Raw genomic sequence first — 57,671 nt, 5'->3', positions numbered from 1 at the left:
ATAGTTATAATCTAGTGGATTATGTGTTATTTATCTATTCCTGATAATTAACGTTTGAATTTATCTATAACTAACAGAGATAAATATATTATAAATTATATAGCTAGTAAAAAACTGATACTCAGTTAGCATATTACCAATAGATCTATTTTATTCTAGACATGAAAGATAAAGAATAATCATTATCAATCAATGAAATCAATTATTTACAATTTATATTGAGACATTTAACAAATAATATGAGAATATTTTAAATTCAATTAAGTCATTGAAAATAAATAATATTTAAATGATAATTATTTTGTTTTTCATTAAGAGCATTTTTTATGCATAAACATAAAACCCCAAATAGTGGGGAAAGCGATTTAGAGTTATTACAAAATAAATTCAATGCGGCTAAAAAAAGTACACTCGTTAGTGTTGCCGTTAATTCACTTTTGTCTATTTGGCAGATTATTGTTGGCATATTCTCTCATTCATCGGGTTTAATTGCTGATGGTATTCATACGTTATCTGATTTGGTTGCAGACTTTGTTGTTCTTATTGCGAATAAAAAGAGTCATAAAAAACCTGATGCAGACCATCCTTATGGCCACTTTCGTTATGAGAATGGTGCTTCCCTTATCTTAGGAATCATTTTGTTGATTGTTGGTGTTGGTATGGGATGGTCAGCAGTTGATAAAATGTTGCATCCTGAATTGATACCTGAAGTTCATACGGCTGCGTTAGTTGCTGCATTAACGGCATTGGTCGCTAAGGAAGGGCTGTTCCGTTATATGTTGCATGTAGCAAATAAAGTCAATTCAAGCATGTTAGTCGCAAATGCTTGGCATGCTCGTTCTGATGCAGCCTCTTCATTAGTGGTTGCTATTGGTATTGTCGGGAGTTTATGTGGAATTCGTATTTTAGATCCCATTGCCGCTTTAATTGTAGGGACATTTGTTTTTCGTATGGGGTATAAATTTACCTATCAATCCATGCAAGATTTAATGGATAAAGGAGCCGATGAAGAAACCCTAGAACAGATTAGTAATGTGATTAGAAGTGTAAAAGAAATAAAAGGATTCCATGATTTAAAAACGCGTAAATCGGGTGATTTCTTATTAGTCGATGTCCATTTAGAATTAGATGCTCAGATGACAATCCTTGAAGGGCATGATATAGCAGTAAATGTTCGTAAACAGCTGATGAAAAACCCGCAAATACTTGATGTAATGACCCATTTAGATCCTTACGATGAGTATTGCTTACATTAATTCTTAACTCCAAGACGACTGACTTTATAAAAAGCTGATTACAGAAATGTTATCAGCTTTTTTATTTTATCATTTTATATTTGAGGTTATCTTTTTGTAAAGATGGAAATTGTGAGGAGTGTAATTATAGTGTTAATTATAAATTCGTTTTATTATTGTGAACTTATATAACGCTAAGCTAAAAATCCATTGAATAAGGGTTATTCAGAAAAATGCAGTTTACCAAGCAACAACGTCACACACTGAGAACACCCAAAGTGGTCGCACTCACGAATAAAGATGGAATGAAAATTATTTTGAGCAGTCTTGGCGCAAGTTGGGTAAGTTGTATTTTGCCGCTAGATACTGGTAAACGAGATGTCATTTTAGGGGCGCCAAATATGGCGACTCAAATGGAACAACGTGTCTATTTTGGGGCAACGATTGGACGTGTGGCAAATGGTTTTCGAAATCCTACTTTCAATTTTGAATGTGAAACTTATCCTGCGGCTAATAGCCAGGAAATACATAGCTTATCTACCAGCACTGATAGTTTTAGTTATCGAGTATGGGCTATCTCGCAACCAGATCAACAGCAAGTTGTATTCACATTAGTTTCCCCTGATGGTGACCAAGGTTTTCCTGGAGAGTTAAAAATTGAAGTGCATTATCAATTAACGGATGACAACCAAGTTATCATTAGTTACCGATATCAATCTACTCATGATTGTCCGGTAAATTTAACGAACCATACTTATTTTAATTTAGCAGGCGAGAGTTCAACGCGTACTGCATTAGAGCATGATTTACAAATTTTAGGTTCACATTTTTTACCACTAGATGAAAACGGAGTCCCGACGGGAGAGCTGAAAGATGTTACCGATACTCACTTTGATTTTCGGCAGGGAAAACGTATAGGGCGTGATTTTTTACTGGATGAAGACCAAACAGTTATGGGAGGTTACGATCATACTATTGTTTTGGATAACACTATGGATGAGCCAAAAATAGCCGCATCATTAGGTGCACCAGATGGCGATGTCAGAGTCAATATTATAAGTACTTTGCCAGCGGTACATCTCTATTCAGGGAATAAACTAATTTCTGTTTTGGGTAAAAATAAAACGCATACCCCATATTCAGGTGTTGTATTAACGACCCAATATCCGTTTGATAATATGGAACAGACAAATAGCGGTATTGCACACGCCAATCAAATTTATACTAACCAAACTCGCTATCAATTTATTTTCTAGTATCATATGTGGGGATGTTGGAAAACATCTCCCTCCATTTGCCTATTTTTAATTTATTCGGAATGTTAACTGTGACTTCATTTGCTGAACTGAATGCGCTTCCTTCGGAGCAACTCTCTAATCTTAATGAATTGGGATTCTTAACGATGACACCAATTCAAGAAGCGGCTTTACCCGCGATCCTTGCCGGTCAGGATGTCCGCGCACAAGCTAAAACGGGAAGCGGTAAAACGGCAGCGTTTGGTTTAGGTTTACTGCAACATATTGATGCGAAAAATTTTAATACCCAATCACTAGTATTATGCCCAACAAGAGAACTTGCGGATCAAGTTGCTAATGAATTACGTCGTTTAGCACGTTATATTCCCAATTTGAAAATATTAACCTTATGTGGTGGCGTACCATTTAGTGTCCAGCGAGATTCATTAGCCCATGCTGCTCATGTCATTGTGGCAACACCTGGACGTTTACTCGACCATTTGCATAAAGAAACAGTAAATTTGGATCATCTGCAAACGTTAGTTTTAGATGAGGCTGACCGTATGTTGGATATGGGGTTTTCTGATGAGATCGATGCCATTATTTCTTTTGCTCCTCATCAGCGTCAAACATTATTATTTTCAGCAACATGGCCTGAAAGTATTGCTGATATTAGTCAGCGTATTCAGAACAATCCTCAGACTATCGAAATTAACTCAGTTAATGAATTACCGGATGTTGAACAGCAATTTTATGAAGTTGCTCGCCATGACAAAATTGAATTACTGCAAAAATTATTGAGCCGTGACCAACCTGCATCTTGCGTTATATTCTGTAATACCAAGAAAGATTGCCAAGCCGTCTTTGATGCGCTGAACGACAGCAAGCAAAGTGTATTAGTACTGCATGGTGATATGGAGCAACGTGACCGAGACCAAACTCTAGTTCGTTTTGCTAATGGGAGTAGTCGGGTTTTGGTTGCTACGGATGTTGCCTCTCGTGGCCTAGATATCAAAGCGTTAGAAATGGTGATTAACTTTGAATTATCTTGGGATCCTGAAGTTCACGTACATCGTATTGGGCGAACAGCTCGCGCGGGTCAAAGTGGTTTAGCTATTAGTTTATGTTCTCCGGAAGAAGCTCAGAGAGCAAATGCACTGGAAGAAATGCTCAACATGAAGCTGAATTGGTTACCAGAGCCAACTGGATTACGTATTACGCCTTTAGAAGCGGATATGGTCACTCTATGTTTAGATGGTGGTAAAAAAGCAAAAATTCGACCTGGTGATATCCTTGGCGCATTAACAGGGGATGTTGGTTTACAAGGTGACGACATTGGCAAGATTACTATTCACCCAATACATGCTTATGTTGCAATTAAAAAATCTGTTGCTAATCAAGCGTGGAAACACCTACAACAGGGTAAAATCAAAGGTAAATCGGTACGAGCTAGATTATTAAAATAGTTATAACGGCCTATTCTATCTTAGCCCTAGCTCGATTGAACTAGGGCTTTTTTATATGTTAAACATGAAAAATCATAAATAATATTTAATTATTATCATGGCTGACTATTTTTCAATTCTTATGCTCATCATTTTCCTGCGAAGCGCTTCCCATAAAAAGCAATCAAACTCATTTTTTATTTAATCCATTTAATATTTCCGTTATAACGCTTGCTGTATCTGAATTTAAAAGGTTTGTTTGATTTTTATATCATATAAATAATTGTTTTTTTTATAACCAATAGGTTACGGGTTTATTCAAATATTAGGAGATATATTTTGTTGACATGGACGATAAAAACAAGGATTTTATTCGACGATTGGTTAGAAATTCAAAACTATAGTGTGCGAAAGAAAATCTTAGCGAGATTAATTATTCTTGCTGAGTTTGGACCTTACTTAGGCCGTCCTTACGTTGATAGGCTAAAGCGCTCTAAGTTTATGCATATGAAAGAATTAAGGATTCCAGTAGGTAGGGAGCCCATTAGAGCATGTTTTGCATTTGATTCTAAGCATTGTGGAATTGTATTGTGTGCGGATAGTAAAAAAGGGTGGGATGAAAAGTTGTTTTATAACAATTTGATTAAACGAGCGGATGCTGAATATGCATCTCATCTTGTGAAACCGGAGGAATAATGGGAACGTTAGAGAAATTATTAGCCAACTGCTCACCAAAAATGCGTCAAGAAATTGATGAGGAAGTTATCGAGTTACGCCGTGATATTGAGTCATCAAAAGTGCTGAGTGGAAAGTTAATTGTTCCGCCAGAAGATGAACCAACTTCAGGGGCTACAGTGAGTTTATAGTTTTGGCAGGGAGGGCAAACAAAGCTTACCTCCCTTAGCTTTTTACTTATCAATCAGATAACAAATAAGTCTAAATATTCATTAACTGCCATGTCTTCAAGCAGAGGTTTGTCTAATGAAGCGCTCAGAATACGTAACTGCTGGGTTTCAGGAAATTGTCTCGCTAAATTAGTTCTAAATTTTTTCAGTAATAAGGGCATACCTTCCTGACGACGGCGTTGATGCCCTACAGGATATTCAATAACAATTTCGTCTAGGACTTGACCGTCTTTTAATTTCACCGTTAATCCATTGGCAATAGAGCGCTTATCGGGATCATGGTAATCCTGAGTGAAATGAGGGTCTTCATGGCAATACATTTTGGCTCGTAAAGTATCAACTCGGCTATCTTGAGCGATATTATCTTCATAGTCAGAAGCAGTAAGGCGCCCAAAAATAAGTGGAATTGCTACCATATATTGAATGCAATGGTCACGATCTGCTGGGTTATGTAGAGTGCCTTGTTTGTCAATGATCCGTATACAAGCTTCGTGAGTTCGGATATTAATTGATTCAATATCGTCAGCTGTTTTACCCATTTGTTGTAACTGGTTATACAGTTGTAGAGCGGCTTCGACCGCAGTTTGTGCATGGAATTCTGCTGGGAATGAAATCTTAAATAGTACATTTTCCATGACATAAGAACCGTATGGTCTCTGGAACTTAAAGGCTTGCCCTCGAAATAGGGAGTCATAGAAACCCCATGTATTGGCGGTTAGGGCAGTGGGATATCCCATTTCCCCTTTCTGAGCCATGAGCGCTAATCTTACTGCACGAGAAGTAGCATCACCCGCAGCCCAAGATTTACGGGAACCTGTATTTGGTGTGTGGCGATAGGTTCGCAAACTATGACCATCAACCCATGCCAACGAAATGGCATTTAATATCTGCTCTCTGTTTAATCCTAGCATTTGAGCAACAACCGCTGTGGATGCGACTTTAACCAGAATAACATGGTCCAATCCGACTTTATTAAAGGCATTTTCTAACGCAATACAACCTTGTATTTCATGGGCTTTAATCATGGCGGTGAGTACATTGCGGATCACCAGTGGTTTTTTACCTTTACTAATATTTTCGCGAGATAACCAATCCGCAGTTGCTAGAATTCCGCCAAGGTTATCAGATGGATGCCCCCATTCTGCGGCAAGCCATGTATCGTTGAAATCTAACCAGCGGCACATCGTACCAATGTTGAATGCCCCTTGTATGGGATCTAATTGAAATTGAGTTCCCGGCACTTTAGTTCCATTAGGTACAATAGTACCTGGAATTAGAGGTCCAAGTAATTTTTTACATGCAGGGTATTCCAGAGACTCCATTCCACAGCCGAGGGTATCTAGCAAGCAATAGTAGGCTGTATCGTAGGCTAAATTGGAGGTAATAGGGAAATCGATAACATAGTCGACAATATCCGTCATAACTTTATCAAATTGAAGATGTAGCGAACGTTGGGTTTGCGTTGTCATTATTTTTACCTTTATTGGCGCTGCTCAATAGGAACAAAAAGTTTATTTTCTGGACCGGTATAGTTGGCGGATGGACGAATAATTTTATTGTCTTGGCGTTGCTCGATAATATGGGCCGACCAACCTGCAATACGAGCAATAGCAAATAGTGGGGTATACATAGCGGTTGGTACTCCCATCAAATGATAGGCAACAGCAGAAAACCAATCGAGATTCGGGAACATGTTTTTCTCCCGCCTCATGACTGATTCAATATGGTCAGCAATCGTGTATAAATGGCGATTCATACTCTGCTCTGACAGCTGTAGAGCGACTGATTTAATAATGGGGTGACGTGGATCTGCTAATGTGTAAACAGGGTGCCCAAATCCAATGATGACTTCAGAGTTTTTGACTCTAGCCACAATATCCTGCTCTGCATCCTCAATAGATGAATAACGTTGCTGGATCTCTAATGACACTTCATTTGCGCCACCATGCTTAGGTCCCCGAAGTGCCGCGATTGCCCCTGTGATCGCGGAATAAAAATCGGTACCTGTTCCGGCAATGACTCTTGCAGCAAACGTTGATGCATTAAATTCATGCTCTGCGTATAAAATCGATGCAATATGCATAAATTTTTCCCATTGAGCGGGAGGCTTTTTACCGTGTAGTAGATGTAGAAAGTGTGCGCCAATTGAATCATCATCTGTCATGGTTTCGATACGACGGCCATGATGACTAAAATGGTACCAATACAGAAGAATAGAACCGAGAGAGGCAAGTAATCTATCCGCGATATCCTTTGCACCCATTAATGTATGGACATCTTTTTCTGGTAATACACACCCCATCATGGATACACCTGTGCGGATAACATCCATGGGATGAGTATTGGCAGGAATAGATTCTAAAGTTTGCTTAACATTAGTTGGTAAGCCTCTTAGTGGTTTTAATTTATTTTTATAAGCAATTAATTCAGTACGATTAGGAAGCTTATCGTGGATAAGTAGATAGGCAATTTCTTCATATTCACATTGAGTAGCTAAATCGTGTATATCATAGCCACGATAATGCAAGTCATTGCCATTTTTGCCTACGGTACACAGCGCCGTATTTCCTGCTGTAACACCAGACAGTGCCACTGATTTTTTCGGTTTAAACGTGGCGGATTCAGTATTCTTAAGTTGTTCATTCATCACGAATTCCTTGTAGGGGATAGAAGAGATTACAACTTGCTCTATAGGCTGTTTTTAAATGAATTAACGTTCCTTTTTTTGTGAAAATAAGGCATCAAGTTTTTGTTCATAGTGATAATAATTGATACTGTTATACAGCTCTTCACGGGTTTGCATTAATGGCACCATACTTTTTTGAGTGCCTTCTTTGCGTAAAGTGGAGTACACCTGCTCAGCGGCTTTGTTCATCGCACGGAATGCTGATAGCGGATATAAGGCAATAGCTATCCCAACCTCACGCAACTCATCGAGAGTAAATAATGGCGTTTGGCCAAATTCGGTGAGGTTAGCGAGAACAGGGACTGGAGTATGGCGAGTAAATTGCTGATACATTCCTAGTTCGGTAATGGCTTCAGGAAATAACATATCGGCTCCTGCCTCAACATAGGCATTGGCACGTTCGAGAGCTGCATCGAGTCCTTCTACGGCAAGGGCATCAGTACGCGCCATAATGACAAAGTTTTCATCTGTTCTTGCATCCACTGCTGCTTTAATTCGGTCGACCATTTCTTGGGTAGAAACAATTTCTTTGTTAGGTCGATGACCGCAGCGTTTAGCACCTACCTGATCTTCTAGGTGTAGGCCAGCAGCGCCCGCCTTTAGCATTGATTTAACGGTACGGGCAACATTAAACGCAGAAGGACCAAAGCCTATATCTGCATCTACCATCAACGGCAAATCACAAACATCAGTGATTCGGTGAATATCTATTAATACATCGTCAAGGGTGGAGATCCCCAAATCAGGTATACCAAGTGAGCCTGCTGCAACGCCTCCACCGGAAAGGTAAATGGCTTTATAGCCAGCTTGTTTAGCGAGTAGGGCATGGTTTGCATTGATAGCACCGACTAATTGAAGTGGTGATTCATTCTTTACTGCATCTCGAAATTGTTGGCCTGCTGAAATGATAGACATAAAACCCCTTAATTTGTTAATCATTTGTAATTAAGTTTTTATAACTATAGTTAGATAGCAATTGACGTGCCAGACTGTCATAAATAGGAGAATTTAATGATAATTAATGAATATCAATAAGATGGCTAAAATATGTTTTTGTGATGTACAAGCGATTTTTTAATTAACATATTGGAATGTTTCATTGAAACGAAATAATGTTTCACTTAATGAAATTTGAAACGTTTGTGCACCATGAAATAGGATAGGGAGTTATTATGGAAAAACCGATTATTTGGACAGTGTCTGTTTCCCGTCTCTATACTTTATTTCGAGATATAAGCCCTGAATTTAGTGCTCAAGCAGAAATTACCCCCTTAAATATTGGTTTTGAGCATGCAGCAGAGGAGGTGCGTCGTCGTTTAAAGGATGGGCACTGTGATGCCATCATTAGCGCGGGATCTAACGGTGCTTACTTAAAAAGCCACGTTTCTGTGCCTGTAATTATTGTCAAAATTAGTGGCTTTGATGTGATGCAAGCATTAGCCAAAGCTCGAGAAATTAGCAATAAAGTTGGTATTGTTAACTATCAAAAAATCATCCCAGCCCTCAAGGAATTTCAAACCAATTTTGGCTTACATATTGAGCAGCGTAGCTATGTCACAGCAGAGGATGCTAGGGCACAATTAACCGCTCTAAAGGCAATGGGAATAACGGTTGTGGTTGGCGCTGGGTTAATTACGGATTTAGCTGAAGAGATGGGAATGACGGGGATTTTTATTTATTCCACGGAAACCATTAGACAAGCGTTTTCTGACGCTATTGAACTCAGTAGAATGTCTCACCGCCATACGGTTATTCAGGACCGTTATCAGCCAGTTAATCCTACCAAAGTTCGCCATACCATTAATGATCTGATCGGTTTGTCTACCCCCATGGAGCGAGTTAGACAAACGATTATGCTATATGCTCGCTCGGATGCAACTGTGTTGATTCAAGGTGAAAGTGGCACGGGAAAAGAGATGATTGCTCAAGCTATTCATCATGAATATAGCTTGTTTAACCAACATAAACGTAGCAAGCAACAAATGCCTTTTGTGGCCGTTAACTGCGGGGCAATTCCAGAAACATTGCTGGAAGCAGAGTTATTTGGTTATGAAGAAGGGGCATTTACGGGATCATTGCGTGGTGGTCGTGCTGGGCTATTTGAAATTGCTAATGGCGGAACGTTATTTTTGGATGAAATTGGTGAAATGCCAATGGTTTTACAAACTCGATTATTAAGAGTTTTAGAAGAACGTTCTGTGGTGCGAGTTGGTGGTTATCGACCTCTACAAGTGAATGTACGTGTGATTTGTGCCACTCATTGCGACTTAGATACCTGGGTCTCTGAAGGGCGTTTTCGTCGAGATTTATTTTATCGACTAGGTGTGCTCCGTATGAAAGTGCCTGCATTAAATGAACGAGGAGATGATATTTTCATTTTAGCAGAACGATTACTCAAGCTGGCTTTTTCGGGATTGCAGTTACCTCTCCCGTCATTCCGAGTTCAGCAGCTCCTGAATTGTCGCGACTTTTTCTTATCATATCCATGGCCAGGCAATGTTCGTGAACTGCGTAATTTGATGGAGCGAGTAGCTCTCTATTGTAGTGCTTATGCAGACAAAAGCATTAACACAGAAATGCTGATAAGTTTGTCACCGGAGAGGGAAGTTAAAGAAACACTAAAAATGGAAAATATGCAGCAACTAGAACAGTCGAAGGAATCTCTGGAAGAGGTTATGAAAAAATTTAATGGTGACCGCAAGGCTGTAGCTGAGTATTTGGGGATTAGCCGGACTACATTGTGGCGACGGCTGTCTTCGTCCTAATTCATGTTCTAGCAGTGTTGGTGGCACTCATTAATCTGAGTTACGGCCTTGCTATAACTTGAGCTAGCGATAAGTAAGGCTGTAAGGTTGCTGTCTATTTTCTCAGTTAGAAAAATACATTATCACTATATAGGCGTAAAATTGGCATTGAGAATAATCAATGTTGAAATTAGTTATGGTCATAAACCAAAGGCTAATTAACAAAAATAATTTCAAATAAATTTTTTAAAAAAATAGATAAATATATTTTGAATAACAAGTTTGAAGTGATTAAATATATTTAAAAAGTTAATGTGAAAATTTTTCAATTAAATTACAACTAGTTGATTTATATCTGATTAATTATTTTTGTTTTGATTTTTTAGTGATTTTTACTGCATGAAAAAACGTGATTTTTCTCACATAAATAAATTTGCTAGTAAGCATTAGTTTTTCTCATTGTCATTCCCTAAATGAAAGTTCTATATTGCGCTCAAATTGACCTTACTTATTTATTATTATCACTGCACTAGTCGCCAAAATGTATTCTTGAACAAGGATGCATTTTTGCCGTCATCTACGATATAGCTGCAGCGCATACTATTTATTTCATTCGTTGGAGAGTGGGACGTGAAAGAGTCCACAGCTATGATGCGCAAAGGCGACAACACATTCGTACCTGTCGCGGGTTTAACCTTATTCGCGGTAGCCTCAGGTTACTTGATGAGTTTGATCCCATTATCGATGGGGAGCTTTAATATTGATACTCAATATGCGGGCTGGTTAGCGAGTGCCTACTATATAGGATTATTAATTGGTTCGATGCTGATTGAGCCTGTGATTGCGAGAGTGGGGCACCGTATCGCTTTTATTGGCTTTTTGCTAATGTTGGCAGCGACGGTTGTTTTATTACCATGGATGCCAACTATTGAAGCATGGCTACCAAACCGCTTAATCGCTGGTGTCGCTGTCGCAGGGATTTTTGTGGTTGTGGAATCTTGGTTGCTGATCGGTGATAACCCGAAAGCGCGAGCAAAGCGTCTTAGTTTTTATATGACGTCATTATATGGTGGAACTACACTCGGTCAGCTTGCCATTGGCTTTATCGGGACTCAAGGGGTATATCCATTTATTGTTGTCTTGGGTATGTTACTTCTTGCTGTTCTACCGCCGCTGCTGTTTCGTCAGGGACAACCCGCTAGTGGATTGCATCAAAAACTCTCATTGAAGCAAATTACCCGCTTAAGTAAGCCTGCGATTATTGGTTGTATGGTGTCAGGGATCGTGATGGGAACCATCTATGGATTGATGCCTTTATCACTTAAAAAAGATAATTTTTCGACTGACCAAGTTGGCGTTTTAATGGCATCAATTATCTTAGGTGGAATGTTAATTCAGCCAATAATTAGCAAATTATCGGTGGTGATGAGTAAAACATTGTTGCTAGCCATGGTGTCATTATTGGGTGTCTTTGCGATGGGGTTAATTTATATCTCTAGCGATTACATAGTAATGATTGTTGGGTTAGCTTTGTTGGGGATGTCGTCATTTGCCTTGTACCCAATAGCGATTACTTTAGCCTGCGATAAGTTAGATTCTTCTTTTATTGTTGCGGCGACTCAAGTGATGTTATTTAGTTATAGCATAGGCTCTGCAATGGGACCTGTTGTTGCAGGAAGTTTGCTATCCCAACATGGTGGTTTAGTAAACTTCTTCTTTATCGTTTTGCTGGTGACCGCAATTTATATGTTAATTGCGAGCTTACGCCGTAAAGCGAGTGTGCTGGTAAACTAGATAATATTAAGTTAAAAAACGCGCCACTTTTTCATAAGTAGCGCGTTTTTTATTACTTTTTCTTGTTGATAGTTGCAATAGCCAATTCAGCTTTAGCTAACTGTTGAATACGTTGCATGCTAACTTTTTGTTCCCATAGCTCACCAAGTTTGAAGTCCCAAGATAGTGGGCTTATGACTGTGCGTCCCGCATTTGGAGCGAAGGTTAATTCACTGAAATAAATTTTATTTTCAGCAAGTAAAAAATCTGCTCTACAATAATCAAAAGGCGTGACCAAAATTTGAGCTAACCGGAGCATTTCTTTAAACTGAGATGGTTCAGTTACTGGCTCTAGCATGTTAGGGTACCCGAAGTTCACTGGCTGTAGTTGCCAGTCAGTATCATAGATATTAATAAACTCAGTACCAGATTCGTCGGTATAATCTATTTCGGCATACATAGGCTTCCCTGAAAAACAATGTATTCGACACGTTTCTGGAATCAGTTTTCTGTTTCTTTGCTCAAAGATATCGATATATTCTTCGCAAATAATACGTGCTGGAATATTTTTATAATGACGTTCACGAGTAATGTAATAGAGATTCTTCATTAAATGGAACGACAATTTTTGCTTTGCTTCTTGTAAATTAAATTGCGATTTATCCGTACAGATAATACTGCTACCACTATCATGGGTACATTTAAGAACAAAGCGTGACGGCAACTGTTCGATTTTGATTTCATTCACATGATTATATGATGCCAAAATAGGAACGATATGTTCACTCCCTATCTTTTGGCTAACATATTCACGTACCGCTAGTTTATCAGCCAACTGGCTATATAACGGATTTTTATCATGGATCATGCGAAAATTAATTTTTTCATTAAAGCTTTTTGGTGCATCAAAGTTCGGGTAATATCCTAGTTTTTTCATGAACTTATTGGCCAAATAGCTTTTGTCACTGATGATCAATGTGCGTAGTTTTTTTAGAAAATATTCTGTTTTTTTCATAAACGGGCAACCATTCTTAATAAAATAAGATTATTTGTATTATTGTTTTTGAATTATATTTTTCGTTATTTAAATGGTAATTAAATAGCTGATAAAAACGACGTTAATAATCAGGTGGAAATTAAGAAAACCTTAATAAATTCAACTTAAATAAGCTCAAGTCACTATGATTTAATCAATTGATTATATTTAAAGGCGCACTTTACCTATTAAATAGATAATTTAGTTAGTGATTATTTATGAAAAATTTGGAATGTAAATAAAACATATACAGAATGTATTTAATTTAATCGATAAAACTTTCACAAAACATTCAACCTTAAGTGAAATGTTTCTTATTTGATGTAATAATTGAGCCATCAGTAGAATACGATGGCTTATTTTGTTTAATGGCGTAAGTAAACATAAGGCACGGCGGTTTCTGGATGTTGCTGAACGCCTAAATCGGCTTGATACCAGCGAGTTAAATTGTCATTAGTTAGCACTTCCTGCGGTGTTCCCGATACAACCAATTTACCTTGATGAATCAAATATACTTTATCGGCATATAACGCGGTTAGATTTAGGTCGTGCAATACGCAGCAGACACCCAGTGGGCGTTCTCGGGTTAGTTGATGTAAAAGACGTAAACTGTGTTGTTGATGGTAGAGGTCGAGAGCTGAGGTGGGTTCATCTAGAAATAAACATGCGGGGGTAGGCTCTGGTTGCCAGAGTTGAGCTAATACACGCGCAAGCTGAACACGCTGTTGTTCCCCCCCAGACAATTGCCGGTAGTCTTGATGACGTAATTGAGTGCAGCTAGTTTGTTCTAGGGCGATTTCAATGGCTTGTTGTTTATGTTCCGAACCATAAGGTGTGCGTCCCATAGCGACAATATCTTCAACACTGAACGCAAATTGTAGATGGGTGTGTTGCTTCATTACTGCACGTTTTTTTGCTAATTGCTGATGCCCCCATTGAGACAATGAGAGACCTTCAATCTGGCATTCTCCATTAGTCGGTAAAGCATAGCCAGTTAGCAATTTTAATAGACTCGATTTACCAGCCCCATTTGGCCCAATAATAACGACCATCTGATGTTGTTGAATGGACAAGCTAATGTCATCAATCAAGACCTTATTATTAATATGATAACTGAGGTTACGAGCGTCAAGTAAGGGTATCATTAAGTTAGAATCTCCCAGCGGGCTGGCGCAGTATCAACCATAGAAAATAGGGACCGCCAATTAACCCCGTCAATAATCCAACGGGAATTTCGGCTGGCACAACGAGGGTGCGAGCTAGGGTATCAGCGATTAGCAGTAACGTGGCTCCAACAATGGCTGAGCCTGGAATTAACCAACGATGGTCGGGTCCTAAGGTCATTCGAATTAAGTGAGGAACGACCAAGCCAACAAAGCCGATCACGCCGCTCATCGCTACTGCACAGCCGATTAATAAAGCGCTAAGAAACAGAAGAATAAATTTGCTACGCTCGACATTCAATCCAAGATAATGGGCATCTTCATCGCCTAGCTGGAGAATATTTAAAGCATTACCTTGCCATAAACACACAAAGCAGGTAGGTAAAATAATGCTGGCTGCAATCGTTAATGAAGTCCAATCGACATTACCCAGTGAGCCCATCATCCACAGGCTAAACGTACGTAATTGTTGATCGTTACTGACGTAACTTAAAACGCCAATTAATGACATGCATAGCGCATTGATGGCAATTCCAGCTAATAATAATCGTGCTAAATTTCCATTGGAAATACGATTCAGACTAAAAATAATCAGGGAAACCGTTAAACTGCCGATAAAAGCGGCAGCTAAATGACCATAGCTTTGAAGGATCGTCGGTAAGGAAAACGACAAAACAATAAATGCTGCTACACATAATGCTGCGCCACTGCTGATCCCCAATAAGCTCGGGTCGGCAAGAGGGTTACGAAATAACCCTTGCATAATGGCTCCTGCAACCGCTAGTGCCAAACCTACCAATATTGCTAATAAAATGCGGGGTAGGCGAATAGTAACCCAAATTTGCCAGTCTGGGTCACTCATTGGGCTAAACCAGAGTGTTTTTAATGACAGATTGATAGCGCCTGCATTGGAGGCAATCAAAGTGGCTCCCCCAAGCAGAACTAATAGCATCAAAATGGCAGATAGAGGATGCTTAAAACGACTCATTGGCTTTTTTCCAGCGCCTCTCGAAGTTGTAGCATGACCTGTGGCGTTCCTAAACTAAAGCTAAGCATGCCTACATCGTCGACTACTAATAACGCTTTATTTTTACCTGCTGGTGTTAAGGTTAGGCCCGGTAATTTCCAAACATTTTCAATACCGTTTAATGATTTAACACCTTCTTCAGTGAGCACAATCAAATCTGGTTGAGAGGAAATCAATCCTTCTTGAGAAAGCGGGCGGTAGCTAGTGAAGTTGTCCATCGCATTTTGGGCGCCAACCGCTTTTATCATGCTATCAGCAGCGGTATTTTGTCCTGCAGCCATTGGTTGTACACCACCATGACTCATAATAAAGACGACTTTTTTGTTAATCGGTGTCGTTGAAATTTCAGCAACTGAGCGATTAAATTGCTCCACCAGTTGTTGACCTTGCCCTGATTTCCCTACTGCATCTGCAATTGTCATAATTTTCACTGGAATGGCTTCTAATGCTGGTTTCCCCGTGATCTTCACCACTTTTACACCACTTTTTTCAATCTGAGATAGTGCAATTGATGGCTGAGAAAGTTCACTCGCCAACAGCAATGTTGGACGTAGAGAAAGTACCCCTTCAGCATTCAAGGTACGCATATACCCAACATCGGGAAGTTGCGTTGCTTGAACAGGATGTAAACTGGTACTATCACGACCCACAAGCGAATCCTGTGCGCCAAGTTTATATACAATCTCAGTAACATCGCCGCCGAGGGTGATAATACGTTCTGCGGCCTGAGCGGTCAGTGACGCCATAAGCGCCCCCAAAATTAGAAGCCATTGTTTCATGATCAATTACCTGATGATTAGATTCTTGGTAGCGACATTACTTGTTGACGCCAGTGTTCTTGCTCTGGGGTACCTTCAGTACGTTGTCCGTACATTTGTGCAATTTGATTACCTTGCTCATCAAACACTTCAAGGCTAGTCACAAAGCCATCTTCTGTTGGTTTACGCGTGACCCAGCATTCAGCAACACCATTTTCAATCATATGTAAGGTGAAATCTGGATTGAAAATATTCAACCATTTGATATCTGAACCTTCAGATTGATAAGGCATTAAGCGTTTAATTTTTCCAGTAAAAATCTGCACACATCCACGATTACCCACGAAAATCATGATTTCGTTTTGATCTGCGAATGCAGTATTTACGAGCTGATTAAATGAATCATTGGGAACTTTCCAAGCCAGATCATCACTGACGGCGCTAAAAACTTGCTGACGGCTTAAATTGTTCTTTTTCAATAGAATAAAGAACTGATGCACATCCGTCATATTGCGCCATTCTTGCTCTAGTTGCTGCTTTAGCTCATCGCTGATTGGCTGTGCGTTATAAGGCTGTGCTTTTTCAATAGACAGGGTTGGATTTTCAGCCGTTATATATTGCTGAATAAGTGCATTCCATGCAGCGAGATCAGTTTCATCGGTGGTATATACTTTATGTAGCGCATCACCGTGTTTATCAAAGAATTGAATGCTATGGCGCTCACCATTTTTAGCCTCTTCGGTGAGTGTAAAAATGCTATCCCAATGAGAAAAAAACATGCGTAAATCTAGCGCGCGTGGATTAAGAATTAAACCACCATGAGGACTAAATCTTGCATTTTCATAGCGTCCTACTTGTTCGTGAACCACATATTCATTACGAGTAATGGCTTTGACTGGACCAACAGCTTCCAATGCAGTAAGTAAGGTTGGTGCATCGACATTTAAGCGCTGAGCTTTATCATGTCCAACTCGAGCGTGTAGAAGCTCACCTTCAGATATATTCAGGTAAGCGGCAAGATCCCTCGCATATTTGGCTTTATTATCTTTCTTAGCTTGTTGATAATGTTCAAAAATTGTTGAATTCACAAGTATCTCCTTTGTGTGTGTGAATTACCATTGGAAGCTGACAAGTAGCTTAGCATTACGCCCATCTTGGGGTATCCCCTGAGAGGAGTAATACTCTTTGTCAAATGCGTTACCTAAAACGACGCTGGTATCTAAGCCTTTAAGCTGTCCATTACCTTGATAACTGACATAAAAGTCATGAACGGCGTAGCCGGCTTGTTGTTCAATTTTGGTCGCTTTATTGAAGTCAGTATGATTGGTGAATTCGCCTAACCAACCAACGGAAAAACCGCTATCTGCAACAGGAACAGATAGATTACTGGTGACAGAATCAGGTTTTATTGAGGTAATGGATTCTCCGTTATATTCATTTTTTCCCTCGGTATGGTTGTATGCGAGGTTCCAAACGAAGTAATCCGTGGTGTAATCCATTGAGGCATCCCATCCCCAAATTTTGGCGCGTTTGGTATTGATCGAGGTAGTGTAGTTATTATCCCAATTTACACGGTCTGGATGAACGTAAGTATTGATATAGTCTTTGGCTTTAGTGTCGAAATAACTGGCTTTAAAACGTAAATTATCATGAGCCATTAATAAATCATCAAAGCGTAAGCCAAAACCGTATTCAGCGGTTTTAGTTGATTCGGGTTTCAGATTAGGGTTGGGACGCCAGCGATTGACAATAGGGCCAGCTTGGAAATGCACGGAATCGTTATACATTTCCATCATAGTTGGTGCACGAAATGCTTCTGAATAAGACGCAAATAGCATTGACCAGTCTGTTGGTGTAATGCTGACAGCTGCTTTTGATGACCATTGGTCTTCTTTAACGTCTTTATTACCTTTTGCTGAAGATTTGTAATTGTCGTAGCGTGTTCCTAAAATAAAGGAAACTGGTAAATCTTTTAAGGTAATTTCATCTTGAATAAACCCTGAAGCAAATGTGATATCGGCCTCAGGGAATTGGGTGGTTGTTGCATACGGATTTTGTTTCTGACGATAAGCTTCAGTACCATAGGTAAAATTGTGTGCGGCGAGAGGAAGTTCATAGATTTCAGAACGGTTATCCAATTTTAGCCCATAAGTTTTTTGAGTACGACCTTCGTAGTTTGAATCTTTTCCTTTTGACGTAATATTGACATCAGAGTAATAAGGTGTTGCTTTAAAATTCAACCAATTGTTATCACTTGGATTGAGCTGGTAAGTGGCTTGAATATCCCGCTGGCGGGTGGTTCTATTTACTTTTAAATTGCTATTACTGACGTTAGATTGTTGAGGATCTTTTGGCTCATAGGCGTCATTATTGTAGTAACGGATCTGCCCTGAAAGTTTTTGTGAATCATCCAGTTGCCATGTTCCTTTACCCAGCATGTTAGCGATAGTTTCTTTGTTATCCATTTTATCGCCATTGCCTTGACGAATATCACCAACTTCTTTGGTTACAAAACTGAATACACCATCAAGGTCATCGCTTTTCCCGAAAGCCGAGCCTCCAAAGCCAAAGCTGTGATCCCCTGTAGCCGCTTGGCTAAATACTCTGAATCCACTGTTTTTTCCTTCTTCTAACAAGTCTTTAGCATCAACGGTTTCCCATGCGATAACCCCTCCCATAGCACCGCTGCCGTAGAGTAAGGCTGATGGTCCGCGAATGATTTCAACTTGTTTAATTAGAGCCGGATCAAGGAATGTTCCGTTGATATGTCCTGTATCCGTACCTTGGCGAACTCCGTCCACTAGCGTTAAAATTCCGCGGCGGTCAAAACCGCGCATATTGATGTCTTGACCATTGGTACGGCTAGTTCCCGTGATAGCAATACCGGGTACTTTGCGCAAAATATCATTTGCAGTACTGGCGGTTTTTGTTTCTGGAGAGTCATTTTTAATGACGGTAACCATCATTGGTGCATTGAAGCTATCGCGTTCTGTTCCTGTTGCATAAACAGTCATTACATCATGGCGATTGCTAGGTTCAGTTTTTTCAGTTTGCGCCCCAGCCATAATCGGTAACATTGCGCTCGCCAGCACAGACATGCGTAACACTTGTGACATAAAGGTTATACTCCTAAAGCTTTGTGAAATGCATTGGTGGAATTAAGTTCATGAGCAGGCCGTTATGGCGTATTTGTCGGAATGTTGCGGCGAGAAAAGTCGTGGATTGCAGGTAGGGAGTGAAAGAGTTTCAATCCCTTTAATTGCGGATGAGGCTTGAATTTTAGCCCGAAAGTTACCCAGAGTTGCAGCAGCAAAATCCATTGAAAACACCATAAAAACTGTGTCCTGATATATGAAGTTAAGCTGGCTGCCTAGATTGATAAGTCTTAGGTGGCTTGCGAGATAGATTTTTATTGATACTAAATACTATTTTGTTAGGATCAGTTTGCCTGTACGTGTTTGACGTAATTGATAAATTTCACCACGATGTTGAATGGCAACTTTACCTGAAGCCCCTAATAATTGCTGGCTTTCTATTAGGTCTGTTTTAATCATCACATCGATGACTTTTGTCGGTTGTATTGTTTCTGTGATTGTCTCAGAAAGTGGCTTGGTCATATTATTCACCACGGCAATTGTACTGATAATGAAAATGATATTGATAATTATTATCTTTAAAAATGTTGTCAATATCAAGTAATTTTCACAATCAATCAACAAGAGAACTACATTAAAGAGAGGAGGAATGAAACTCGAATACCAACGTATGATAGATATATATGCTTTGGGATGAGATTAAATGGGCAGAATATTTCCACCCATCATAAATAATGTTGGCTGATTAATTAGTCTTTGTAAATAGAGACATGGGGAACCCCATCATTGCCAATAGTGCCTCGGTACATACCTTCAGAGTTAAACTCCATGGCATAATTCCCTGATTTATCAAGCACAATGACACCACCACTACCATTCAATTCCTTAACTTCATCAAGTGCGTTACGTGCCGCTTCAGAAATGGGGGTTTTGTTATATTTAACTTGAGCAGCGATATTGTGAGCTGTTGCTGTACGAATAAACATTTCCCCAGATCCTGTCGCAGAGACTGCTACGCTATTATTATCAGCATAGTTACCCGCCCCAATAATTGGAGAGTCGCCCACTCGACCAAAGCGTTTATTGGTCATACCACCCGTTGATGTTCCTGCTGCGATGTTGCCATTTTTATCGAGGGCTACCGCGCCTACTGTGCCATATTTGTAGTCATACATCATCGGGTCAACAAAAAGGGCGGCATTTTTTCCATCATGGTCGAGTACAACTTGTTCTTTAGCTTTTGCTTTTTGGAGTTGTTCCCAACGAAAATCAGTTCGAAAATAGGATGGGTCAACAATTTCAATACCTTGTTCCGCCGCAAATTGTTCGGCGCCCTTGGATACCATCATCACATGAGGGCTTTTTGTCATGACGGCATATGCCGCATTAATTGGATTTTTGATATTTGTGACACCTGCAACAGCACCAGCTTTACGGTTGCTACCATCCATGATGGAAGCATCCATTTCATTGCGTCCATCATGGGTAAATACCGCACCCTTACCGGCATTAAATAAAGGGGAGTCCTCCATAACATTGATTGATGCTTGGACTGCATCAAGGCTGGTTCCACCTTTATTTAATACTGCATAACCTGCCTCTAAAGCTTCGGTGAGCTTTTCTTGATACTCTTTTTCTTGCTGAGGCGTAATGGTATTTTTGGTTATTGTTCCTGCTCCTCCATGGATCACAAGGCGGATTGGCAACTCAGTTGCAGCATAGGCTTGTAAAGAAAATGAAGCAGCAAACAAACATCCTAGCAGAGATAATTTCATGATTATTTCCTTCCAGTTATTTGATAATTCGTCATTTTTGGAACAAAAAAGTATATTGTTGAAAATACTTAACATTCAATAAATAACATCATTTTATGGAGTGGCTATCACAAAGATTTGTATGCGGTTTCAGGGCAAACAACATGAAATTGTGGCATAGGATTAGAATCTCAGTTTTAAAATAATTATCATATTTATGAAAAAAACATTGCTATGCGTAAGGATATATGAGTAAATATGCTCATCGGTTTGGAAGTACAGACCTATTTATGAAAGCAAGTTTTGAAAAGTTCCCCGTTTAGCGTTATCCCATAGATATCCATTCGTAGTGAATTCCTCCTAATTAGTTCCATAAGTATCAAGAAACATCAAACCTATATGCCGTGTGGCAACAATTAAAATTTAAAGGAATTCAATATGTCTAATACAATGACTGGTTTAGTAAAATGGTTTAACGATGATAAAGGTTTCGGCTTTATTACTCCTGCAGATGGAAGCAAAGATGTGTTTGTTCACTTTTCTGCAATCCAAAGTGATGATTTCAAAACGCTCCATGAAGGGCAAAAAGTCAGCTTTTCGGTAGAAAGTGGTGCAAAAGGTCCAGCAGCCGCAAACGTGGTGGCACTTTAAGGGCGATATCTTTATGAGGTGCCCTTGTTGTAAAGGGTCACAATATAGACGCTACCATTTTGAAGCAACAAAAAGTAACCCTTCCGGTGCTAAATGTATTTTTTGTAAGTCGGCGATGCAAGCTGCTTAATATAATGCTCAAAATTTCAAAACCCTGCCAATCGGCGGGGTTTTTTCGTTTCTAGCGACTAAAGAATTCAAAAGATATCGATTTTATTTACATAAGAGCTATTAGCCACTCTTGAGTTAACGCTAAACACAAAGAATTTCACTATCGGAGATATTTTTGTAGCTTACGGTCGGGTTTATCGGTGAATTATGGTTATTCCGCAATGTGCGTTCACTTGTCTAATCCTAATGTTACATTTAATCTAATATTACTGACAATAATTGATGAGATTAGTGAAATGAAGAGAAATGAGCTTGTAGACTATATTCAGAGTAACTATGGCTCCAGTGCTGAATATCCGTGGGCTAAATATCCGAACTACATTGTTTTCAGACATAAAAATAATTCAAAGTGGTTTGCTATTATCATGGATATCCCTTCTAAAAAATTAAATGGGAGCGATAGTGATGATATCGTTGATATTATTGATCTCAAGGTTCCGCCTGAGTTAGTAGGATCATTACGATTAAAAGAACATGTTTATCCTGCATACCATATGAATAAAGAGCATTGGGTAACTATAAAGTTGGGGAAAGGTTTCCCTGATAATGAGCTTAAAGCATTGATCGAAGATAGTTATAGGCTAACTGCAAAGTAGTCAACCTTATTCATATATGGATTAGCGGCATCTCTATACTCAAGCCGTATTTAATCCATGAGTTCATCTACTAATGACATAAAATTGCATTATAAGCCTCGCTTCGTGGACTTACCCCATAAATTCTGATGCATAAGCTTTAATATAGAGAGACATCTTAACGTTGGTTGATAATGACAAAATAGATTAATGAGTATGGAATTTGAGATCTAGGTTCGTATATATAGTTATTATCGTAAGCCTTTCGGCTTATTTTCCAATATAAAACAAGATTAAAAAAAGAGTGGTCAATCATGCTAAAAAAGACTATTGTTATGTTATAACGTAACAACAATCTAAGCAGGAGATAATCATGAAATCTGATATTCACCCACATTACCGAACAGTAATTTTCCATGACACTACTGTTGATGCTTATTTCAAAGTTGGATCAACAATAAAAACAGAAAGAGTTATTGAATTTGAAGGACAAACTTACCCGTATGTCACTCTTGATGTGTCTTCACACTCTCATCCGTTCTATACCGGAAAGCAGAGGATCAATATCCAGGAAGGCAATGTTTCCCGTTTTAATAAGCGCTTCGGTCATTTTGTGCAAAAAAGAGAGGAAAACTAATGCTGGTATTAAGTTTGCAGCTATATATGCAATGGAGCGATCAGAGTTGTAAAATTTGTCACTATCATGTTGGTACTGACATGATTTGCAAAGCGAATCCGTGTATTAAATCATTACAGGAGAATATATGACTACAAAAAATATTCTCCGACTGCTGTTACTAACTAGTTTATTTAGTGGCACTGCAATTGCACATGGACATCATCACGATAAGCAGCAAACGGAAGCACAACGTAAAGCTGCGAGCGGAATTTTTGAGGATAAGGATGTTAAGGACCGAAAACTAAGTGATTGGGATGGGGTTTGGCAATCTGTTGAACCTTATCTCACCAATGGTACTTTGGATCCAGTAATGCAGGCGAAAGCTGAAAAAAATAAGGATAAGACAGTAGAAGAGTATCGTACTTATTATACTAAGGGATATAAAACGGATGTGGATATGATTGGTATTGAAAATAATATCATTGAATTCCACCGAGGAGATAAGGTAGAACAATGTGAATATACCTATTCAGGCTATCGGATTCTAACTTATACATCAGGTAAAAAAGGGGTGCGTTATTTATTTGAGTGTAAAGATAAAAATAGCCATGCTCCCAAGTTTATTCAGTTCAGTGACCATATTATTTCCCCTGAAAAAGCTGCACACTTCCATCTTTATATGGGAAATGAATCACATGAAGCTTTATTGGTCCAACTGGATAACTGGCCGACATATTATCCATATTCGATGAACGAAAAAGATATCGTACACGAGATGCTTTATCATTAATAACGTATCAGCATAGCGATTAAATTTTTATTAGCACCTCTGAATTTAGAACTTATTCTGGGGTGCTGTTTAATTTATATTGATCTAAAACAATGACAGTATCTAGCTAATCCACATGCTTAAACATACCCCTGATTCGTATTCTTTCTTGCACAACCTAGTCCTCCAAAAGCATATTTCAATTTTTAGCATGACCTAATTGTTTAAAATTCACTCACTTCAACAAGGCTCAATTGGATATTTTGACACCAGCTTTAATACCAATCAGTCGAATTAGCTAATTTTTATTGTGTATTCGCCAATTTACTTAAACAATCTATTAATAGAATAACGAAATAGTTACACAACGTAATAATATTTACTATAATCTCCTTGGTAATAAAATTAAACATCTTCAATAAAAGCCTTAGTATTTTAAATATTCTAATTAAACTTAAAGATATGAAACTAAATACTACCCAATTGTATATTATTAGATAAAAAACTAATTACACACATTATGAGTAAAATTTATTTTAAATAATTCAAAATATTTGAAAGTGTAACAAATTGAAAATATAAATGATGTTAAGTGTGTTTTTTAATATAAACATGGGAAAAGTAATTTTTTTTAAAAAAATATTTAAAATATATAAAGCAAGGTATTATTTTTTAAATATACTTATTTATCATCTGGTTGCAAATAGATTGATTATTCCTCTTGCGTATTTCTACGGACTGAAATAAATTCCAGCGACTAAAAATTCATCATCAATAGTTTAAATCTATCAAAGTGCTCATTTTGAATGGTAAAAACATTTTAATCTTATTATTATCTCCCTATATCATTACTACACATCACGACATGTAAATAAGAAATGAAAATTTAAGCCATTATTGGAAATATGCTTATGGGATATAACTCAATCAGTTTTTATACAGGTAAATTCTTACGGAAAGCAAGAAAAGAAAAAAACATGACTGGTAAGCAATTAGCTAAATTAATGCATGTCAGCCAGCAACAAATATCTCGATATGAAACTGGAAGAACATCTTTAACTTTAGAACAGTTAAGCCAATTATTGTTTTTTTTAGATAAATCATGGGGGGAGCTAATTCAGGTCATTGAAACTGAAATTGAAATTGAAAAAAAATCAATAAACAAGGACGAGTTGATAAATAATTACTCGTTAAGTAAGTATTTGATAGATAGCCTTGCTAAGAAATAATCTAATTTATATTTAAATATCATTTTATTAAAGAGACAAAAGCCAAATAACTTATGCTTTAAGAGTTATTAATGGTGATTATCTTTTATAAAAAACACAACTAAAAGTGTTTTTTATATTATGTAATTATTTTTGTATAGTGAATGTTAATAGAGAGAATAATATGTTAAATAAAAAAATGACTTCGGTGTTGTTGTCTACGATCATTGCTGCTTCTTTTACTTCAATTGCCAATGCAGAGACACGTACCGCGCAAGCTACTGCAACATGGCAAGCGACAGCAATTAAAGATACTACGAGCATGCTAGTTGTTACGCCATTAAAAAGCCTTACTTTTAATTATGCAGAAGGCCAAAAAAGTTTTAATCAACAAAATGGTGCATTTGATATTGCTATTCAAGGGCTAGCTGGTGCAACTGATTTTAAATTAGCATCTAAAATTGTTGCAAATACATTAGCAAGAACAACAGATGATTCTAAATTAACCGTTGGCGTTAAATGGAATGGCGAAAATCTAAACAATGCGACTGATACTGTATTAATTGATACTTCAAAAGGTCTAACTTCAGGTTTGGATAATTTAGCTGCTGATGGTGTATATAACGGTGCAGACCGCGCAACAGATCGTGGTGAGTTTACCTTTAATATTGCAAGTGCCGAATCTGCAGGCTCTCCTACTGACTTTAACTCCTTAACAGATGGTGTTTGGGACGGAGATGTGAAAGTACAATTTACTGCAACTTGGGATGGTACTTTTGCTCCTGTTGTTCCATAAGTCCTTTGTGATTTCTAAGTAACATATTTATCTCACGATAAAGATAATATAAGGACATGATATCTTTATCGTCATTCTATTTATGAACTATATGACTATGAAAAAAATAATATTTATTGCCATTTCATTTTTTTTATTACCAATTAAAACTAGCTTGGCAGTCAATATTGGTAATATTACTGAGATTATATCGTCAAATGAAGAGACATTAGCAAAAGAAATTGAAAATACGGTTAATACTGCAAGGTTGGTAAATCTTAGTATTGAGAAAATTGATTCCCCTTTAGAGGGGGGAAAGATTATTTCAGTTAATAATCCTAATGAAATATTATCTACTCCAGCAAATTTAATTTTGCCAGGCAATGCTAAGGATGTTTTTAAAATTATCTATCAAGGTCCAAAGGATGATAATGAACGATATTATCGACTAAATTGGAAAGATGATCCTATTGGTGAGAGTGGAATTACTCAAAGTTCTAAATCTGCATCCGCTACAACATCTGCGACAATTAGCACTATTTTAGTCGTGGCACCTAGAATAGAAAAGTTCAAGTATAAATACAGTAATTCTATTGTTTCAAATTTGGGGAATAGCTCTTTCCGTGTAGTAGCGTCTGGACCTTGTTTAATCGAAAAACAAAAAGAGGGTATTGATGGTATTTGTCGTGAGCGTTATTACCTTATGCCTAATTTAGCTGTAACACTAAGGCTCGTCGACCTTAATAATAAAAAATCAAGCGTTGGTATATGGCATCAAGGGGAGTTCATTGTTGTCAAATAATTAAGACTGGACTTTAAATATGCGTAAGAATGTTATTGCACTATCAATAATGAGTGTTATTTTTTCGAATGCCATTAATGCTAACGAATTAAAAAGTATTAAAATTGGAGGATATGTTATCCCTCCTGCTTTTGTAGTGGCATTAGAAGAGGGGATGTCTATACCTGTATTCTTACGACTAGACAATGAATCACAACAAAGTCAAAGTGAAAATAAAATTGCTGATGCCATTATTATTATCGAACAAGGAAAAATTAAGCTTGCAAATATACATCTTGTTGATGGTAATAAAGGCCCTCAATTAAATAAGGTATTAATTGAAAAAATAGAACAGCAGCAGGATACATTTTTTAACGAAAATAATGGTATTGTGATCGATAATAATGCCACGTTAAAATTAAATATATCATCATTTAATTTATCCTTAGATGTAGATAAACAAGCCTTTTCACCGAAAAAACGCATGAGGCAATTTGCCTTAGGTGACTCTTCGGTTAATGCTATTTCTGCTGTTACAAATTATGATTTAGGTGTGTTTCAAAGCCAAGTTAAGAATAGTAATAATTCATCCAGTAGCTATTTCAACTTGGATACACTTTTCGCTATTGCTGAGCATCATTTAAATATTAATGCATCGGCATACAGTATTGGGAAATCAAATTCCAGTGTTGATCTTTACCGTGCAATGTATGAACGTGATTTTAATGGTTTTCGTTTTGCGATAGGGTTAATGAGCACGTGGAATTTACAGTCAATCGCCAGTTTAACTACCCTTAGTAGCAGTAAAATTTATGCAGCCTCTATTGGCAATAACTCATCTAGTGTTGTCGTTAATAAACAATATTCTCTGACACCTATTTATGCATTTTTAAATAGTCCCGGAGAGGTTCGTATTTATCGCCAAGGTAAGTTATTAAACATTCAAAATTTTCCTATGGGAAATTATGAAGTTGATACTAGCGTACTGCCTTTTGGTATTTATGATGTCACGATTGAAACTGTTGTTGATGGAAAAATTGTTACAACACAAAATCAAACAATTAATAAGTCTTTTGGCGCTATGACAGCCGGTTCCGATAAAATAAATTGGGAAATTTACGGGGGGTATGTTGATTTTGATAAAAAAAATTATGTTAGAGGTGAGGATTCACATAGCCAAACACCGAGTAAAAGCTATTTATTAGGTGGCTCTTTGGCAAAAGGATTTCCAGTATTATCTGGACTTAATTTAACCATGTCTAACTATGGTTTTGATAAGTATTTGGTGAATGAAACAAGTGTTAATTTATCCGTAAATGAATATGTTTCTGTATCTTGGCAAGGAATGATTGAAAATCATGGAAGTCATCGAAATATTGGCACTATTTCAGTCAATATACCAGAAGGCTATGGTTCAATTTGGGCATCAAAAGAAAAAACGATAATAAAAGGTGATTTACCACTTTATGATGCTGATAGTTATTCTTATGGGGGCACATTTAATTTCGATAAAATTATTGATAGAACAGGTAGCTTTACTATCAGTAACACAAGGGATAGCCGTGTAGGGAGTGACTCGATAAATTATGAATATTCAAATACTTTATTTTCAGGTAGTTATGGAACCATAGGGTTAAGAACGGGGGTTCAACGCTATCATTACGATAATCAAAATAGTACTAATGAAAAATATATTAATCTTGATTTCTCATTGCCATTAACTACATGGATAAGCACCGGCATTTCATCAACAAATGGGAATATAAAAGCTAATATTTATGCAAATAAGAGTTTTGAAGATTCAGTAATAACGAATGCAGGAGTATCTGTTTCTAAATTAGTTCGTGATAAAAATAACGGAGAGTCTGATATTTCTACATTAGCTTATGCATCCTATGACATGAAATATAATTCAGGTACTGTCACGATAAACCGACCAGACAGCGATCGAATAAATGGGAATTTGACGTCGCGAGGTTCTGTTGCTTATGGTGGAGGAAAAATAACGCCAAGTGGTCAACAAGGTAAAGCAGGGGTTATTATCAATTCTAGTATTCAAGGGGATGGCAGTATGGTGGCCCAAGTTAATGGACAAAATTATCCAATTAGTGGAAAAAATACGTTTATTCCATTGTCGCCATACGCTGATTATGACATTCAATTAATGAATGATGGTAAATCAAAAGATAGTTTTGACATTGTATCTGGGCGAAGTAAGTCAGTGACGTTATACCCCGGTAATATAGCTATTTATCAACCTGAAGTGAGACAGTTGGTGACTGTATTTGGTCGCCTTAAATCACCAGCAGGTGAGTTTATTAAATACGCTTCAATACGTAACCATATTGGTCGAACTAAAACGGATCATAATGGTGAGTTTTCAATGGATGTAGATGTGCGTTATCCCGTTATTTCGCTTTTACAGGAAGATGAAAAAACGATCTGTGAAGCTGATTTAAATTTAGAAGGTGCTCGTGGAGCATTATGGTTAGGTGATGTTACCTGTGATCCTCAAGAAGCATTCGCGAAACGCTAAATAAATATTTTAAGGTTAATATAATATGCGATTACTATTGGTATTAGCATTATTTTTTTCATTCGCTACTTTAACACCTAATTCATTTTCGGCGACATCTGCATTGCAGGAATATGTTATTGTCGAAAATCAAATTGATAATGAATTTTTTATCGTTGCTAATAGGGTTGACCCTCGTTTTTCTGGCTCAAATATTTTTACAAAATATCAGAGAAATAGTCAGTTAAGTTTGGGCTATATGGGGTATACAGGATCGCCTTTTAGCTCAACTTATAATATTGGTGATATTTGGCTAGAGAATTCACCAGTCAATCAGCCTTTCCTGGGTAACCGCTGTATGACAAATAATCGAAATTGCCCAGCAACTTCTTATTGGCCCGCACAACAATTACGTGATAATGGGGCTTATAAAATTCAGCAAACGGGAACTCCGGGTGAGTCTGGTTACTCAAGACCTATTTTTTCTGAATCATTTTATCGTTGGCTTGCAGAGCTACCGCCAGGGACAGAGTACACATTTGACTTAAGAACCTGCACTAGTCGAGATGATTACGATCTTAGTTCTTCAACATGTATGACAAGCGGAGGTCGAACTTCTACTCAGCAACATTTTATTCCAACGAATAAGAAAGGAAATATTATCTTAAAAGGGACAGGGGCGCTTCAGGAGGTTTTTGTTGATAGTAATGGTAATCCTACGGTTGGTTTAGGTTCTAATTTTTGCTCAATAGGCATTGTAGGGAATGTATCTGGTGTCATATGCAAATTAGTAGAGCTAGAAACGAAAGGGACATCTATTAGTGGCTCGTTCACGGTTAGAATGTATATTGACCATCAAAAATTAGGTTTGACAGCGTCTCCTAGAGCCGCATTAATTCAATACAAAGGAAGTAATAGCACTCGCTGGACTAACTGGTCATCAACCACAAATATGTCAGAAATATTTAATAATGGATCACCGGATATTGAGGTTTTTCTATCAAGTACCTATTTGAAATCGATTGTAGATGCTTCTCCAAACTCAACTGTGACTCTTGCAGATAGTGTGTATACCTTTGCATTTCAATCACCACTCCCTCAATCGGGGTTTTATGAGTTTACGCCATCAAATTATCTGGTAATAAAACCGAGAGATTATGGAATTAGTATAATTCCTGCGGATTTTAATCCAATTCAATCTAAAACCGGGAAAGTGGGAAGCAGTGAACAGCCAATCGAATTTAATTATATTGTGACAACTAGTGGGCCTCGACAAGCGGATTCGATTACAGCCAAGGTAGAAGGACCTAATGTGAATATAAAAGGGCAAAGTTATTGTTTATTCTCTTCTGATGATGACAAACTTAAAGTCCCTTTTTCTGCTTATCTGGTTTTTAAAAATGGAAATGGTACAGAAGCCACCTATCGAGCAAGTTGTGATAGTAATGAAATATCGTTAAAAAACGCATTATGGGAAGAGACTCCTTGGGATAGGCCTAATCAGGATTCAGGGCGTTTTTACCGAACAAATCTCGATTTACGTTTCCCAATGAATGATTCAACTTCGTTGTTTACTCTTGATGGTATTGATTGGTTAGGTACGGTATCTGCTAGTGGATCTGTTGTTGTAAAAGCAATTTGGACTGGTCCGGATATACAATAGATATATATGTTTTTATAAGAGTGCATAATGAAATGAGAGATGGAAAATTATATTTTTTACTTAAAATCTCACTGTTTTTAGTGATGTTTTTCTTTTATGGTAAGGCTTATGCGCTCTATGTTGATGCAGATATATCCTCAATGGAGGCGGATAAAACATTTTTTTCAAAGTCTTATATTAACGATACTAAAAAAACAAACCTATATAACTTTAGTGCTTATAAAATTGATAGGCCAGGAAGCAAAGAAAACGGTGAGCCTATCACGGAAGGTGAGATCATTTTTACGCCATTAAAAAAAATTCTATTACCGGGAGAGAGGGAGTTCTTCAAAATTTTTTATCGTGGAAAAAGTGATAATCAAGAGCGCTATTACAAAATTATTATTAGCGAAACACCACTGGAAATGAAAAGTGATGATTCTAAGAAACAACAGACGTTGTTTTATCCAACCATGAGTTTAGAAACCTACTTTGTGGTTAGGCCGAAGAATATTGATTTTAAATATGATGTAAGAGCTAGCGAAGGTGTGCTAAAAAATACGGGTAACACTTATTTTAGAGTCTTTATTCATAATAACTGCCAAGTTGATGATGAAGATGAAGTTCCTTTAATGTTCTATTTGCTGCCACAACAAGAGTATCGGAACCCTCAACTGAGTAAGAGAAGTCGAAAATATATTGTTATTTTTGATAAATATTATTCGATTAGTAACTGTGAACAGTAGTTCTATATAATTTGAAGTCTAATGATGATTGGCTCTGATATATTTAACAGAGTTCCTTCAAGCTATTTTTCAAGTTTCTTAATGGGCTGGCGGAGTCTGAGCTAAGCTTTTATTTCATTGATTTTTAAGTAACAAAGTGCAATTCAACTTTTAATTTGGGCCTATTGTTGGGCCTAAAGTTTATTTTGATGTTTTTGAGATGTGAGCTAAAAAGTTGTTTGCTATTCTAACATGGTTGATTAGTGAAGTGAGCAATAAGATTTGGTGGGCTGCTTTGAGCGAACAGTGGAAGTTCGCAGTCGTTCTCAAAGCCGATGGGAGAATTGCTAGCCTTACAGGTTGTTAATCAACGGGAGCACGTCAGTTTTTTTAAATGGTAAGTCTGAGCTCAATAGATTATTATCATAAAAAATAATGTTATTCATTTCTAAACAGGATATTTCGAGTGAAAAGAAAATTCATACACGAATTTGCTTTTGGATACTTAAATAGTTTTACAGCAATGGTTACTGCTCAGCAACTGACGTCTGATGCAAAAATTAATTTAGCTCAAGAAAAACAACTTTCAAAATGCCATATATACTTTATATACGCTCGCCCAAGCTTTTATTTTATTGATGATACAATTAAGCATGAGAAAAATATCCTCTCAGGAGAGATAGGGTACAAAATAGATGGTAAAGAAAGCAAGTTCCATTTTGAATACAACTGGATATTAGAAGACGATGCAATTGATGTAATATGTAACTATCCTTTCAGAGAAGTTATTAGTATAAACAATGAAGGGAAAGAGGTAACTTATATATCTGCATCTATCATTGCTACCATCTATTCAAGTAAATTAGGTTGCTATTCAGATCTGTCCTCCTATGAGGTTCTTTATATCGGACAAGCCGTAGGTAAAAATGGTAGCAGGAATGCAGTTGAACGTTTAAGAAACCATTCAAAATTACAAAAGATATTGGCGCAAACACTTTATAGCAAGCCAGACCAAGAGATCATGCTTTTTATGTATGCCTTTGAGCACGAACAAGTATTCTCATCTCTAGATGGGATGTCTGGATTAATTGATGATACGGATAGCGATGACAAGAGATTTAAGTCGGCATTAAAAAACCCCCCAAACCAAAATCAATCTATTAATATGATCGAAGCTGCTTTGATAAGATATTTTCAGCCAGATTATAATGAAAAGTTTAAAGAGAGTAAAATCTCACCAAAATTGAAAGCATTAGCAAAATGCTATGACTTAGATATGTCTGGAATCATTGTGGAAATTAACACAGAAAATCTTTTTTACTCATTATACTCTAAAAACATTAAAAAAAACCATCATCACATTGTGAAGATAGATTTAGTTTCTCATCAGCAAAGATTATCATTTTTTCGACCAACTGGATTTAATGCACTGCCAGGCATTATTGAATGATGCCGAAACTATTATTAATACTTCATGATTAAGAAATTTACCTTCTATAATCAAGTTAAGTTAGAAAATTAAATCATGAATATAAGCTTGAAATAATCAGGCTTATATTTTTAGTTATCAAGTCAATACTATATAACATAGTCTCCCTATCAATGTCAGTTTCTGGCACCAAAATTTCGTTAAGGGTTATTGGTCTGCTTAGAGAAAACAGTGGATGCAACCTCTATAATAGAGAATTGGATTACTCTCCATTGATTAATACAGGCAAATATAAGCAACGTCTGTTTCTGGCACAGAGCTGACATATAGGCGGTGTAACTAGCGGCTGAATCTACTGACCCAAGGGCTGGTATTGTCCTGAGACCAAAGCTTCATCAATACTTCACGAAATTTATCGGCTGCAGGGCTTAAGGTATCATCCTTTCTAAACACTAATCCAAGTGTTCTCCTGATCACAGGCTCTATAAGTGGTCGACTAACCAGTATATGGTGCTCATCCGTAGGCATTGCCAGACTTGGTACAACAGCAACACCAAGCCCTGCTTCAACCATCCCGAGTGATGTGGATAGGTGTCTTACTTCGTAAAACCAGTTTGGTTTCCAGTTAAATCCTTCTAAAGCCTGATCAATTAGATATCGATTACCACTCGATTTTCGGACTCCAATAAGTTTGAGTCCGGCAAGATCTTCCCACATCACGAGATTTTTTTTGGCAAGCTCATGGTCGCGTTTACAGGCAAGAACGAAAGGCTCATTAACCAGAGGTGTGAACTCTATATTAGAATGTGTGATGTTAATCATATTTATTCCAAAATCTGCATCCCCATTAAGTACCGACTCAAGGCAGTCGCTAGCACTATGTTCAAGTATTCGGATACGTATATTCGGGTAATGTTCGTTATAATCACGAATAACGGAAGGTAAAAAATAGAAAGCTGCTGTAGGTAAACAAGATAAAGTCACTGTCCCTGTTTGATGTGTTGCCATTTCTTTAATACTGAGTATCGAGCTTTCATAAAAATCGATGAGATTTTTTGCATGAGATAGAAAATCTCTCCCTACAGCAGTCAATTTTACTCGTCTTGTTGAGCGTTCAAATAGTGCTGTACCTAAACTATCCTCAAGTTTTTTTATTCGTCTCGTCAAGGCGGGTTGAGAGATGTGTAAAAAATGAGATGCTTTTGTAAAACATCCCATTTCCGCAACTTTTACGAAAGATTGGATACCCTGTAATTCTTGCTGCATTTTTCAACCCTCAGGCTTATAGAGAAATTAAACCATAATAACTGAAGTCTTATTAATGTGTAAAATGCATTAATCTCTTGTTTCTTTGCATTAGAGTTATTTATCCGCATATGGGACGCTTGGCGTATCATTTAATCTGTAGGAAGAGAAAAAGTATGTTCAGCATACCCTGTGTTCTGATGCGCGGTGGCACTTCTAAAGGGCCAGTTATTCTATCGACTGATTTACCAGATGATATTCAGGAACGAGATGCCGTTTTGCTAGCTTTGATGGGCTCAGGCCATGATCTTGAAATTGATGGTATCGGTGGAGGTAGCCCGCAATCTAGTAAAGTAGCCATTGTGAGTCTTTCAGATAGCCCTGATGCTGATATTGATTATCTTTTTGCTCAGGTTATGGTGAAAGAACGAAGGGTCGATACAACTCCAAATTGTGGAAATATGTTATGTGCAGTTGGTCCATTCGCTATTGAAAAGGGGCTAATTGCTCCGAAAAATCCAGTTACGACAGTGCGTATTCGGAATCTCAATACTGGAACATTAGTTAATGTTGAAGTTCAGACCCCTGATTTCAAAGTGACTTATGAAGGGGATACCCAAATTGATGGTGTGCCGGGGGCAGCTGCTCCAATTGGTTTGACGTTCCTAAATTCCGCAGGTTGTAAAACGGGTAAATTACTTCCCACAGGTAATGCAATAGATGTATTTGATGATATTGAGGTCACATGTATTGATATGGCAATGCCAATGATTTTAATCGATGCACATCTAATGGGGAAGACCGGTAGTGAATCTCCAACTGAACTGGATTCTGATTTGATGTTTATGAAACGTCTTGAGAAGATCCGCCTAGAAGCTGGCGTAGCAATGGGGTTTGGCGATGTAACTGATAAAGTCATTCCAAAGCCTGTTCTTCTGAGCAAACCAACAGCGGGGGGGTCGATTAAAGTTCGCTATTTCATGCCACACAATTGCCATAAGTCATTGGCAATTACAGGTTCTATAGGTATTTCAACAGCAACAATAATTGCAGGCTCCATTGCTCAAAAAATCATAGGTGGTCAGTCTCAAGATAGACTAAACAGTATAGTAAATATTGAACATCCAAGTGGGAAAATTACTGTTTCTTTATTAAAGGATGGGGATCGAATAGAAAATACTCAGGCTGCCGTGATCAGAACTGCTCGTAAATTATTTGAAGGTAATGTCTGTGTTCCAGAAGGCATCTTAGAGGAAGCTATTTAAATGGTCATGTATTCACTCTGGTGATTAACCTGTAATATAGGGTCATTTACCGGAGAATATTCATGGCTAAAATCAATGTAGGGAGCCCATTTTGTCAACAAGCTCCCTCAGTGCAAAAACATGGCCTAGGGAGTACAGGTCATCAACTTTATCGCTGTCAAGACTGCTGCCGAAGCTTCCAACTCGATTATAAATATCGTGCTTGCCAACCCGGAACTAAAGATAAAATTATCGACCTCACGATGAATAATGCCGGTATTTGTGATACTGCTAGGGCCCTTCATATCAGCATTAATACGGTTGTTCGTACTTTAAAAAACTCTCGTCGAAGCAGGTAACTTCTTTACCCCTTGATAATTTGCAGATTGAACTCCTTTGCGAAGTTGATGAACAGTAGTCGTGGCTAATAAGAAACAACAACGCTGGCTTTGGTATGCCTGGGAACCTCGCCTAAAACGGATTATTGTTCATACATTTGGTCGTCGAAACAAGAGAACCCTTCGCCAGTTACTGGCTTTACTATCTCGGTTTAATGTGGCTTTTGGTGCACGGATAAGTTCAGTGCTTATGAGATATTGCCTAAACAAAAACACGTAGCAAGTAAGTTTTATACCCAACGAATAGAAAGAGAGAATTTGAATTTAAGAAATCGCTTAAAGCGTCTTAACCGTAAGACGTTAGGTTATTCGAAGTCGCCTGAAATGCATGACAAAATCATCGGCACATTCATAGAACGGGAGCATTACCTATTGTGATGATCTCTATATTGAATACACGACCGAAAATTATCATATCCCCTGATTATTTCAAGGAAAGCATGAATGCAGAATGTACCGCAAATGCTATAACTAAAGGATTTAAAAGTGTATTCCCTGATGCCCAATACCTTTGTTTACCGATTGCTGATGGTGGTGAAGGAACTGTTGATGCATTGATTGGAGTCGCAGGTGGTGTGTATCGCAGTGTTATTGAACAATGTGAAGAGGATGGATACAAATTGAACTAATTCAGATCAGTGAGTCTTGAAAGGAATAGCATCCCGAAGTATAAGCATATCATATTACACGTGTTATAGACACGTCAGTAATGTCAGGTTTTATACCTAAAACAAACATAAGACTTGCTGTTAAGATTGTTCATAGTTACATGTGTAGTTATGCACAATAAAAGAAAACCCCACCAGAGGGGTGGGGTCTTTAGATTACATTTTTTTCAAATGAGCTTCGACTTTTTGAATAAATGATTCTTTGGGGGCTTTTTTGCAAGATTCAACAATTAACGGAGTGGATGTTTCAATACCACTAATATCTAAAGTAGGATCTTCTACCTTACCTTTCTGGGTAATAATCTCAGCAGCACCAATTGCTGTTGGATAAAATACATCATCGATCGCTAAGAAATTTTCGCATGTTCATTGAGATACAGGTTTTGCATCTGTTGCGACGAAAGCTGAAGTGGTCATTAACGATGTTGCAATGATGCTAGCAAATAATATTTTTTTCATAAAATATCCTCATTATTTTTAGTGAGACTTGCCTAATGCTTATTTTAATATAACTTATTATTTTAAAAAACAAAATAATCATTATTTGAATATTGTTTTTTGATGAATATTATGTGTCGGATGATTGAAATAATAAAAATATATCTTCAATTTTTCTCTATAACGATAAAGTAATTTCAAGTGGTAGGTCTGCCGTTCTTGAAATCCACACGCAAAGCTGGGACTTACTTTTTCATTCTGGTGCATGTCAAGGCTGACTGGCTAAACCCTATGACAATTACTCAGGGATCTGAGCAGGGGTATCGATTGAATTTTTTATTGTCGTTGATTTTTTATTTATATTTAATGAGCCATCTTTTGTTACTATGCTTAAAGCATCCCAATATATTAAAAATAATAATTATACTAATAATAAACAATTTCTCTTTTCTCTACTATATTCATAATATCTATTCATAAAGCGTGTATGTATAATGATTGATCTATTTAAATTGACAAAGAAAAGCTCTAAGCATATTTGTATAGCAATATATGCTGGTATTATTGCGGGTATATTTTCCACTTTAGAGCCTATCTCAATAGGACTTTATTCCAGACGATGAGACCACAGACAAAATGCAGCATCGCCTCATAATTTTCGACCTTTTTCTCCCAACGAATCAGGACACGACGGTAGCGATTCATTCAACTGTGTGTTCTCTCTACAACCCAGCGGTGGGCCTTAAAATCCGTGTTTTTGATGGCTTCTGATTCATACTTCCGTGACTGGATATCAGGCTCATAGCGACGACTTTTCAGATACGATCCCAACCATTCCGCTTTATACCCTTTGTCCATGCACAACCGGAGCCTCTTGCCCGGTCTGCCCGTCTGGAGGGCATCGAGCGTATCCGCAACCAGCTTTATGTCGTGCGTATTTGCTCCCGCTACCACCACAGAGAGGGGCAATCCGTTCGCATCGGTCATCAGACTGCGCTTTACGCCCCGTTTCCCCCGGTCTGTTGGGTTCCTGCCTGTTTTTTTGAGCCTGCCAGCGGTGATTTGGTCATACAACCATCCATCGACAGCCACGACCAGTCAATAGCGTCCAACTGTTCGCAAGCAAGCAACCCGTTTTGCCAGAAGCGTTCAAATACTCCAGCATCCCGCCACTCCTGAAATCGGCGATGAGCAGAGCTTGACGAGCATATACCGGTGGCATTTAGCACATTCCACTGGCAACCCGTCCTGAGTACGAAGAAAATGGCGTTCATTGCAGCGCGATTATCAACCCGCTTGCGGTGCGTACCCAGCGGGTGTTGAGTACTATGCTCCGGGATGAGAGGAGCTATTTTATCCCAGAGTTCATCGCTAATTTGCCACTTGTTGCCTGCCATACGTTGCCCTCAGAAATTATCGTAATTCATTATATTATACGATAATTCCTTTTGGGATAGGTTCTAAGACTATTTTTTAAACAATCGGTTGCTATCTTGCTTTAACTCTCAGAATTGTTTGTCGTGTTGTACTGAATTCCCAGGCAATAGCACTTATGCTTGCTCCAGACTCAATTCGTTCAAGTAGGGAGTCAGTTTGGATATCGAAAATCATTGTACGTTAGGCTCATTTTTTGACCCTCAAAGAGCCAATCTCTGGCGAAATTTAACTGAACCGCCTATGCCCAAAATTCTGTATCCGTATAGATAAGCACCTTTCCTTCCGATCGAATTACAGCAAGCAATAAAATAACCGAATGATTAATACAATAAATATAAAAAGTTATGCCTTGCCAAAATACTATGGTGGAGTATACATTGACAATAATAACATACCCTACTATAGTATATAAAGTCAAAAATGGTGAGGTAAACAATGCCCAGTACTCCTGAAGAGAAAAAAAAAGTCCTGACCCGGGTTCGCCGTATTCGGGGGCAGATTGATGCTCTGGAAAGAGCGCTGGAAAATGGTGCTGAATGCCGTTCCGTTCTTCAGCAGATAGCTGCCGTTCGCGGAGCAACTAACGGTCTTATGGCAGAGGTGCTTGAGAGCCACATACGGGAAACCTTTGACCAGAATGACAGCTACAGTCATGAAATCAGTAAATCCGTTGACGATACGATTGAACTGGTTCGTGCCTATCTTAAATAGCTAAGCCATCACATTGAGGATAATTTACATATGAAATCACGTGCTGCCGTTGCATTTGCACCAGGGAAGCCGCTGGAGATTGTTGAAATTGATGTTGCACCACCTAAAAAAGGCGAGGTGCTGATTAAAAATACCCACACCGGTGTCTGCCACACCGATGCCTTTACCCTCTCCGGGAACGATCCTGAGGGCGTTTTCCCGGTGGTTCTCGGCCACGAAGGGGCCGGTGTCGTCGTGGAGGTCGGTGAAGGCGTGACCAGCGTGAAGCCGGGAGACCATGTGATTCCGCTTTACACCGCCGAATGCGGGGAGTGTGAATTCTGTCTGTCCGGGAAAACGAACCTCTGTGTATCGGTTCGCGAAACTCAGGGAAAAGGACTGATGCCTGACGGAACCACCCGCTTTTCTTACAATGGCCAGCCTCTTTACCACTACATGGGATGCTCCACCTTCAGTGAGTATACGGTAGTGGCCGAGGTTTCTCTGGCAAAAATTAACCCGGAGGCAAACCATGAACACGTCTGCCTGCTGGGCTGTGGCGTGACTACCGGGATTGGCGCTGTTCACAACACAGCGAAAGTACAGCCTGGAGATTCTGTCGCTATTTTTGGTCTTGGCGCAATCGGTCTGGCTGCCGTTCAGGGGGCTCGCCAGGCAAAAGCAGGACGCATTATCGCTATCGACACCAACCCAGCCAAATTCGAACTTGCCCGTCAGTTCGGTGCAACCGACTGCATCAACCCGAACGACCATGACAAACCGATTAAAGATGTGCTGCTTGAAATCAACAAATGGGGCATTGACCACACTTTTGAATGTATCGGTAACGTCAACGTTATGCGTGCGGCGCTGGAAAGTGCTCACCGTGGCTGGGGCCAGTCCATTGTCATCGGCGTGGCCGGCGCCGGGCAGGAGATATCCACCCGTCCATTCCAGCTCGTTACCGGGCGCGTATGGAAAGGTTCTGCTTTTGGGGGAGTGAAAGGTCGTACGCAACTTCCGGTCATGGTCGAAGATGCCATGAAGGGTGAAATTGAACTGGAGCCATTTGTGACCCACACGATGACGCTGGATGAAATAAATGAGGCCTTCGATCTTATGCATGAAGGTAAATCAATCCGTACGGTAATCCGTTACTGATAGCGTCTTAACTGAGTCAAACCAATTGAAGGAAATGGATCATGGCAACACCTGTAATTTCTGGTAATGACGTTTTTTCCCACGTCTTCATCGGTGCATCCGATGTTGAAAAATCCGCTGATTTTTACGATGCTGTCCTCGGTACGCTTGGCATCAATAACCTCGGCCCGTTTGGCAATGGCTGGGTACTTTATGGTCGTGAAAAGCCAGCCTTTATTATTGCACGTCCGGGCAACGGTGAAGCGCCATTGGCCAACGGCGTTACTGTCGGCTTTGCAGCTGCAAGTCCGGAAGAAGTTGATGCTTTCCACGCCGCGGGCCTTGCCGCCGGAGGGAAAGATGAAGGTCAGCCTGGCCCGCGCAGCCATCTCCCTGGAGCCTATGCAGCCTACCTGCGAGACCCTGCGGGTAACAAAATCACGGCTTATACGTTCATCTGACGTCCGGCTATAAAGAGACTTCCCCTGACTCCCTGTCAGGGGAAATAACCATGAGACAGAGGCTAATGGAACTCATCGAGCAGCATGCCAGCGCTGGCGGCTGGCAAAACGTATACCGCCATAATTCACAAACACTTAATTGTGAGATGAATTTCGGTGTTTATCTTCCCCCCAAAGCAGCAACAGAAAAACTGCCGGTCCTGTACTGGCTCTCGGGTCTGACCTGTACGGAGCAGAATTTCATCACCAAATCGGGTATGCAGCATTATGCCGCCAGGAACAACATCATCGTCGTTGTTCCTGATACCAGTCCCCGTGGAGAGCATGTCGCAGATGCTGACAGCTACGATCTGGGCCAGGGTGCCGGATTTTATCTGAACGCGACGGAACATCCGTGGAACACGCATTACAGGATGTATGACTATATTCTCCATGAGCTTCCGGATGTTGTCATGGAGCATTTACCTGTAACATCAAGGAAATCAATATCCGGTCACTCCATGGGGGGGCTGGGAGCGCTGGTTCTGTCGCTGCGAAATCCTGATGAATATGTGAGTGTATCGGCATTTTCACCAATAGTGTCACCTTCTCAGGTGCCATGGGGACAAAAGGCATTCACCGCGTACCTGGGTGAAAATAAAAAAACGTGGGAGCACTACGATCCCGTCAGTCTCATTTTACAGGGTGCGAAATTACCAGAAATTTTTATTGACCAGGGATTAAGTGACGCCTTTTATGAAGATCAGTTACGCACTAAAAGTCTTGAAAGAGTGTGCAACGAGATGAACATCAACACATCATTCCGATATCATACTGGTTACGACCACAGCTATTATTTCATTTCTAGCTTTATTGGTGAGCACATTGCTTACCATGCCAAAAGGCTCCGGTTGTCAGCATGAGTTGATTTCCAGCCTCAGAAAATGTGCTTAATTTTCAGGCCTGAACAGGGCCTTAATTCTGCAGACCTGAGATGTGCTGTAACCGGTGGCTTCAGCAGTTTCTCTTATGCTAAGTTTCTTGACCTGTCGGTAATATAGGACTTTCTTATGTTGTTCCTGATCGGTCTGTTTGCCCCGGTATTTTCCCAGCGTATGTGCCCGTTAATTCCCTGTTTTTGACGTTGCCGGCGACTCAGCCAGTCCTTATGCGACATTGCGGCCATCAGGTCGATAAGCATGTTATTGATGGCGGTTATTACGGCACGGGTGATCGGATCAGACTGCGAAGGACCTTTATCTGACAGCGTCTGCCATGAGGTGGGCACATCTAGGCTTACAATCCGCAGCTTGTGTTGTTCTATCTGCTTTTTCAGCGTCATCCAGTCGCTGTTACTAAGACGTGTCAGGCGGTCTATTTGCTCGACCAGTAAAATATCATTGCTGTGATTGTCCATCAATAAACGTCCCAGCTCCGGGCGATCAAGGGGGCCGCTTGGAAAACGGAAAATACCCCACGCTAAGACTGTTTTGTGTACAAAAAATGGTACGGTATTTAGGGGAAATGATAACTTATATTGATAATAACCAAGCTATGATCCCAAATTATGTGGAACGGTATCACTATGGTGAATCCATTTCAACGGCATTTGTGGAATCAACAGTAAATGAAGTTATTGCAAAACGAATGGCAAAAAAAAAAACAGCAAATGCAGTGGAGCCAAGAAGGCGCACATTATCTTTTACAAACCCGAGTGGCCGTTTTAAATGATGAATTAGAGGACATCTTTTACCGTTGGTATCCTAAACTAAGTAGCACTAAGTTAGATACAATGGCTGCGTAAATACCCCACACATTTTTATGCTCTCCTACAAACAGTCTAATGGCGTGGCCAATATTAGTTGACCACTTCAAAAAGCCACATTAAACCGAGAGAGTAAACCCAGTAACTGGCGTAGCATCTTCTTGTTTCGACAACCAAAAATATGCGCAATAACCTGTTTTAGTCGAGGCTCCCAAGCATACCATAGCCAGCGTTGTTGTTTCTTGTTAGCCACAAAAGACCACTGTTCATCAACTTCGCAAAGGAGTTCAATGTGCAAATTATCTAAGGGTAAAGAAGTTACTTGCCTCGGTGAGAGTTTTTTAAAGTACGAACAACCGCATTAATACTGATATGAAGGGCTCTAGCGGTATCTCGAATACCTGCATTATTCATCGTGAGGTCGATAATTTTATCTTTAGTACCGGGTTGGCAAGCGCGATATTCATAATCAATTTGGAAGCTTCGGCAACAATCTTGGCAACGATAACGCTGATGGCCAGTACTCCCTAACCCATATTTTTTCACTGAGGGAGTTTGTTGACAAAATGGGCACCTTACATCGACTTTAGCCATGAATATTCTCCAGTAAATGACCCTATATTACAGACTATTCACCGGATTGAATACATGACCCGTTTACGTAACGTTCTATAACCTAAGCTATTTCGACTCTCTCCAAAGATGGCTTTGGCTTTACGGTACAGACTAAGTTGTTCTGCGGTGATCAACTTTGCTGGGCGTTTAAGCCACGTATAGTAGGCAGAACGACTTATTGTCATTAACTTGCAGAGCTTCATCACGGGAAATTGTGAAGATAATTGCTTAATCGTTTTAAACGCTCTTGGTTTCCTTTAGCAGGAGGGCGCAGGCTTTTTTTAAGATCTCTTTCTCCATCCTAAGTTCTTTATTTTTCTTTCGAAGCCTTAATAGCTCAGCTCTCTCATCAGAATTCATGCTGCTACCAGATTGCTCAGAATCGAATTTTGCTTTTCAGTTATAAAGTAATTGATCGGTGATCCCTAAAGAATCTGCCACTTTTGGCAAGCTATAACCTTGCTCGGTGACTAATGCGACCGCCTCTTGCTTAAACTCAACGGTATAAAATCTATTTGTTCGTTTTTTTATTTAACACCTCAATAATTGGATTATATTCCATTATTAAAGTGTCCTGTTTGATTAAAGCAGATCAGAACATCGTGTGTGATAAGTGCCCTACTACCAATGATTGCACCATCACCGATATGTACACCCAGCATTATCATCGATTCCGTAACTATCCAAACATCCTTGCCGATGACAGTATCTCCAGAGGGGATGTAAACATTATTCGCAGATTCAAACTCAGGATAACCCTCTAGCCAGTTAAAAGGGAATGTGCTTACTCAATCATGCCGATGACCTTGGTTTCCCGCCATGATAAAAGAAGCTCACGATCCAATAGAGCAAAAACTGACTATGATTAATTTATCCACTTCGGTATCAGGCATCAGATAGCGAACACAATCATTGAAGTCATGGGCGTGGTAGTAACCGGAGTAATAACTGTATCGACCAACGATGATATTTTTATTGGTTATTGTTTGTCTAAAGGGATCCCCTTAAAAGGGCTTTCAAAAAAATTATTTGTTTTGTTAGAGATCATTGCGGGTTGCCATTTTTAAGCGGTTATTGGGTTGGAATAGTCCGAGTTGATACACCTTATTTGCAATTAATGGTACACCTAAAATGTGTACTATGCTATCATACAGACTGAAAGTCACAACCAAAAATAACCTTGGTAATTTAAAATATACATAAAACATTTAATGTCATATAGCATATAGATAGGTTTAAATGATATGAGAAATATTAATGCTGTATTAGGTGAGTTTTTTAGGAGTAAACGTATTTCTGAATCATTGACGGGAATAGAAGTTGCGAAAAAAATGAGCGTCAGCCAACAACAAATATCCCGATATGAAAGAGGGGTATGCTGTCTTTCAATTGAAACAATACTTCGTTATTGCGAGGTGTTGGATATATCGCCAAAAGAGTTAATGGTTACTCTATTTCCGTCAGAAAAAGATTATCTTTGAATATTGGTTCGACTGATATTTGTTTTCAGATTATCAGCGGGATGTTCACTCGATTTAATATTTTCTATTCAGGTAGAGCAGAGAAAATGAGATACACAATAGGCGCTAAGTTTTTGATGATAATATTATTATTTATATTCCCGATTGGTTACTTTTTAGACTGGACCCTTAGATCTCCAGTCTACCAACACACCACAGAATTCGGCACGCTTTAAAGCCGCATTGACGGTTTGACTGTTCATTGGTTGGGTAGGCTTGATACGGCTTGGGAAGATAAACTCCCGATGACTACTGAGTGGTTTCATTAGCTCTAGAATAGCCTAAGAATGACTACAACGTCAGCAGTTTATGAGTCTCACTTCAGAGGGGCTTTTTTGTTTGTTTTATTAGAGTGTGGAGTAGTGATTTATAAAGCTAGTAAATAAAGTGCAATGTTACTAATATGAATTCAATTATTATTATAAATCAATTTCGTATATAAGTGATTTCATATAAGGTGGCAATAATGGTTAATCTTCTTACCTCTAGTGATATAAGCAATACATCAGATAAAAAAATCACTGTAGGTATTAGCTCATGCTTATTGGGTGATAGCGTTAGATTTGATGGTGGTCATAAGCGCTTTCACTTTGCTGTAGATGAGTTATCAGATTATTTCGAATACCAACAAGCATGCCCGGAAATGGCGATTGGTTTACCAACACCTAGACCTGCATTGAGGCTAGTTAAATCTGACGAAAATAGCGTTAGACTCAAATTCAGCGATGGTCGTGAAGGCGATTTAACTGAAGAGATGCTTCAGTTTTCGACTGACTATTTGAGTAGGCTTTCAGATTTAAGTGGTTATATTGTATGTAAAAACTCACCTAGCTGTGGCTTGGAAAGGGTTCGAGTATATGATTCAGTTGGCAATGGTAATAAAAAGTCTGGAATGGGGCTTTTTACTGAACAATTACTCAAAGCAATGCCTTGGTTGCCTGTTGAGGAAGATGGCAGGTTAAGCGATCCTCATATTCGAGAAAATTTTATTATACGGGTATTTGCTCTTCATGAGCTAAATGAACTAAAGAAAAACGCCTTCAATCGGCACTCATTAATCGACTTTCATACTCGATATAAGCTCCTTTTATTGGCGCATTCACAGCCTCTTTATCGAGAACTTGGTCGTTTTGTTGCTAGTAACAATGAATGGGATTCAATCGACTCTTATTTTGATGAGTATCGAAATAAGTTTATGAATTTATTACAACACCAAGCGACTAGGCGCAATCACACTAATGTGCTTATGCATATCCAAGGTTACTTTAAACGTTATCTGACATCAAACCAAAGGCAAGCATTGAGTAAGTTAATCCTCGAATACCGCCAAGGAACACAGCCTTTATTGGCTCCATTAACATTAATTACGCACTATTTATCTGAGTACCCTGATAACTATTTGAATAATCAAAAATATTTCCATCCTTATCCTCAGTCATTAAGACTGCGATATGGGTTATGATATTAAAAATAATTCTCAGAATTTCAAAGTTATTCATATGATTGGTTCTTCCAGTCATATGAATATTGAACCTAAAAGCTATGTGAGCGTATAACTGTCGGGATGAACGAAATCATCCATATTTACATAAGTCACCTAGCGAGGATTTTTCATATGCAACCTCAGTTAATCAAATCAATACTATTGCAAAAATAATTGGATTGATAATAAGTTGGCTATCAATATTATTTATTTAGAAAAGTTATTGATGATGAATGTGTGGTGTCTTAAGCGAAATCAACGCTTTTATGGTGAGAGTGAAAATTAAATTTGCTATCTCAGTGTTTGTATGGATTAATCAAGTCATCGGTTTGTGTTCTGCACAACAAAATCAGGACACTTTTCTTAAAGAATTTTGTTCATACTCAATGGGGGACAGATAACCGTTGGCAGTATGAAGCCTTTCTAGGTTGTAATAGGGCATATCTGCGGTAACATCTTCTTTCATCTGTTTCCGAGTCGGCTGTGGGATTTTCAGTACCCAATTGTGTTTTAAACTGCCAAAAAATCGTTCTACAACGGCGTTATCCTAACAGGCTCCAACATCGCCCATGCTTGCTCGAATACCATAGCTTGTTAGCAAGCGGCTATATCGCTTACTCGTATATTGAGAGCCTCTATCACTATGAAAGACTAAGCCTTTTTCGGGATGGTGTAAGTTATACGCTTTCATCAAGGCTTTACTAACTAAATCTGCCGTCATTCGTTTATCGATGTGCCAACCCACAATACGGCATGAGTATAAGTCCATCACGATGGCTAAATACATCCATCCTTCCCCTGTTTTTAAATAGGTCACATCATCTGCCCACACTTCGTTAGTGTGCGTGAGGATTAAAATTTTGATTGAGCAAATTATCGGCTACGGCATCACTGTGTTTGCGTTTTGTGGTGACTTTGTAAGCAACGCGCTGAGTGACAACTAGGCCAAGCTGAGCCATTAGCTTTTGAACGCCATAAGCACTCACGCTAAAGCCCTCTTTACATAACCGTTTACGTAACGTTCTGTAACCTAAGCTATTTCGACTCTCTCCAAAGATGGCTTTGGCTTTACGGTACAGACTAAATTGTTCTGCAGTGATCAACTTTGCTGGGCGTTTAAGCCACGTATAGTAGGCAGAACGACTTATTGTCATTAACTTGCAGAGCTTCATCACGGGAAATTGTGAAGATAATTGCTTAATCGTTTTAAACGCTCTTGGTTTCCTTTAGCAGGAGGGCGCTGGCTTTTTTTAAGATCTCTTTCTCCATCCTAAGTTCTTTATTTTTCTTTCGAAGCCTTAATAGCTCAGCTCTTTCATCAGAATTCATGCTGCTACCAGATTGCTCAGCATCGAATTTTGCTTTTCAGTTATAAAGTAATTGATCGGTGATCCCTAAAGAATCTGCCGCTTTTGGCAAGCTATAACCTTGCTCGGTGACTAATGCGACCGCCTCTTGCTTAAACTCAGCGGTATAAAACCTATTTGTTCGTTTTTTCATTTAACACCTCAATAATTGGATTATATTCCATTATTAAAGTGTCCTGTTTGATTAAAGCAGATCATAGGTTTGGTTACAGAATAAACTATACATAAAACGGTAAGAGGCCTTGCTCTCATAGACTGGCCCCTTAGATCTCCAGACAGTTGGTATCACTTAAATTAGTGATAATCTTAATACTAGTTTTTAGACTAGTTCTTGGAGATAACATGATCGAGATATTAGGTCCTGAACGTAGAAAACGTCGTTCTCCGCAAGAAAAAATGGCGATTGTTCAGCAAAGCTTTGAGTCGGGTATGAGTGTTTCCATGGTTGCCCGCCAACATGGCATAGCAGCAAGCCAGCTTTTCCTTTGGCGTAAACAGTATCAAGAAGGAAGCCTGACTGCAGTGACAGCAGGTGAACACGTTGTTCCTGCCTCTGAGCTAGCCTCAGCAATAAAGCAAATTAAAGAGCTACAGCGTTTACTCGGCAAAAAAACAATGGAAAATGAACTTCTTAAAGAAGCTGTCGAGTATGGCCGTGAAAAAAAGTGGATAGCGCTCGCGCCCTTATTACCCCAGGATTGAAAATTAGCTTAGTGAGCGAAACCTTACTTGTGTCACGAGCGCAGTTATAAGTTCTAGCAAAACGAAAAAGTGATTGGAAAGATAAACGAGGACGACGCCCTCAAGATGATAGCGATGCGCTTGCTCGTATACATAAAGTCATTGATAAGCTGCCGACGTATGGCTATCGCCGCGTCTGGGCGATGTTACGTCGGCAATCTGAGAATGAAGGTATCGCGATGATTAATGCCGAACGTGTTTACCGAATCATGAAGCAATCCGCATTATTGTTGGAACGTAAACCCGCAATCCCAGTCTCGAAACGAGCTCATACAGGAAAAGTGGCGGTGAATGAAAGCAATCAACGTTGGTGTTCAGATGGTTTTGAGTTTCGATGTGATGATGGTGAAAAACTACGCGTCACATTCGCTTTAGGCTGTTGTGATCGCGAAGCTCTTCATTGGGCAGCCAGCCAGTACGGGAGGCTTCGACAGTGAAACCGTGCAAGATGTCATGTTAGGCGCTGTGGAGCATCGCTTCGGTAACGAGTTCCCCTCAAAGTCAGTTGAGTGGTTGACAGACAACGGTTCAGCATATCGAGCCCATGAAACACGGAGGTTCGCTAAACAAGTCGGCCTATCACCGAGACATACGGCGGTACGGAGTCCACAAAGTAATGGAATAGCAGAAAGCTTTGTAAAAATCATGAAGCGTGACTACATAAGTCTCATGTCAAAACCGAACGGATTAACGGCAGTGAAGAATCTTGCGGCAGCCTTCGAGCATTATAATGAATGGCATCCCCACAGTGCACTGGGTTATCGTTCACCGCGAGAGTACCTGCGGCGTAGAACCCATAATGAAATAAGTGATAAAAAGTGTCTGGAAATATAGGGTCAAATACATCTCATTTTTGGAGATTATGGATGATCAAGATGTGACGTATATTTTATGTTATGGCCTAAATTAAATGTATTTTATATGGCTATTTTGACAATTAACGACTACATTTTTAGATAGATTATAATTTGTTTATGCTGCTCAATCTTTTTTTGAATGTCTATTTTTTTTGGTGAAATAATACGCGGTTTATGCTCATTATGCTCATTATGTGAGTTTTAGGAGTATTCTTAAGGTCGTCTGGCGTATTACAGTTAGTTGCTCATACTCTAGAATTAAATTATTTTTTAATATTAGTAATCAAATAGTTACACTTTAAAATTAATTTGAACAAATAAAATCCAATCAAGTAAAACTGAAGGCTAGTTAAATTAATTGATAAAATTCACTAACAAAAAGAGTAGAAAATGATTATTTTAAATAAAGCATTTTTACGCATAGCAAGAGATAAAATTGCGGATTAAAAAGAATTTTTGAAATGATGTATTTTTAAAATAAATAATTCTGCTATTTAGTTGGTTGTAATTAAGGTTAAATTCTAATTGTAGCATTTAAAATGGTTATTTTCTCTGTAAGCATTGTTTTTGCATCTACAAGTACAAGAATACTCCTTTTGCGCGTCATGAGTCAAAATGTGATGTGTATACATTATATAATAAATGAATTGATAAGTATCACTAATCTTGAGTTGGCAAAATTATAAAATAAATTTATTTTAATTGATTCGTTACTGTACGAATTAGACTAGGATTTATGGTGAATATATAAATTTAGTGTATCTATGTAATATTTTGATGCTCTTATTTGGAGTTATATTGGTAGGTTTGCTTTTTATAATCTATCAAATTAAGTTCATTTTTTAATATTAGTCCTTCCCTTAATACAGATATTAAATTATTAATTTAATATATTATCGTAATTCGTGTAATTTGGTGAGTTTAATCAATCAGTAACATTGTATAAACGAAGTTTTTTGATAGTTTATAGCTATCAAAAGGATTCGTGTCTGATAATAAAAACGATTTAAGTTAATTTAAGTTTTGGTGTATGATCTGTTCGAAATCATATAGACCACGTTATGATTATTAATTCAAAAATGGACTCATTGAGATAGAGCAATATTATTAATTAAACTATTACCAGATGTTAAATTATATCGAATGATTTGTGTATAACCATATTTAATGTATGGTCTGATCCCTGCGTTAATTATTTATTAAATAATAGTGTGATACTAAATAAGTTCTTTTAAATGTAATAATAAAACCTTCATACTAGGAAATGACAATGAAAAAAGTATTATTGACAGCAGTTGCTACTGCAATTATTGGTGCATCATCTGCTTTCGCTGCAACTGAAAATGCAGGCGGTGGTCAAGTTAATTTTTATGGTAAAGTGACAGACGTTTCTTGTACTGTTTCAGTTGATGGTCAAGGTAGTGATGCTAAAGTTTATTTGGCGCCAGTTTCAGTAAAAGAAGTTCAAGAAGCAGGTGCAAATACTTATTTAAAAGCAAAACCATTTGTTATTGATGTAACACAATGTCAAGGTGTTAACGATAATACCGCTTTAAACGTTAACTGGACTGGTGGTAACGTATTAAATGGTGCTTCAGGTATTAATGCTGGTTATTTAGCTAACACTATTACTGGTGCTGCGGATGGAGCTGAAAATATACAATTAGTTTTAGCAACAGATGCTAGCTCTAAGTTAGAAAATAAAATCGATCCTAATAGTGCAAAGCAACCTAAAGCAACAACAACTGAAATTACTGACGGTAGCCGTTTCACTTATTTCGTAGGATATGCAACTTCAACGCCTAAAGATGTTACATCTGGTATCGTAGAAAGTTATGCAACTTACGAAATTACTTACGAATAATATTTATTTATTTCAAAAGTAATATTTATCTAAGCGGTAGTTATTACTGCCGCTTTTATCTAGAGGTTCAAATGAAAGCAATTGTTTTATTCTTCTGCTTCGTTTTCAGTACATCTTCATTAGCGAATAATATTATTGTTAACGGCACGCGATTTATTTATCCTGGAAATGAAAAAGAAATTACCGTGCAATTAAATAATACGGCGGATAGGCCAGCGGTCGCACAAGCATGGTTAGACACTGGTGATGCATCGGAAACTCCAGATACAATAAAAACACCATTTCAAATTACACCTCCAATATCCCGTCTGGATGCAAAAGGTGGTCAAACACTACGCATTAAATTGATGGATAAAAATGGGATCCCACAAGATAAGGAAAGTTTGTGGTGGCTGAATATCTTAGATATTCCACCAACAGTAAAAACAGCAGGAAAGGAAGATCAAAACTTCTTACAGCTAGCAATTCGTTCTCGATTTAAATTTATCTATCGCCCTGTTGGGTTAGGTAGTCGCGAATTAGCACCAGAACAATTAGTTGTGAATGCTAATGGCAATAATCTGACTATTAATAATCCTACGCCATTTTTTATTACCATTACAAAAATTTCAACCGATGGCAAAAATGGATTAACGGATAAGGCGGTAATGTTAGCACCTAAAAGTCAAACGTCAGTGGTATTGAAAAAAGCAATTAGAGCAGGTGAAAGTGTTGTTTTGAACAATATCAATGATTACGGTGCGGATATAGCAGTAAAAACGACTGCTAAATAGGATAGAAAAATGAAACAGCGAGAGTTAATAAATAAATATAGCAATACACTCTCTGTGACCTGCTTCGTCACCGTATGTATGATGCCAACATTTTATGCATGGAGTGCTGAAGGCACAACCTACGAATTTAATAGTGGGTTCATAGTAGGCAGCAAAGATAATGTTGATTTAGAACGCTTCAACACGACTGCAATCAGTGAAGGTAAGTACTCTGTTGATGTATATACTAACGGTAATTGGAAAGGTCGCTATGATTTAAATGTTGTTCAGCAAAAAGATGGCAAATTAGGTGTCTGTTATACACCCGCTATGTTGAGTAATTTTGGCGTTAATTCAGAAAAATTAAATCCGCAATTGAATGCGCAAGAGTCTACTTGTTCCCCGTTGAATGAGTGGAATGCAATGAAGGACGTAAACGATACTTTCAGTTCTTCGAACCTACGTCTAGATATTTCAGTTCCACAAATTTACGAGCAGCGTTTATCACGTGGTTATGTCGCTCCGCAATTTTGGGAAAAAGGTATTCCTGCGTTAAATTTAGCGTATATGGCCAATTATTATGATAGCCATACTAGCGGTTCTCAAGGTCAAAATGATGCCAGTGCTTATTTAGGACTTAATGCAGGTTTATCGGTTGATGGCTGGTTACTAAAACATATTGGTAATTTAAGTTGGCAGCGTTCAGGAAGTACGAGTTGGAACAGTAACCAAACCTATCTGCAAAAACCGATTGCTGATATCAAATCAAAAGTGACTGCCGGCCAGTTTTATACGGATGGTGATCTTTTTGACAGTATTGGATTACGCGGCGCAAGAATTGCTACTGATGACAGCATGTATCCAGATGGAATGACATCATATGCACCCGAAATTCGTGGTGTCGCACAAAGTAATGCATTGGTGACTGTTAGTCAGAACGGTTCCATTATTTATCAAACCTCAGTACCGCCAGGACCATTTGTATTGAACGATGTTTATCCATCGGGTTACGGTAATGATTTAAATGTTACGGTGAAAGAAGCAGATGGTAGTGAAAGTAGCTTTAGCGTGCCTTATTCATCGTTAGCACAACTGTTACGCCCAGGGTTTACTCGTTATCAAGTCGCTGCGGGGAAATCAGATACTGATGGTTTGCATAATCGCCCGTATATTGTGCAGGGAACAATTCAACATGGCTTAAATAATACCTTTTCACTCTATGGTGGTGTGACTGCGTTTGATGATTATCAAGCCTATTTAATTGGGACGGGTGTAAATACGGGTATTGGTGCTGTTGCAGTTGACGTTACACAATCACGAACAGCATTAAAACACCGTACTGATAATGGTCAAAGTTACCGAGTAACGTTTAACCGTTTAATTACTGAAACAGATACGAATATCTCGCTAGCTGCATATCGTTATTCAACGAAAGATTACTTCAACGTAAACGATGCATTATATGCAATTGATTATGATAAACGTGGTATTGCAAATAACAGATGGCGCGAAAAGAATGGTTTTAGCTATACGGTAAACCAAAATCTGCCTGAAGGGTTTGGGGGACTTTATTTTACTGGGCGTATCTCTAGTTATTGGGAACGTTCAGGAACGGAAAAGCAATATCAATTTAGCTACAACAATCAATTTCAACGAGTTTCTTATTCTATTAACTTTATGCGTGTTTATTCGGACAATAATAATGGAAAGAAAGATGACCGTATTAGCTTAAATATTAATCTTCCCCTTTATTATGGCGATAGCCGAAGCACGACACTAACATCAAATACAACGTTTAATAACGAAAAATTTGGCTCTACTCAGCTTGGGGTTAATGGTGCATTTGATGACGAAAATAACTGGACTTACGGGCTCAACACTGCGGCAGCAAATGGTGGTGAGTATAGTGTTGCAATGAACACTGGTTATCGTTCACCGTATGTTAATACCAATGCTAACTACAGCCAAGGCGAAGGCTATAGGCAATATGGCTTAGGCGCTAACGGCTCTGTCGTTATACATTCGGGCGGTGTGGTTCTTACACCAAATACGTCTGCGACGATGGCTTTGATTGAAGCCGAAGGGGCTGAAGGGGCATCAATTACAAGTGCGCCGGGTGTGCGGGTGAATAAGGGGGGTTATGCTTTAGCACCTTATGTTAGACCTTATCGCATCAACAATATTGAAATTGACCCTAAAGGGAGCCCTGAAGATATTGTGTTTAATAATACCTCCGAACAAGTGGTTCCATATGAAGGCAGTATTGTTAAAGTAAAATTTGGCACAAAAGTTGAGCGCAATCGTACCTTTAATGTTGTACGTCTCGATAAAAAACCAATGCCATTCGGCGCTGAAGTGACTAACCAGCAAGGCGAATCAATTGGTGTAGTTGGACAAGGCGGTACAGTATTTATTAGTAATGAAGAAGCAAAAAATGCTTATGTGAAATGGGATAACGGTCAGTGCGTATTTTCTCTGGAAGCCGGAACCAGTAAGGATAGTATATGTCGATAAATGTGATTTTACGTAATGGGATAGCGCTGGCGGCAGTGCTATCAAGTATACCTGCATATGCAACCTGTACAAGAAACATGAGTGTTGCCGCAGAGCGTATTGACATGCAGTTTGGCCGTGTAGTTGTTTCTCCGGATTTAGATGTTGGTAGCGTGATCCAATCAAAAACTTGGTCAATGGAAGAAACGGGTAAATATTGGGCTAAATGTTATGGCGGAACTCTTCTTGATGCGGTAGTGACGGCATCAGGAGTAACGGAAGGGGCTGATAAAGTTTATAACACTAACGTTCCTGGTATTGGATTACGTTTTAAAAGGATGGGAGCAGTATCAATGACCTATCCTGATAAATTTAAAGTTAAAGGAAATAGTCAGGACCAAGTAAACGTATATTTAGCAGGTTCAACCTTTAGTTTAGAAATTATCAAAACGGCAGAAAATACGGGCTCAGGGCGCATAACTCAAGGGGAGTACACCCGTTATGGGTATAACCCTAAAACGGTTGAGCCTGCAATCATTACCTATTTATCAGCGGATGCTATTACCATCGTGTCACCCTCTTGTAAAATTACCACAGGTAAAAATCAAGATGTGATCTTACCGCCGGTGAACCGTACAGAGTTTAGAGGTGTAGGAACAACGACTGGTGAAAAACAATTCCCAATTAATTTACTTTGCAATGGTGGGATCAGCATTTCCCCTGATTCTTTTGCCGTGAATATGACCTTTGGTGGAACAAAAGCACCTAATACCCCAATAAATAAAGGTGTATTAGATAATGCGGCAAAAAATTCTATGGCTCAGGGGATTGGTGTTCAAGTACTAACGGATAAGAACAAAGAGTTAGAATGGGGCAAAATTTATAAGGTCGGTGAGTTAACTAGCGCGCAAGATAAAGAAATTCGTATGAATTATATCGCTCGTTATTATCAGTTTGGCTCAAAAATTTCTGCCGGTGAAGTCGAAGCTAAAATGTTATTCAATATTACTTATGACTAACAGGGGATACCTAATGAAAAACTGGTTACTGATAATGCTCCTGTTTGTGTTGAGCTGTGCAAATGCTACCGCTGCGTTGGAAGCAAATTATGATGAAGGTCTGGTCAATTTCGCAGGGAAAGTCGTTGATATTTCTTGTGAGATTTCAGTTAACGATCAAGGTAGTGATGCGAATATTTATCTAGCTCCCATTTCATTATTTGAAATTCATAATAGTGAAGGCGGGGCTTATATGAAGCCTAAAATGTTTACCATTAAACTATCACAGTGCCAATCGATTAGTCATAATGGTGAAGTCGTTGACGCTGATTTAAATAAAATTAGTGTAGCGTGGTCAAATGGTTACTTGGTACCTAAAACTAATTTTGAAACATCAGGGTTGCTAAAAAATATGTTAGCAGATGGAGCTCAAAATATTAATTTTGCACTATCGATTAATAATAATACAACGTTAGATGCAGATAATAAGATTGTGCCTGCTGATCCTGCTCAGCTTAAAATCATTCCTAAAGTTTCCGATAATAAGGATGCTATATTTCAATATTATATCGGGTATACAACAGGATCCCCTAAAACGGTGACAACAGGTTTAATGGCAAGTTATGCCACTTATGAAGTACAGTATAATTAAAAATATTTAATTTAAAATAAATAAAACACTTCTAATGTATAGTTAGGAGTGTTTTTTATTTTTATATTTTATTTCAAATTTTGACAGTATGATTGTATGGTTCAAAAAGAGTAATGAAAACTATGGTAATTTTAAATCAAATATTAAATTGCATTTTATTATGGACGATAACGCTTTCTGCTGTATATTTTAACTCTTGATTTTTGATACCCATATTACTATCTTGAATTGAATAATCCTCATCAGAAATACAGCCTTGAAAGAACCAGTCTATGGGGCACTTTAAGGCGACAGCTATACTAACTAGATGATTTAAAGGTATTTTGTTGATTCCGTTTTCATAGCGAGATATTTGCTGTTGGCTAATATTTAATATTTTGGCCAAACCAGCACCCGAGAGTCCTAATTCTTTTCGCCTGGCTTTTATCTTGATTCCAATAAAATAATGAATGTCCATGTGACACCCTCGATTGATAAAGGGATTATAGTGAATGCTAATATATAATAAGATTATACAATATATAAAATATTAAAAAAACAATTAATTTCAATATCGACAATATTTAATTTGTGTATGTCTGATAGAGAATGAGTAATTTTTTTATTTGGAATCATTTACATATGTAATAGTGAGTGCGTATTTTCATGAATGGAGACCACCCAATAACATCCATTGTTGATCAGCTGTTCGTTTAGCGACCCAGAATTGTTCTTTTCCTGATGTGGGCTGATAGTTGATAGACTTGGACGTTCTATCAGGTTGCTCATAAATCTGAAGCATATTGGCAGGAGCTGAGCTCAACACAATCTCGATAAGTTGGTTTAGTTTGTTCGCCGTAATAAATTCCCAACGTGACGACAGCAATAATTCCCACGAAAGGAAGGCTATTTAATGCGCGATGTTTCATTGAAAGATAACCTCCTATGGTCAATGTGTTTTCCTTGGCTGTAAGCATCCAGCCACACTTTTTTGTTAATACGGGATAAGCGGTAATAGGTATCGAGAAGGCCGTCTTCACAATCGCCAGTCGAAGTACTGAACAGTTGATTGGTTTGACTATCAATCACTTCGGCAATCATAAAGGCGCATTTAGCGCCCAGATTCACTGTGCTCGTGACGACATAACGCCCTCGAGGTAATCATCAACACGACAATCCTTATCGGCAATCGCTAGGTTATTACACATTGGTGTAAAACCACTTTTATCGATGGCGGTATCAAATACATTCGTGTTAAAGGCGCTCGCGGTAAAATTGAGGCAAAAAGTCATGAAAATGAATACGTATTTAATCATGATTTATTATATGAACGCATCCCGTTTGCAACAGCATTCATTGTTTTGACATTGACGGGTAGGTTGCAGCTTTATATCCGACTTTTTGCAGCCATAAAGCTGCGAGCCCCTATGTAATTCGCTGACTCACAACTCATTTCCTCTGCGAGCTTCAAGCTCAAAAAATCATTCAGGTTTAATGAGTCCCGGTTTTACCTGTCTTTGTCATCACGCTGGCCACCAGAGCAACTTTTCAGTATTCACCCTTTTTTAAGCGTTAATGTTTATCAGTGTCAGCGATTAATACGGTCTGATACTGATATGATCGGTGACACATGACGAATGCTTTTACAAAACGGCCTTGCAATAACCGCACTTCATGACCCTGTTTTTTCAACTCACGCACCCAGTGCTGTGAGCCTCCATGGGCCTCCATGCCAATCAGGCAAGGTTCCCGGTTACTAAAGAACGTCAGAAAATCCTGACAACGGATCTGTTTATCAAACACTTCACGTGCTGGCAGCTCGTAATACCGATTTCTTTCATTAACTTACCCGCTAGGTAACGGCTCATATTTACACTGTACTGCGTTGTGACTATCGTGGCGATAGTCCTTGCCCCAGCAGAGCCATGGCTGATGTTATGTAGTTCCTGAACTTGACTGCGCAACTTGGTGCGTCTTCTATCAGGCTGAACAAGACGGACATTCCAGTATTTATAATTGCTGCGATGAACCCCGAATACATGGCAGAGAGTGGTTACGGGATAACGCGCCCTGAGCTTTCCGATTAACGTAAATTGTTCAGGGTGTCTGACATCAAGAGCGCGGTAGCCTTCCTAAGAAACACATTCTTCTTTTGCCTGTAAAGTCATA

At 38.6% G+C, this 57,671-nt stretch carries 49 protein-coding genes and 14 pseudogenes (1 of these 63 cut by a window edge); 36 read left to right on the top strand and 27 right to left on the bottom strand.

Going from position 1 to position 57,671, the window contains the following annotated elements; all coding sequences use genetic code 11:
• The first annotated feature begins 326 nt into the window (after positions 1–326).
• The 5 genes from PROVRUST_RS11240 to PROVRUST_RS20540 all read left to right on the top strand — a co-directional run bounded on the left by PROVRUST_RS11240 (position 327) and on the right by PROVRUST_RS20540 (position 4,781).
• Positions 327–1,256 (top strand): cation diffusion facilitator family transporter, encoded by a 930-nt coding sequence (locus PROVRUST_RS11240; RefSeq protein WP_006814938.1) that lies wholly within the window; start codon positions 327–329, stop codon positions 1,254–1,256.
• A gap of 212 nt (positions 1,257–1,468) precedes the next feature.
• A complete protein-coding gene (locus PROVRUST_RS11235; protein ID WP_006814937.1) occupies positions 1,469–2,491 on the top strand; it encodes a galactose-1-epimerase in 1,023 nt (340 codons plus the stop codon).
• A gap of 71 nt (positions 2,492–2,562) precedes the next feature.
• The gene (gene dbpA, locus PROVRUST_RS11230) at positions 2,563–3,936 is read left to right on the top strand and encodes an ATP-dependent RNA helicase DbpA (protein ID WP_039855425.1); all 1,374 of its coding nucleotides are present in this window, start codon (positions 2,563–2,565) and stop codon (positions 3,934–3,936) included.
• Positions 3,937–4,254: 318 nt separating this feature from the next.
• Positions 4,255–4,611: a type II toxin-antitoxin system RelE/ParE family toxin gene (locus PROVRUST_RS11225; protein WP_230083542.1), complete on the top strand. Its 357-nt coding sequence runs from the start codon at positions 4,255–4,257 to the stop codon at positions 4,609–4,611.
• A complete protein-coding gene (locus PROVRUST_RS20540) occupies positions 4,611–4,781 on the top strand; it encodes a hypothetical protein (protein WP_006814934.1) in 171 nt (56 codons plus the stop codon). Before PROVRUST_RS11225 ends, PROVRUST_RS20540 begins: the two co-directional genes overlap by 1 nt.
• 53 nt (positions 4,782–4,834) lie before the next feature.
• Here PROVRUST_RS20540 and PROVRUST_RS11220 read toward each other — a convergent pair whose 3' ends face one another.
• From PROVRUST_RS11220 to prpB, 3 genes are all read right to left on the bottom strand, one after another.
• Positions 4,835–6,289, bottom strand: a complete 1,455-nt coding sequence (locus PROVRUST_RS11220) for a bifunctional 2-methylcitrate dehydratase/aconitate hydratase (protein ID WP_006814933.1) — start codon at positions 6,287–6,289, stop codon at positions 4,835–4,837.
• Between the two features lie 11 nt (positions 6,290–6,300).
• Positions 6,301–7,467, bottom strand: coding sequence for a bifunctional 2-methylcitrate synthase/citrate synthase (prpC, locus tag PROVRUST_RS11215; protein WP_006814932.1), 1,167 nt, complete (start codon positions 7,465–7,467; stop codon positions 6,301–6,303).
• Positions 7,468–7,530: 63 nt separating this feature from the next.
• Positions 7,531–8,421, bottom strand: a complete 891-nt coding sequence (gene prpB / locus PROVRUST_RS11210; protein ID WP_039855117.1) for a methylisocitrate lyase — start codon at positions 8,419–8,421, stop codon at positions 7,531–7,533.
• Between the two features lie 257 nt (positions 8,422–8,678).
• Between prpB and prpR the strand changes: the two genes are divergently transcribed.
• A complete protein-coding gene (gene prpR / locus PROVRUST_RS11205; protein WP_006814930.1) occupies positions 8,679–10,271 on the top strand; it encodes a propionate catabolism operon regulatory protein PrpR in 1,593 nt (530 codons plus the stop codon).
• Positions 10,272–10,901: 630 nt separating this feature from the next.
• Positions 10,902–12,044 carry an MFS transporter gene (locus tag PROVRUST_RS11200; protein WP_039855423.1) on the top strand — a complete coding sequence of 381 codons (1,143 nt, stop codon included), beginning with the start codon at positions 10,902–10,904 and terminating at the stop codon, positions 12,042–12,044.
• A 52-nt stretch (positions 12,045–12,096) separates the two neighbouring features.
• On the opposite strand, the gene PROVRUST_RS11195 is transcribed toward PROVRUST_RS11200, so the two are convergent.
• From PROVRUST_RS11195 to PROVRUST_RS11160, 8 genes are all read right to left on the bottom strand, one after another.
• On the bottom strand, positions 12,097–13,038 hold the full coding sequence (locus PROVRUST_RS11195) for an ATP-grasp fold amidoligase family protein (RefSeq protein ID WP_006814928.1): 942 nt from the start codon (positions 13,036–13,038) through the stop codon (positions 12,097–12,099).
• 386 nt (positions 13,039–13,424) lie between these two features.
• Positions 13,425–14,204: a heme ABC transporter ATP-binding protein gene (locus PROVRUST_RS11190; RefSeq protein ID WP_006814927.1), complete on the bottom strand. Its 780-nt coding sequence runs from the start codon at positions 14,202–14,204 to the stop codon at positions 13,425–13,427.
• Positions 14,205–14,208: 4 nt separating this feature from the next.
• Positions 14,209–15,210, bottom strand: a complete 1,002-nt coding sequence (locus PROVRUST_RS11185) for a FecCD family ABC transporter permease (protein WP_006814926.1) — start codon at positions 15,208–15,210, stop codon at positions 14,209–14,211.
• Positions 15,207–16,028 (bottom strand): heme/hemin ABC transporter substrate-binding protein, encoded by an 822-nt coding sequence (locus tag PROVRUST_RS11180; RefSeq protein WP_006814925.1) that lies wholly within the window; start codon positions 16,026–16,028, stop codon positions 15,207–15,209. The genes PROVRUST_RS11185 and PROVRUST_RS11180 overlap by 4 nt, the downstream gene beginning before the upstream one ends.
• A gap of 17 nt (positions 16,029–16,045) precedes the next feature.
• Entirely contained in the window at positions 16,046–17,095 is a 1,050-nt protein-coding gene (locus PROVRUST_RS11175) for a hemin-degrading factor (RefSeq protein ID WP_006814924.1), read from the bottom strand.
• 24 nt (positions 17,096–17,119) lie between these two features.
• The gene (locus PROVRUST_RS11170) at positions 17,120–19,123 is read right to left on the bottom strand and encodes a TonB-dependent hemoglobin/transferrin/lactoferrin family receptor (protein ID WP_039855114.1); all 2,004 of its coding nucleotides are present in this window, start codon (positions 19,121–19,123) and stop codon (positions 17,120–17,122) included.
• Positions 19,124–19,432: 309 nt separating this feature from the next.
• Positions 19,433–19,624 carry a hemin uptake protein HemP gene (gene hemP / locus PROVRUST_RS11165; protein WP_084789705.1) on the bottom strand — a complete coding sequence of 64 codons (192 nt, stop codon included), beginning with the start codon at positions 19,622–19,624 and terminating at the stop codon, positions 19,433–19,435.
• Between the two features lie 227 nt (positions 19,625–19,851).
• Positions 19,852–20,877: an isoaspartyl peptidase/L-asparaginase family protein gene (locus tag PROVRUST_RS11160; protein WP_039855112.1), complete on the bottom strand. Its 1,026-nt coding sequence runs from the start codon at positions 20,875–20,877 to the stop codon at positions 19,852–19,854.
• A gap of 417 nt (positions 20,878–21,294) precedes the next feature.
• Here PROVRUST_RS11160 and cspE point away from each other — a divergent pair, with 417 nt between their 5' ends.
• The 12 genes and pseudogenes from cspE (at position 21,295) to PROVRUST_RS11105 (ending at position 32,737) form a co-directional block, all read left to right on the top strand.
• Positions 21,295–21,507 carry a transcription antiterminator/RNA stability regulator CspE gene (gene cspE / locus PROVRUST_RS11155; protein ID WP_006814919.1) on the top strand — a complete coding sequence of 71 codons (213 nt, stop codon included), beginning with the start codon at positions 21,295–21,297 and terminating at the stop codon, positions 21,505–21,507.
• Positions 21,508–21,520: 13 nt separating this feature from the next.
• Positions 21,521–21,625: pseudogene (gene ymcF, locus PROVRUST_RS20190) on the top strand (cold shock small protein YmcF); the annotation flags it as partial.
• Between the two features lie 193 nt (positions 21,626–21,818).
• Positions 21,819–22,274, top strand: a complete 456-nt coding sequence (locus PROVRUST_RS11150) for an MmcQ/YjbR family DNA-binding protein (RefSeq protein WP_244915318.1) — start codon at positions 21,819–21,821, stop codon at positions 22,272–22,274.
• A gap of 352 nt (positions 22,275–22,626) precedes the next feature.
• The gene (locus PROVRUST_RS11145) at positions 22,627–22,890 is read left to right on the top strand and encodes a type B 50S ribosomal protein L31 (protein WP_006814917.1); all 264 of its coding nucleotides are present in this window, start codon (positions 22,627–22,629) and stop codon (positions 22,888–22,890) included.
• Positions 22,891–23,017: 127 nt separating this feature from the next.
• Positions 23,018–23,662, top strand: a complete 645-nt coding sequence (gene zinT / locus PROVRUST_RS11140) for a metal-binding protein ZinT (protein ID WP_006814916.1) — start codon at positions 23,018–23,020, stop codon at positions 23,660–23,662.
• An 890-nt stretch (positions 23,663–24,552) separates the two neighbouring features.
• The gene (locus PROVRUST_RS11135) at positions 24,553–24,870 is read left to right on the top strand and encodes a helix-turn-helix domain-containing protein (protein ID WP_039855110.1); all 318 of its coding nucleotides are present in this window, start codon (positions 24,553–24,555) and stop codon (positions 24,868–24,870) included.
• Between the two features lie 163 nt (positions 24,871–25,033).
• Positions 25,034–25,645 carry a common pilus major fimbrillin subunit EcpA gene (gene ecpA, locus PROVRUST_RS11130; protein ID WP_006814913.1) on the top strand — a complete coding sequence of 204 codons (612 nt, stop codon included), beginning with the start codon at positions 25,034–25,036 and terminating at the stop codon, positions 25,643–25,645.
• A 97-nt stretch (positions 25,646–25,742) separates the two neighbouring features.
• On the top strand, positions 25,743–26,426 hold the full coding sequence (locus PROVRUST_RS11125) for an EcpB family pilus assembly chaperone (protein WP_039855417.1): 684 nt from the start codon (positions 25,743–25,745) through the stop codon (positions 26,424–26,426).
• Positions 26,427–26,445: 19 nt separating this feature from the next.
• Positions 26,446–28,941 carry a TcfC E-set like domain-containing protein gene (locus PROVRUST_RS11120; RefSeq protein WP_006814911.1) on the top strand — a complete coding sequence of 832 codons (2,496 nt, stop codon included), beginning with the start codon at positions 26,446–26,448 and terminating at the stop codon, positions 28,939–28,941.
• 25 nt (positions 28,942–28,966) lie between these two features.
• Positions 28,967–30,583, top strand: coding sequence for a hypothetical protein (locus PROVRUST_RS11115; RefSeq protein WP_006814910.1), 1,617 nt, complete (start codon positions 28,967–28,969; stop codon positions 30,581–30,583).
• A 32-nt stretch (positions 30,584–30,615) separates the two neighbouring features.
• A complete protein-coding gene (locus PROVRUST_RS11110; protein WP_006814909.1) occupies positions 30,616–31,308 on the top strand; it encodes a hypothetical protein in 693 nt (230 codons plus the stop codon).
• Between the two features lie 445 nt (positions 31,309–31,753).
• Positions 31,754–32,737: a hypothetical protein gene (locus PROVRUST_RS11105; protein ID WP_006814908.1), complete on the top strand. Its 984-nt coding sequence runs from the start codon at positions 31,754–31,756 to the stop codon at positions 32,735–32,737.
• A 318-nt stretch (positions 32,738–33,055) separates the two neighbouring features.
• On the opposite strand, the gene PROVRUST_RS11100 is transcribed toward PROVRUST_RS11105, so the two are convergent.
• Positions 33,056–33,982: a LysR family transcriptional regulator gene (locus tag PROVRUST_RS11100; RefSeq protein WP_006814907.1), complete on the bottom strand. Its 927-nt coding sequence runs from the start codon at positions 33,980–33,982 to the stop codon at positions 33,056–33,058.
• 155 nt (positions 33,983–34,137) lie between these two features.
• Between PROVRUST_RS11100 and PROVRUST_RS11095 the strand changes: the two genes are divergently transcribed.
• From PROVRUST_RS11095 to PROVRUST_RS11085, 4 genes and pseudogenes are all read left to right on the top strand, one after another.
• Positions 34,138–35,226: a 4-oxalomesaconate tautomerase gene (locus tag PROVRUST_RS11095; RefSeq protein ID WP_039855109.1), complete on the top strand. Its 1,089-nt coding sequence runs from the start codon at positions 34,138–34,140 to the stop codon at positions 35,224–35,226.
• 62 nt (positions 35,227–35,288) lie between these two features.
• The gene (locus tag PROVRUST_RS20710) at positions 35,289–35,564 is read left to right on the top strand and encodes an IS1-like element transposase (protein ID WP_039855108.1); all 276 of its coding nucleotides are present in this window, start codon (positions 35,289–35,291) and stop codon (positions 35,562–35,564) included.
• 61 nt (positions 35,565–35,625) lie between these two features.
• Positions 35,626–35,981: pseudogene (locus PROVRUST_RS20705) on the top strand (IS1 family transposase).
• Complete coding sequence (locus tag PROVRUST_RS11085) at positions 35,981–36,232, top strand: glycerate kinase (RefSeq protein ID WP_006814905.1); 252 nt, start codon at positions 35,981–35,983, stop codon at positions 36,230–36,232. The pseudogene PROVRUST_RS20705 and the gene PROVRUST_RS11085 overlap by 1 nt, the downstream one beginning before the upstream one ends.
• Before the next feature lie 195 nt (positions 36,233–36,427).
• Here the strand turns inward: PROVRUST_RS11085 and hdeA are convergent.
• The 3 pseudogenes from hdeA to PROVRUST_RS19330 all read right to left on the bottom strand — a co-directional run.
• A pseudogene (hdeA, locus tag PROVRUST_RS11080) lies at positions 36,428–36,730 on the bottom strand (acid-activated periplasmic chaperone HdeA).
• Between the two features lie 570 nt (positions 36,731–37,300).
• Positions 37,301–38,106: pseudogene (locus PROVRUST_RS19605) on the bottom strand (IS5 family transposase).
• A gap of 91 nt (positions 38,107–38,197) precedes the next feature.
• A pseudogene (locus PROVRUST_RS19330) lies at positions 38,198–38,290 on the bottom strand (helix-turn-helix domain-containing protein); the annotation flags it as partial.
• 291 nt (positions 38,291–38,581) lie between these two features.
• Between PROVRUST_RS19330 and frmR the strand changes: the two are divergent.
• From frmR to fghA, 4 genes are all read left to right on the top strand, one after another.
• Positions 38,582–38,857, top strand: a complete 276-nt coding sequence (gene frmR / locus PROVRUST_RS11065; protein WP_006814901.1) for a formaldehyde-responsive transcriptional repressor FrmR — start codon at positions 38,582–38,584, stop codon at positions 38,855–38,857.
• A 30-nt stretch (positions 38,858–38,887) separates the two neighbouring features.
• A complete protein-coding gene (gene frmA / locus PROVRUST_RS11060) occupies positions 38,888–39,997 on the top strand; it encodes an S-(hydroxymethyl)glutathione dehydrogenase (protein ID WP_006814900.1) in 1,110 nt (369 codons plus the stop codon).
• Between the two features lie 41 nt (positions 39,998–40,038).
• Positions 40,039–40,437, top strand: coding sequence for a VOC family protein (locus PROVRUST_RS11055; RefSeq protein ID WP_006814898.1), 399 nt, complete (start codon positions 40,039–40,041; stop codon positions 40,435–40,437).
• A 65-nt stretch (positions 40,438–40,502) separates the two neighbouring features.
• Entirely contained in the window at positions 40,503–41,339 is an 837-nt protein-coding gene (fghA, locus tag PROVRUST_RS11050; RefSeq protein ID WP_039855414.1) for an S-formylglutathione hydrolase, read from the top strand.
• Positions 41,340–41,366: 27 nt separating this feature from the next.
• On the opposite strand, the pseudogene PROVRUST_RS11045 reads toward fghA, so the two are convergent.
• A pseudogene (locus PROVRUST_RS11045) lies at positions 41,367–41,863 on the bottom strand (recombinase family protein); the annotation flags it as partial.
• A gap of 50 nt (positions 41,864–41,913) precedes the next feature.
• On the opposite strand from PROVRUST_RS11045, the pseudogene PROVRUST_RS19325 reads away from it, so the two are divergent.
• Positions 41,914–42,220: pseudogene (locus PROVRUST_RS19325) on the top strand (ISKra4 family transposase); the annotation flags it as partial.
• A 70-nt stretch (positions 42,221–42,290) separates the two neighbouring features.
• Here PROVRUST_RS19325 and PROVRUST_RS19600 read toward each other — a convergent pair.
• From PROVRUST_RS19600 to PROVRUST_RS19590, 4 genes and pseudogenes are all read right to left on the bottom strand, one after another.
• A pseudogene (locus tag PROVRUST_RS19600) lies at positions 42,291–42,775 on the bottom strand (IS1 family transposase); the annotation flags it as partial.
• Between the two features lie 38 nt (positions 42,776–42,813).
• Positions 42,814–42,981: a hypothetical protein gene (locus PROVRUST_RS19595; RefSeq protein WP_006814892.1), complete on the bottom strand. Its 168-nt coding sequence runs from the start codon at positions 42,979–42,981 to the stop codon at positions 42,814–42,816.
• Positions 42,982–43,192: 211 nt separating this feature from the next.
• Positions 43,193–43,327, bottom strand: coding sequence for an IS3 family transposase (locus PROVRUST_RS20700; protein ID WP_071599560.1), 135 nt, complete (start codon positions 43,325–43,327; stop codon positions 43,193–43,195).
• 65 nt (positions 43,328–43,392) lie between these two features.
• Positions 43,393–43,844: pseudogene (locus PROVRUST_RS19590) on the bottom strand (LbetaH domain-containing protein); the annotation flags it as partial.
• A gap of 196 nt (positions 43,845–44,040) precedes the next feature.
• On the opposite strand from PROVRUST_RS19590, the gene PROVRUST_RS11030 reads away from it, so the two are divergent.
• Entirely contained in the window at positions 44,041–44,277 is a 237-nt protein-coding gene (locus tag PROVRUST_RS11030) for a helix-turn-helix domain-containing protein (protein WP_006814889.1), read from the top strand.
• A gap of 182 nt (positions 44,278–44,459) precedes the next feature.
• Here PROVRUST_RS11030 and PROVRUST_RS19760 read toward each other — a convergent pair.
• Positions 44,460–44,597 (bottom strand): annotated as a pseudogene (locus PROVRUST_RS19760) (integrase); the annotation flags it as partial.
• 185 nt (positions 44,598–44,782) lie between these two features.
• On the opposite strand from PROVRUST_RS19760, the gene PROVRUST_RS11025 reads away from it, so the two are divergent.
• Complete coding sequence (locus PROVRUST_RS11025) at positions 44,783–45,778, top strand: YbgA family protein (protein ID WP_006814888.1); 996 nt, start codon at positions 44,783–44,785, stop codon at positions 45,776–45,778.
• Positions 45,779–46,148: 370 nt separating this feature from the next.
• Here PROVRUST_RS11025 and PROVRUST_RS11020 read toward each other — a convergent pair.
• Positions 46,149–47,299, bottom strand: a pseudogene (locus PROVRUST_RS11020) (IS3 family transposase).
• Between the two features lie 209 nt (positions 47,300–47,508).
• Here PROVRUST_RS11020 and PROVRUST_RS19305 point away from each other — a divergent pair.
• From PROVRUST_RS19305 to PROVRUST_RS10975, 6 genes and pseudogenes are all read left to right on the top strand, one after another.
• Positions 47,509–48,741: pseudogene (locus PROVRUST_RS19305) on the top strand (IS3 family transposase).
• Positions 48,742–50,034: 1,293 nt separating this feature from the next.
• Entirely contained in the window at positions 50,035–50,628 is a 594-nt protein-coding gene (locus PROVRUST_RS10995) for a fimbrial protein (protein ID WP_039855103.1), read from the top strand.
• Between the two features lie 71 nt (positions 50,629–50,699).
• Positions 50,700–51,401 (top strand): fimbrial biogenesis chaperone, encoded by a 702-nt coding sequence (locus tag PROVRUST_RS10990; RefSeq protein ID WP_006814879.1) that lies wholly within the window; start codon positions 50,700–50,702, stop codon positions 51,399–51,401.
• Positions 51,402–51,410: 9 nt separating this feature from the next.
• Positions 51,411–53,894, top strand: a complete 2,484-nt coding sequence (locus tag PROVRUST_RS10985) for a fimbria/pilus outer membrane usher protein (RefSeq protein ID WP_039855101.1) — start codon at positions 51,411–51,413, stop codon at positions 53,892–53,894.
• A complete protein-coding gene (locus tag PROVRUST_RS10980; protein WP_006814877.1) occupies positions 53,885–54,892 on the top strand; it encodes a fimbrial protein in 1,008 nt (335 codons plus the stop codon). Before PROVRUST_RS10985 ends, PROVRUST_RS10980 begins: the two co-directional genes overlap by 10 nt.
• A gap of 13 nt (positions 54,893–54,905) precedes the next feature.
• Entirely contained in the window at positions 54,906–55,523 is a 618-nt protein-coding gene (locus PROVRUST_RS10975; protein ID WP_039855100.1) for a fimbrial protein, read from the top strand.
• A gap of 136 nt (positions 55,524–55,659) precedes the next feature.
• Here the strand turns inward: PROVRUST_RS10975 and PROVRUST_RS10970 are convergent, their stop codons facing one another.
• The 5 genes and pseudogenes from PROVRUST_RS10970 to PROVRUST_RS10955 form a co-directional block, all read right to left on the bottom strand.
• Complete coding sequence (locus PROVRUST_RS10970; protein ID WP_006814875.1) at positions 55,660–55,980, bottom strand: helix-turn-helix domain-containing protein; 321 nt, start codon at positions 55,978–55,980, stop codon at positions 55,660–55,662.
• A gap of 307 nt (positions 55,981–56,287) precedes the next feature.
• Complete coding sequence (locus PROVRUST_RS20535) at positions 56,288–56,431, bottom strand: hypothetical protein (protein WP_232062832.1); 144 nt, start codon at positions 56,429–56,431, stop codon at positions 56,288–56,290.
• A 688-nt stretch (positions 56,432–57,119) separates the two neighbouring features.
• A pseudogene (locus tag PROVRUST_RS19300) lies at positions 57,120–57,308 on the bottom strand (IS110 family transposase); the annotation flags it as partial.
• Positions 57,309–57,313: 5 nt separating this feature from the next.
• Positions 57,314–57,634: pseudogene (locus PROVRUST_RS20180) on the bottom strand (IS3 family transposase); the annotation flags it as partial.
• Positions 57,635–57,671, bottom strand: partial view of an IS110 family RNA-guided transposase gene (locus PROVRUST_RS10955; protein WP_006814869.1) — the 3' portion only. The gene runs 1,316 nt beyond the window's last position; the window shows 37 of its 1,353 coding nt (coding positions 1,317–1,353); its start codon lies off the right edge, out of view; it ends in the stop codon at positions 57,635–57,637.

The organism is Providencia rustigianii DSM 4541, from assembly GCF_000156395.1.
GTDB classification, from domain to species: domain Bacteria; phylum Pseudomonadota; class Gammaproteobacteria; order Enterobacterales; family Enterobacteriaceae; genus Providencia; species Providencia rustigianii.
Note: the sequence above shows the minus strand (reverse complement) of the source record. Positions and strands in the feature narration are given on the sequence as shown.

Excerpts from the sequence above, each read along its gene's own strand:
- PROVRUST_RS20535 (WP_232062832.1), bottom strand. The coding sequence starts at position 56,431 with ATGAAACATCGCGCATTAAATAGCCTTCCTTTCGTGGGAATTATTGCT.
- PROVRUST_RS11185 (WP_006814926.1), bottom strand. The coding sequence starts at position 15,210 with ATGAGTCGTTTTAAGCATCCTCTATCTGCCATTTTGATGCTATTAGTT.
- fghA (WP_039855414.1), top strand. The coding sequence starts at position 40,503 with ATGGAACTCATCGAGCAGCATGCCAGCGCTGGCGGCTGGCAAAACGTA.
- hemP (WP_084789705.1), bottom strand. The coding sequence starts at position 19,624 with ATGACCAAGCCACTTTCTGAGACAATCACAGAAACAATACAACCGACA.
- PROVRUST_RS11025 (WP_006814888.1), top strand. The coding sequence starts at position 44,783 with ATGGTTAATCTTCTTACCTCTAGTGATATAAGCAATACATCAGATAAA.
- PROVRUST_RS10980 (WP_006814877.1), top strand. The coding sequence starts at position 53,885 with ATGTCGATAAATGTGATTTTACGTAATGGGATAGCGCTGGCGGCAGTG.
- prpB (WP_039855117.1), bottom strand. The coding sequence starts at position 8,421 with ATGTCTATCATTTCAGCAGGCCAACAATTTCGAGATGCAGTAAAGAAT.
- PROVRUST_RS10995 (WP_039855103.1), top strand. The coding sequence starts at position 50,035 with ATGAAAAAAGTATTATTGACAGCAGTTGCTACTGCAATTATTGGTGCA.
- PROVRUST_RS11030 (WP_006814889.1), top strand. The coding sequence starts at position 44,041 with ATGAGAAATATTAATGCTGTATTAGGTGAGTTTTTTAGGAGTAAACGT.
- PROVRUST_RS10975 (WP_039855100.1), top strand. The coding sequence starts at position 54,906 with ATGAAAAACTGGTTACTGATAATGCTCCTGTTTGTGTTGAGCTGTGCA.
- frmA (WP_006814900.1), top strand. The coding sequence starts at position 38,888 with ATGAAATCACGTGCTGCCGTTGCATTTGCACCAGGGAAGCCGCTGGAG.
- PROVRUST_RS11115 (WP_006814910.1), top strand. The coding sequence starts at position 28,967 with ATGCGATTACTATTGGTATTAGCATTATTTTTTTCATTCGCTACTTTA.
- PROVRUST_RS11160 (WP_039855112.1), bottom strand. The coding sequence starts at position 20,877 with ATGAAATTATCTCTGCTAGGATGTTTGTTTGCTGCTTCATTTTCTTTA.
- PROVRUST_RS11190 (WP_006814927.1), bottom strand. The coding sequence starts at position 14,204 with ATGATACCCTTACTTGACGCTCGTAACCTCAGTTATCATATTAATAAT.
- frmR (WP_006814901.1), top strand. The coding sequence starts at position 38,582 with ATGCCCAGTACTCCTGAAGAGAAAAAAAAAGTCCTGACCCGGGTTCGC.
- PROVRUST_RS11110 (WP_006814909.1), top strand. The coding sequence starts at position 30,616 with ATGAGAGATGGAAAATTATATTTTTTACTTAAAATCTCACTGTTTTTA.
- PROVRUST_RS20710 (WP_039855108.1), top strand. The coding sequence starts at position 35,289 with ATGGCTAAAATCAATGTAGGGAGCCCATTTTGTCAACAAGCTCCCTCA.
- PROVRUST_RS11120 (WP_006814911.1), top strand. The coding sequence starts at position 26,446 with ATGCGTAAGAATGTTATTGCACTATCAATAATGAGTGTTATTTTTTCG.
- zinT (WP_006814916.1), top strand. The coding sequence starts at position 23,018 with ATGACTACAAAAAATATTCTCCGACTGCTGTTACTAACTAGTTTATTT.
- PROVRUST_RS19595 (WP_006814892.1), bottom strand. The coding sequence starts at position 42,981 with ATGACAATAAGTCGTTCTGCCTACTATACGTGGCTTAAACGCCCAGCA.
- PROVRUST_RS11195 (WP_006814928.1), bottom strand. The coding sequence starts at position 13,038 with ATGAAAAAAACAGAATATTTTCTAAAAAAACTACGCACATTGATCATC.
- PROVRUST_RS11100 (WP_006814907.1), bottom strand. The coding sequence starts at position 33,982 with ATGCAGCAAGAATTACAGGGTATCCAATCTTTCGTAAAAGTTGCGGAA.
- PROVRUST_RS11240 (WP_006814938.1), top strand. The coding sequence starts at position 327 with ATGCATAAACATAAAACCCCAAATAGTGGGGAAAGCGATTTAGAGTTA.
- PROVRUST_RS20540 (WP_006814934.1), top strand. The coding sequence starts at position 4,611 with ATGGGAACGTTAGAGAAATTATTAGCCAACTGCTCACCAAAAATGCGT.
- PROVRUST_RS11095 (WP_039855109.1), top strand. The coding sequence starts at position 34,138 with ATGTTCAGCATACCCTGTGTTCTGATGCGCGGTGGCACTTCTAAAGGG.
- PROVRUST_RS11055 (WP_006814898.1), top strand. The coding sequence starts at position 40,039 with ATGGCAACACCTGTAATTTCTGGTAATGACGTTTTTTCCCACGTCTTC.
- PROVRUST_RS11085 (WP_006814905.1), top strand. The coding sequence starts at position 35,981 with ATGATCTCTATATTGAATACACGACCGAAAATTATCATATCCCCTGAT.
- PROVRUST_RS11125 (WP_039855417.1), top strand. The coding sequence starts at position 25,743 with ATGAAAAAAATAATATTTATTGCCATTTCATTTTTTTTATTACCAATT.
- prpC (WP_006814932.1), bottom strand. The coding sequence starts at position 7,467 with ATGAATGAACAACTTAAGAATACTGAATCCGCCACGTTTAAACCGAAA.
- PROVRUST_RS11220 (WP_006814933.1), bottom strand. The coding sequence starts at position 6,289 with ATGACAACGCAAACCCAACGTTCGCTACATCTTCAATTTGATAAAGTT.
- ecpA (WP_006814913.1), top strand. The coding sequence starts at position 25,034 with ATGTTAAATAAAAAAATGACTTCGGTGTTGTTGTCTACGATCATTGCT.
- PROVRUST_RS11235 (WP_006814937.1), top strand. The coding sequence starts at position 1,469 with ATGCAGTTTACCAAGCAACAACGTCACACACTGAGAACACCCAAAGTG.
- cspE (WP_006814919.1), top strand. The coding sequence starts at position 21,295 with ATGTCTAATACAATGACTGGTTTAGTAAAATGGTTTAACGATGATAAA.
- PROVRUST_RS11200 (WP_039855423.1), top strand. The coding sequence starts at position 10,902 with ATGCGCAAAGGCGACAACACATTCGTACCTGTCGCGGGTTTAACCTTA.
- PROVRUST_RS10985 (WP_039855101.1), top strand. The coding sequence starts at position 51,411 with ATGAAACAGCGAGAGTTAATAAATAAATATAGCAATACACTCTCTGTG.
- PROVRUST_RS11170 (WP_039855114.1), bottom strand. The coding sequence starts at position 19,123 with ATGTCACAAGTGTTACGCATGTCTGTGCTGGCGAGCGCAATGTTACCG.
- PROVRUST_RS10970 (WP_006814875.1), bottom strand. The coding sequence starts at position 55,980 with ATGGACATTCATTATTTTATTGGAATCAAGATAAAAGCCAGGCGAAAA.
- PROVRUST_RS11145 (WP_006814917.1), top strand. The coding sequence starts at position 22,627 with ATGAAATCTGATATTCACCCACATTACCGAACAGTAATTTTCCATGAC.
- PROVRUST_RS11180 (WP_006814925.1), bottom strand. The coding sequence starts at position 16,028 with ATGAAACAATGGCTTCTAATTTTGGGGGCGCTTATGGCGTCACTGACC.
- PROVRUST_RS11135 (WP_039855110.1), top strand. The coding sequence starts at position 24,553 with ATGGGATATAACTCAATCAGTTTTTATACAGGTAAATTCTTACGGAAA.
- PROVRUST_RS10990 (WP_006814879.1), top strand. The coding sequence starts at position 50,700 with ATGAAAGCAATTGTTTTATTCTTCTGCTTCGTTTTCAGTACATCTTCA.
- prpR (WP_006814930.1), top strand. The coding sequence starts at position 8,679 with ATGGAAAAACCGATTATTTGGACAGTGTCTGTTTCCCGTCTCTATACT.